Below are 57,671 nucleotides of genomic sequence, written 5' to 3'. Positions count from 1 at the left end.
GGAACGCAGCCGGGGCCGCCTACCTCGAAGTGCCCGCGAAGAATGTCAGGGTGCCCCTGCCGATGACCTTGATCGGTCTCGCGGAGATCTCCGTTCCCCTGGGTGAATTGGCGCCGGGCCCGCTACTGGTTCGCATCGTCTCGCCCAACACCACCGGCAGCGCGGGCACCGGCTGCGAGGAAATCGTTTCGGTCGCCTAGTACTGCGGCGCGCCCGGCCGTCTTCGTCGACGCCGGGCGCTTCCGGTAAACCGAACGGCTCTCAACTCCTTTGAGCGGCAGAGCTTCTCACCGCGGACGCGGCGGAAACTCTTGCCCACGAGCCGTATTCGTAGGTCAGGCCGCGCCGGTTGCCAGACCCAGCAGCGCTCCGGCTCCCACACCCGCCGCGGTGCCGACCGCACCCGCGAGCGCACCGCCCGCAGCCGCACCGGCGGTTCCGCCCGCAATGCCGCCCCCTATGCCGCCCACCGCCATGCCCGCCAGACCGGCGAGCGCGCCGCCGGTGGCGCCGCCGACCAGCGCACCCCCACCGGCTCCCAGCACGGTGCCGCCGATGACTCCGGCGGTGACGCCGACCGCCGCACCCACGGCCGCGCCGATCGCCGCGCCGATGGCACCACCGGTCACCGTGCCGACCGCACCGGTGACCGGCGTGATGATGATTCCGACGCCCGTCAGAGAGGGCAGCCCGACCATCGTCATGCCACCGATCGTGCCGCCGATCAGCCCACCCGCGATAGCTCCGATGGCCGTTCCGGCCGCGAGACCGAACGCACCCCCGCCGACCGCGCCCAGCCCCGAGCCGACCACCCCGCCACCGATCGCCCCGACGGTCGCCCCCGCGAGTCCCGCACCGGCACCGACCGCGAGCCCACCCGCGGTCGCCCCCGCGAGCCCGGCCAGCGCGGCCCCGGCGGTGCCGCCGAGCACGGCCGACGGCACGCCGACCGCGGCCGCACCGGTGGTCGCGCCGAGCAGCCCCCGGCCGGCGAGCTCATCGGAGCGATTCGGCGAAATGCCGATCGACCGAGCGAAAGTCGAGATATCGGCCTCGAGGTTCGCGGCCGTCGCGTTCACCCCGTCGGTGAGTCCCTTCGGCACCACGCTGCCCACGGGGGCGGTGAAGTCACCGATGCGAATCGTCTCCGGAGCCGGAACGATGGGCGCGACCCGAGGTGTCGGCTCGGGTGCGTGCAACTGGCCGAGATCCAGCGGTGCGGTGTACGCGGGCGCCGGAATCGGCCGCGACACACCGTAATCGGTATCCGGCGCGGCCTGATCGTGCGCGACCGCGAGCGAATCCGACGGCGCGATGGTCACGCCCGGTTGCCGAGCGCTCGGGGGAGTGGTGACCCCCGGCTGCGGAGTGATGAACTGCGGTGCGGCCTGTGCGGCCCCCGCGAACGTGATAACGGCGGCGATGGGCATCGCGGTGACCGATCCGAAAATTGCGGTGCGTGCCGCGGACTGCTTGCGGTGTCGAGCCATGTACCAAACCTCTTCTTACATTGGGTCTTTCGAGCTTTTCGACCGCAATGAAGCGTCGCGTCCCCCCGAAAGCGATTACCGTCCCAGACAACTGGCGGGCACGAGTACAGTCGGGCGGGTCGTTCGGTGTCAATCCAGCTCGCCCCGGATGTGACTCAGATCGCCGAACGTTTGCCCGGCTATGCATCCGCCCGGCGAAATCGCCGTGAGCAGTCGCACACCACCCCCGATTTGGTGGCTGAGCAGGGGTTGCCTACACTGAACCGGTTGCCTGGGCACATCTATGTCCGCACCTCGGTGTGCGGGCTTGCCTGCAAGGCGATAGCTAATCCGGTCGGGCATACCCGGCTGGACCGAACCGAATTGTCGTAGGCCCACGACCGCCCGTGTGACGGTGCTGAATGGGAACCGCGGCGAGAAAGGTAGCGGTCAACTCATGACCATGACCGACCCAATCGCAGACTTCTTGACCCGTCTGCGCAACGCCAACTCGGCGTACCACGATCAGGTGAAAGCGCCGCACTCGAAGATCAAGGTGAACATCGCCGAGATCCTCAAGCGCGAGGGCTACATCGCCGACTACCGCATCGAAGATGCCACCGTCGGCAAGAACCTGGTTGTCGACCTCAAGTACGGCCCGAGCCGTGAGCGCAGCCTGCAGGGCGTGCGTCGCGTTTCGAAGCCGGGCCTCCGGGTTTACGCGAAGTCCACCAACCTGCCCAAGGTGCTGGGTGGCCTCGGCGTGGCGATCATCTCCACGTCCGCCGGCCTGCTCACGGACCGTCAGGCCAAGCAGCAGAGTGTAGGCGGGGAAGTCCTCGCCTACGTCTGGTAAGGGAGGTAGGAACAATGTCGCGTATCGGTAAGAAGCCGATCCCGGTTCCCGCCGGTGTCGAGGTGACCATCGACGGTCAGAACATCGCGGTCAAGGGTCCCAAGGGCACCCTGTCGCATGTGATCGCCGAGCCGATCACCGTCACCAAGGCGGAGTCCGGTGAGCTCGAGGTCGTTCGTCCGAACGACGAGCGTCAGAACCGCTCGCTCCACGGCCTGACCCGCACCCTGATCAGCAACATGATCGAGGGCGTGACCAAGGGCTACGAGAAGAAGATGGAAATCTTCGGCGTCGGTTACCGCGTGCAGGCCAAGGGCTCGAACCTCGAGTTCGCCCTGGGCTACAGCCACGCTGTCCCGGTCGAGGCTCCTGAGGGCATCACCTTCGCGGTCGAGGCTCCCACCAAGTTCTCGGTGTCGGGTATCGACAAGCAGAAGGTCGGCCAGATCGCAGCGGTTATCCACGGCCTGCGCAAGCCCGACCCGTACAAGGGCAAGGGCATCCGCTACGCCGGCGAGGTCGTTCGCCGCAAGGTCGGAAAGACGGGTAAGTAAGCCATGGCACAAACTGAGAACCAGAAGCTGAAGCGGAAGCCGAAGGGCACCGACGCTTCGACTCGTCGTCGTTTGTCCAAGACGCGTCGCCACTTCCGTCTCCGCAAGAAGATCGAAGGCACCACCGCGCGTCCGCGCCTGGTGGTCAACCGTTCGGCTCGCCACATCCACGCTCAGCTGATCGACGACACGGTGGGTAAGACCATCGCGTTCGCGTCGACCATCGAAGCCGATGTGCGCGCGGTCGAGGGTGACAAGTCCGCCAAGGGCGCCAAGGTCGGCGAGCTCATCGCCGCCCGCGCCAAGGCTGCCGGCGTCGAGGCGGTCGTGTTCGACCGTGGTGGTCACGACTACCACGGCCGTATCGCGGCGCTCGCGGACGCCGCCCGTGAAGGTGGGCTGAAGTTCTGATGATCAACACTGCAAACGGAAGGAACGTCTGATGCCGGGACGTCAGCGGCGTGACGGCGGAAACAACGGTCCCGCCGGAAACAATGGCCCCAACGCGGGTGGCAACGATCGTGATGGCGGCCGCGGCCGCGGTCGTGGCGATCGTCGCGATCAGCAGCAGGCCGAGAAGAGCAACCAGCTCGAGCGCGTAGTCGCGATCAACCGCGTCTCCAAGGTCGTGAAGGGTGGTCGTCGCTTCAGCTTCACCGCCCTCGTGATCGTCGGTGACGGCAACGGTCTGGTCGGCGTCGGCTACGGCAAGGCCAAGGAAGTTCCCGCGGCCATCCAGAAGGGTGTCGAGGAGGCTCGCAAGAGCTTCTTCCGCGTTCCGATGATCGGCTCCACCATCACTCACCCCGTTCAGGGTGAGGCGGCGGCCGGTGTCGTCATGCTGCGTCCGGCTTCGCCGGGTACCGGTGTGATCGCCGGTGGCGCGGCTCGCGCCGTGCTGGAGTGCGCTGGCATCCACGACATTCTGGCGAAGTCGCTCGGTAGCGATAACGCCATCAACGTTGTGCACGCCACCGTTGCTGCTCTCAAGATGCTGCAGCGCCCCGAAGAGGTTGCCGCCCGTCGCGGTCTGCCGATCGAGGATGTGGCTCCTGCGGGCATGCTGCGTGCACGTGCGGGACAGGGAGTCTGACATGGCAGATCTCAAAGTGACCCAGACCAAGAGCTCCATTGGCGCCCTGCGTAACCAGCGCGAGTCGCTGCGGACCCTCGGCCTGCGTGGCATTCGCCAGACTGTCGTCCGCGAGGACAACGCGCAGAACCGCGGTCTGATCAACGTCGTGCGCCACCTCGTTCAGGTTGAGGAGGTTTAAGCATGACCATCAAGTTGCACCACCTGCGTCCTGCCCCCGGTTCCAAGACCGAGAAGACCCGTGTGGGTCGCGGTGAGGGTTCCAAGGGTAAGACCGCGGGCCGTGGTACCAAGGGTACGAAGGCTCGCAAGAACGTTCCGGTCCGCTTCGAGGGCGGGCAGATGCCGATCCACATGCGTCTGCCGAAGCTGAAGGGGTTCAAGAACCCGTTCCGCACCGAATACCAGGTCGTGAATGTCTCCGACATCGCGCGGGTGTTCCCCGAGGGTGGCACCATCGGCAAGTCCGAGCTCGTGGCTCGTGGTCTCGTTCGCAAGAACGAGCTCGTGAAGGTGCTCGGCGAGGGCGAAATCGGTGTGGCCGTTCAGGTCTCGGCCGATAAGTTCTCGGGTTCGGCCGTGGAGAAGATCTCCGCTGCTGGCGGCACCACCACCGTTCTGGCCTGACGGTAGCCTGAATACACAGAGACACCGGACGAGTCGCGAGCTCGTCCGGTGTCACTGTTAGAGTTCAAGTGTTGTCTGCCAACACCGTCATGGGGATTCGGCGTTTCCGTCGTTGTAGCCATGGCCTGACCTATGTCGTTCGCCAGGAGGATCTGTGCTTTCCGCCTTCGTGTCGGCTTTCCGGACCCCGGACTTACGGCGGAAGATTCTCTTCACGCTGGGACTGATCGCCCTCTACCGGCTGGGTGCGTCCCTGCCGTCGCCGGGCGTCAGTTACAAGAACGTCCAAGACTGTGTGGCGCTGGTCAACGGCGGGGATTCCGCCGGCATCTATCAGCTCATCAATCTCTTCTCCGGCGGCGCGCTACTTCAGCTCTCGGTGTTCGCGATCGGCATCATGCCGTACATCACCGCGAGCATCATTATCCAGCTGTTGACCGTTGTGATTCCTCGGTTCGAGGAACTACGCAAAGAAGGTCAATCGGGTCAGAACAAAATGACCCAGTACACCCGCTATCTGTCGGTCGCGCTGGCGATTCTGCAGTCGACCGGTCTGGTCGCGCTCGCTTCGCGTGGACAGCTGCTGCGCGGGTGCCCCAAAGACATTCTCGATGACACCTCCGTCTTCGGCATGATCATCATCGTGCTGGTCATGACGGCCGGTGCGGCCCTGGTGATGTGGTTCGGCGAGCAGATCACCGAGCGTGGTGTCGGTAACGGCATGTCGCTGTTGATCTTCGCGGGTATCGCGGCTCGTATCCCGTCCGAGGGCAAGACGATCTACGACGGTCGTGGCTGGGGCGTCACCGCGATGGTGGCCGCCGCCGCGCTGGTCGTGATCGTGGGCGTCATCTTCGTGGAGCAGGGCCAGCGCCGTATTCCGGTGCAGTACGCCAAGCGCGTGGTCGGCCGGAAGATGTACGGCGGTTCGTCGACCTATCTGCCGCTGAAGGTGAATCAGGCGGGCGTCATCCCCGTCATCTTCGCCTCCTCGCTGCTCTATCTGCCGAACCTGTTGGCGCAGTTGACCCAGAAGACCACGGGAGATCCGGCCAAGTGGCAGGAGCTCATCCAGAAGTATCTGGTCAATCCGAGTAACCCGGTGTACGTCGGGATCTACTTCGCGCTGATCGTGTTCTTCACCTACTTCTATGTCGCGATCACCTTCAATCCGGAGGAGCGCGCGGACGAGATGAAGAAGTTCGGCGGCTTCATTCCGGGCTATCGGCCCGGTAAGCCGACCGCGGACTATCTGAACTACGTCCTGAGCCGAATCACCCTGCCCGGTTCGATCTACCTCGGCGCCGTCGCCGTGCTTCCGAACCTGTTGCTGGGCCTCGGCACCAATAGCGGTGTGCAGAACCTGCCGTTCGGCGGTACCGCGGTGCTGATCATTGTGAGCGTCGGCCTCGATACGGTGAAACAGATCGAGAGCCAGTTGATGAATCGAAATTACGAAGGGTTCCTCAAGTGAGAGTTGTTCTGCTCGGGCCGCCCGGTGCCGGCAAAGGCACCCAGGCCGTGCTGCTTTCGGAAAAGCTGGGTGTACCGCATATCTCCACGGGGGATCTGTTCCGCGCGAACATCGGCCAGCAGACCGCGCTGGGCCTGGAAGCCAAGAAGTACATGGACGCGGGCGATCTGGTGCCCAGCACCGTGACCAACCGCATGGTCGAGGCGCGTATCGCGGAGCCGGACGCGACCAATGGCTTTGTGCTGGACGGTTACCCGCGCACCGTGGATCAGGCCGACGCACTGGAGAAGATGCTCAAGGAGTCGGGCCATGAGCTCGACGCCGTGCTCTGCTTCGTGGTCGCCGAGGATGTCGTGGTCGAGCGTATGCTCGCCCGCGGCCGCGGCGACGACACCGAGGAGACCATCCGTAACCGCATGCGTGTCTACCGCGAGGAGACCGAACCGTTGCTGGATCACTATGACGGCCTGGTCGTCACCGTCGAGGGTGTCGGCGAGATCGAAGACGTGAACGCACGCGCACTCGCGGCGCTGGGTCACTGAATGGTCTTCGGCCGCAAGAACAAGAAGGTGGTGCCGTTCCGCACCGCCGGTGAACTGGATGCCATGGCGGCGGCCGGCGCTATCGTCGGCCGCGCGTTGGTGGCGGTGCGCAATGCCGCCAAGCCCGGGGTCTCGACCCTGGAATTGGACGAGGTCGCTGAGCAGCTCATCCGCGAGAACGGTGCCATCCCTTCGTTCAAGGGCTATCACGGGTTCCCCGGGTCGATCTGCTCCTCGGTGAATGACCGTGTCGTGCACGGCATTCCGTCGAAGGACGATGTGCTGGCCGAGGGTGACCTGGTCTCCATCGACTGCGGCGCGATTCTCGAAGGCTGGCACGGTGATTCGGCCTGGACCTTCGGGGTCGGGAACATCATCGAGGCCGACCGCCTGTTGAGTGAGGCGACCCGGTTGTCGATGGAGGCCGGTATCGCCGCCATGATCGACGGCGCGCGGTTGACCGATATCTCGCACGCCATCGAACTCGGCACGCACGCGGCCGAGGCCGAGCACGGTCGCTCGTACGGCATCGTGGACGGTTACGGCGGTCACGCCATCGGGCGTGAGATGCATATGGATCCGTTCCTGCCCAATGAGGGCGCGCCCGGTAAGGGTCCGCGCCTGGTGGTGGGTTCGGTGCTGGCGATCGAGCCGATGCTGACGCTCGGGACCACCGAGACCAAGACGCTCGCCGATGACTGGACCGTGGTGACCACCGACGGCACGCGTGCCGCGCACTGGGAGCACACGGTTGCGGTTACCGAGGATGGTCCGCGCATCCTGACCTTGCGCCCGGAGTAGTCCGCCGCGGCAAGCCGCCACTGGCACAAAGTTTTTCGCACCCGTTCCGGTTCTACCGGTGCGGGTGCGTTTTTTTGTGGGTCCGATAGAACGAGTTCGCAACGTACCGGTTTGTTTTGCGGCGATCGCGCGCGGGGGATAGTTTGAGCCCGAAGTGATCGAGCTAGGAGGGGCATGGCCGGGGCGCAGGTGGGGAATCAGGATCCGGAGTTGATGCGGCGGATCGCGCAGGCGGCGGATGCGAATCGGCTGGGCGCGCATCGCAAGGGATATCTGGCGCTCAAGGGGGATGCCCGGCTCGATCTGTACGAGAACGGGTGCACGCTGCTGGCGGGCGGCGAGGTGCGGGTGGTGCTGTATTCCTCAACCAAGGTGTGGCAGAAGGTAACTCGGGTGCATCGCAATGGCGTGCACACCCATACCAACCACGAGTACCGGCTCGTCGATATCCGCGGTGCGGAACTCAAACTCACCGAGAGCCTGTCGAATCCGGACGAATGGGGTCCAGAATTGGTGGAGTCGGTCGCGGTGCGCCAGGCGCAGGGCGCGCTCGACGCGGTGCGGTCGGGGCAGCGGGTGGAGTTCGGTCCCTGGTCGCTATCGGCGGTCGAACTCGGTACCGGCAAGAAAGTCATTGCGCTGCAAGATCTTCGGGCGTTCCGCGTGCATCAGGGTCAGGTCGTGATCGAGGCGGGCGATGACATTCGCATCACCCAGGGCATCGACGCGATCCCGAATTTCCTGGTCTTCCGCTTCCTGTTCAAACAGTTGCTGCCCGAGCTGCCGGAGTCCGCCGGCAAGGTGTTCGGTCGCCGACTGCTGGTGCGCGGCCTGAACACCTTCTTCGCGATCGTCGCGGTGATCGCGTTCGGCATCGCCTGCCTGACCAGCTGGCCGGTGCAGAAAACCGAACTCTGCGGCAAACTCTCGACCTTGCAGGCGGCGAGATCGGAATTGACCGATCAACTGAAAGATCTGCGCAACGCATCGGAAAACTACCGCGGCGATAATCAGGATGGCGTCCGTGCCGACAGCAAGAAGCTGAGTAAATACACCGGCTCCGGGTATCACTGGCTGAAGGATTCGGATCTCGACGACGCGACGGTCTCCATTCGCGCTGTCTGCCAGGCAAGTCCGTTCTGAAGGGAAGCGCCATGAACCGCGATACGCAAAGCCTGCTGGTCAGCACCTTCACCCTGGTCCTGGGCGCGCTGGCAATGGTCTTGACCACCAGTTGGGTCTGGCCGAGTGTCATCCTCACCCTGGGCGGTATCGGCTTCATCCTGGCGCTGAGCACCCCGGCCCGCGAATCCCGTCCGTCCCCGCCCGCCGGACCTACCGGTGATGAGCGCATGTATTGGCAAGGCAACTGACCGGCGGGAACCGGAGTCTCGAATGCCACGGCCCCGGTTCGGCGTGGTGCCGGGCCGAGTCCGGGTGCGCGGAATCGCGGTCGCCTGACCCTCAATTCCTCAGGCGCGCACGGAGTTCGGCGGCGAGTTGCGCCGCGCTGTCCCGGAGTGCCTCGGCGAAGGGATGCGTATCGCCCGGCCCGCCGCGGCGATAGGCGAGCACGGTCGGCCGCACCGCCGCCGGATCGTCGATGAGAATGACGGAAACCGTTGCGGGAAGCGCCGGTACGGCCAATCCGGGGACCAGCGTGACGCCGAGTCCGGCCGCCACCAGTCCGAGTTTGGCGACCCAGTCGCGTGCGACGTAGGCGATGTGTGGCTGCCAACCGGCGTGTGCCCACCCGCCGAGCAGCGTGCTGCGCGGATCCTCGCTGCCCACGATCCACTTCTCGGTGCGCAGCGCGGTCGGCGCGAGCGTGGTGTGGGCGGCCAGCGGATGGGCCGCGTGCACCGCCAGGTGAAGTGAATCCAACAGTAGCGGTGCGACTTCCACGCCGGGAGGCGCGTCGACAGTTCCGGAGAGCACCGCCATGTCGATACGTCCGCGTGCGATCCCGGACAGCAGTCCCGGCGTCATTCCCTCGCGCAATCGCACCTTCAGGCTCGGGTTCTGCTGCGCGGCAATGGTTATGGCGCGTGGGATCAATGCGGCATTCGCGGTGGAGAACGCTCCGATCCGAATGCGGCTGGGCGGCTGCGGGTTACGCAGCTCCTCGCGCGCGGTATCGAGCGAGTCCAGCACGGTGTCGGCGTGCCGGAGCACGATTCGGCATGCCTCGGTGGGTCGTACCCCGCGCGCCTGTCGGTCGAAAAGTGGATGTCCCGCCGCCTGTTCCATCAGTGTGATCTGCCGCGATACCGCCGACTGGGTGTACCCCAGACGCTGCGCCGCTCGCGTGAACGATCCGGTGCGCGCGGCCTCGCGCACCACCCGCAACCCGGTCACCGTGAACTCACCCATGCGCAAACGTGATACCAGATATGCCAGACTCTCGCTGGTCGCATGGCTGTCGCGGACGTAATTTCGCTGCTGTGAACACTGTGGAGAACAAGAAATTCATTCGCGCCGTCTTCGATCAACTGGCGCAGGGCAATACCCGCGCCCTGGGCGAGGCCATGGCCGACGACTGCCGCTGGACCTTCCCCGGCAATTGGTCCTGGGCGGGCACCTGGGAGCCGAAAACCCAAGTCCTGCACGGCCTGCTGCGCCCGCTCATGACCCAGTTCGCGGACGGCTACCGCATGGAAGCCGATTTCGTGCTGGCGGACGAGGATCGCGTCGTGGTCCAGGCCCGCGGCTACGGCACCACCGTCCGGGGCGAGGCATACCCCCAGACTTACTGCCTGATCTTCCGCATGACGGACGACCGCATCACCGAAATCATCGAGCACTGCGACACAGCTCTGGTCGAGCGCGTACTGGATCCGATCACAACCTGATCCCGTCGCCCGTCGTGGTGACTGCCGCCTCGGTGCTCATCCCTCCAGCAGCAGCGTGACGGGTCCGTCGTTCACCAGTTCCACGTGCATATGCGCCCCGAATTGCCCGGTCGCCACCGTCGCACCCAGCTCCCGCAGTGTGGCCGCGAACAGGTCAACCAGCGGCTCCGCGACCGGTCCGGGTGCGGCGGCGTTCCAGGACGGCCGCCGCCCCTTCGCGGTGTCGGCGTAGAGGGTGAACTGGCTGATCACCAGAATGGGTGCGCCCAGATCCGCGGCCGAGCGTTCGCCGTCCAGGATGCGCAGCCGGAAAAGCTTGTCCGCCAGGGCTTTCGCGGTGGTCTCGGTATCGCCGTGGGTCACCCCGACCAACGCCACCAGCCCGTGCGCCGCACCGTGCGCGGCCGGATCGATGCGGCCGATCACGTCGCCGTCGACGCTCACCCGCGCTGAACTCACCCGCTGCACCAAGATTCGCACGGTGTCCGATCATCGCAGATGGCCGGGCAGAGCGGTTTCATCCGGGCCTCACTTCGTCCCGCTACCAGGGCGTAAAGGCTTGAATTCCATTGCGCGCCACTGTCAGTTAATGAAAGTAGGGTGTGCTGTGCAGAACATGTTGATCACGGGCGGAAGAGACTGAAGCACCGATGGCACCTGACAACACAACCGCGGCCTGGGGCACGGACCTGAACACGGCGGTCGCGGGGCGAACTCTGCAGTTCGACCCTTCCGCCGCGCAGCAGGGTATGGAGGCGGCCGGCAAGGTGATCCTGGCGATGCGCGGCTTCAAGAAAGCCGTCGATGACCTCGGCCTGAAGACGCTGCCGCAGATCGGTAACCAGAGGTCCGGGCGGTTGCTGGCCACGGCCTTGAGTACGCGCGGCACCGAACTTCAGACCGCCTTCGATCGGCATATCTCGATCCTCGAGGCGATGGTGGATACCTTCCGCGCGGCCGGTAAGGCGTACAAGGACACCGATGGGCTCTCGGCCGAGCAGTTGGACAAAGCCGGCCGAACCATCCCGGCGCTGGACAATTACACGCTCCCCAAGGACGACGCGTTCACTCCCGTCGGCATCGACACCAAGAACCGCGAAATCGGTCTCATGGAGTTCGGGAAGATCGATCACGACCTGTCCGGCGACGTGAAGACCTGGCGCGATCAGGCGCAGAAATCGAAAGATCCGAGCAGCGTGCTCGGCTCGATCTACATCGACTGGGAGAGCGGCAGCACCAGGGACTGGGACGAGCTGATCGGCATGCATAACACCATGCTCGACACCGCCGGTATCTACTACGCCGGACAGGACTGGAAGACGTTGGCGGACAAGGTGCACACCGCCGTCTCCGGCTTCGTGATGGATATCGAGGCGTTCAACAACTCCTGGCACGGTGTCGGGGCGGACGCGGCGCGCAAGGCGGTCGCCAAATACGCCACGGATACCGATCCGCTGGTCAACACGATGAAGATCATGAGCCAGGTGCTGGACTTCACCGCCCACTGGATGCTGTACGTGGCGGACCGGATGCCGTGGAAGAAGGACGACAACCCGAGTACCTGCGGTTTGGGCGGCACCAGCCTGGGGGACTACCAGGACCGCTTCGACAGCGACTATGTGAAGAACGGCGGTAAGGAGACGCAGGCGTCGCTGCCGATCATCGCCCCGCCCGCCCTGGATCAGCCGAAACCGGTGGATCCCAAGACAGATCCGAAGACGGATCCGAAAACCGATCCCAAGACGGATCCGAAGACCGATCCGAAAACGGATCCCAAGACCGATCCCAAGACCGATCCGAAAACCGGCGGTGGCGGTGGCGGCGGTGGCGGCAATTCCGATCAGGCCAAGAAGGACGCCGCGGATCAGAAGGCCGCGAAGGACGCGAAGGACGCCGCGGACGCCAAGGCCGCGCAGGATGCCAAGGACGCCGCGGACAAGAAGGCGGCCGCCGACGCCAAGACCGCCCAAGACGCGAAGGACGCAGCCGATCAGAAGGCTGCCGCGGACGCCAAGGCCGCCGCGGACAAGAAGGCCGCCGACGATGCCAAGAACGCGCTCAATCCGAATGGCAATGGCACCACCCCGGGTGCCTCGCTGCCGGGCGGCAGCACCCCCTCGACGGGTGCGACGACGAGCCCGGCGAACAACGCGTCCAGCGGCGGGCAGGGTCTATCGCAGCTGTCGAGTCTGTTGAGCGGTCTGATGAGCGCGGGAACGACTGCGGCGCAATCGCTGCCGTCCCTGCTCACCGCGCTCGACACGGCGTTGAAGTCCGGTGATACCGCCTCGCTGGCGCAGTTGCTGGGTGTGCCGGAGGACAAGGTCACCGCGGCCATGGCGCAGATCAAGGATCAGCCGGACAAGCTGGCCGAACTCTCGCAGCTGCTCGGGCTCACCTCGGGTCAGACCCCGGTGGTTCCGGCGGCCGGTCTGCCCGGCGATGTGACGCCTTCCGGTGCGGCCGTGGTGACTCCCGCGTCGGCCGCGGTCGCGACCACGCCTGCGGGCGGCTTGACCAATCTCTTCCCGCGCGCGGGCCTGGACACCAGCTTCACCCAGCCGGTATTCGGTGTGACAGCGGACCTTTCGGACAATCCAATGATGGCCGGTGTCAAGGCGGGCGCGGACCACGAACCGCCGCCGGTGGATTTCCTGTCCGCCCTCGCGCATATCGGTGAACCGCCGCCCGTGGCGCACGCGTACGCCGAGACTGATCCGGCGGTGGAGGCGTGACCTGGGAGTTCACCGACGACGAGTTCAAGGTGCTGTGCAACCGATTTCTCGATGGGCGGCTGCCCGCACCGCTTTCGTATTTCGGTCGTATCCCGTCGCAGGACGATTTCGAGCGTGAACTTTCCAGGCTGGAGGCCGGATTGCGCGAGCGCCTGGATTCCGGCCTGACCGCGGTTTTCGAAACGCTGCAGCATCCCGAGATCCAGATCATCATGACCGCGTGGCGCGATAGCGACTACGAGAATCCGGAACACCGCATCCTCGTACATGGCGCGCGGCGCGGCTGGAACGCGGTCATGGTCACCCAGAAGATGGGCGAAACCATCTATCACAGCGCCGGATTCACGCTGACCGAATGTGCGCCCGATCAGCTGCCCGCGCTGATGCTCGCGCAACTGCCGCAGACCGGGGCGGGCAGCGCGCCGCCGCTGCCCATGGTGTTCGAGCCCCCGGAACGAGATCCCTACGAGGCCAGGCAATCGCTGGCCTTCGACTCGTTCGACGATTCGGCCGAAATCCGGAGCCGGGCCTTCTGGGCGGAACCGGCCGAGCGCAGCGGGTGGATCCGGGTATTGCAGGGCCGGTCGATCTTCGGCCCGCGCGGGCTCATGACGCAGAGCGCGCTGTGGCGGGATCAACCCGATGACGGCCGCTATCTGTTCGAACTGGACCAGCCCGAGATCCGTGCGGTGGCTACGAGTCCGGAGCAATTGGTGCGGCGGGTCGGGCAGTACGTCGATGAGGTACTCCGGCATATGGAAGCCCGCGGCGAACAGCAGGTATGAGTCGAGCGGGGTGCGGCGGCCGCTCGCGCCCCGCTCGAATCGGCACTCGCCGTTAATATTCCGTCAACTGATCGGTCGCTCTGGCCTGTAAGGGTTGGAACCCCTGCGGTTCTCGCCCCTTGGACGGAGACGACTCGTGAACGACCGGTTGGAGTCCTACAAGGACCTGCTGCGCACCGCTTCGAACAAGACCGGCATCGTCCGCGATGGCATCGACCGGGTGGTGGACAAGCTGGTCGCCGATTCCACCGGGCGTGGTGAGCCGTGGGGTAACGACACCATGGGGGCCGGGTTCGTCAGCGGTGACAACGGCTATGGCAAGAGCAGCATCAACATCATTCAGGGTGCCCGCAATATGTCCGGCACGTTCGGCAACTTCTCCAAGGGTCAGCAGGACGCACTGGAGTTGTTGACCCGTATGGATGACGGCAACGGCGGACAGTTCAAGTGAGACTGAGCCGATGAGCAATGAACGCGCGCGCAACGATCTGACCGACATCCTGGAAGGCTTCGCCGACCAGATGCGCACCATCACCCAATTGCAGCGTGAGCGTGCTGCTTTGACCGCGACCGCCTCGGTGCGGCAGAAGCGGGTGACGGTGACGGTGAATGCCGAGGGCACGGTGATCGAGACCAAATTCTCTTCCAGCATCGAGGATTTGGACTATGTCGAGATCGCCAAGGCGGTGACCGAGGCCGCGCAGCAGGCCGCCGCCGAGGTCGCCAAGCGCGGTCGCGAGGTGCTCGCGCCGGTATCGCAGAATCGGGATCGGTTGCCGAAGCTGTCCGATTTGGTGCCGGGTTTGCCGGATCTGAGCCGGGAATTGCGCGTGCCGGAGGCTCCGGTGGTATCGACGGCTCCGCCGAAATCGCCGGAACGCACTGCGACTCAGGCGAATCCGGAATCAGATGGTTCCGCGGCCCCGCGCCGCGGCGCGGCCACCGACTCCGGCTGGTAGCGGGCGGGCTATCGGGGTGAACCTCCGCACATGATGGAACTGCCCGGATCGCTGGAATGGCTGGGCTGGCTCGTCGGCATGGAATGGCCGCACGGGGACGAAGACCAGATGCGAGCGCTCGCACAGGACTGGCACACCGGTGCCGGTGGCCTGCGCGATCTCATGTCGGCCATCGACGACGCGAAATACGCGACGCTGAACGCGTATCCGGATGGCAAGGGCGTCGAGGAGATGTCCCGAGCGTTCGATTCGCTGTCCGGTAAGGGCGGGGACAAAGAGAGCACCTCGCTGCCGGATCTGGCGAAGTACTTCGATCAGATCGGGGAATCGGCCGACGGGGTCGGCACCGAGATCGAATACACCAAGCTGATGTTCTACTCCTCCCTGGTGCTGCTGGCGGGGGAGATCGCGGCGGCGTGGATCTTCCCGCCGACCGCACCGGCCGTGGAGGCCGCGGCCGTGGCGATCACGCGTGTCGCGGTGCGAATCATCGGGCGGGAGGCGGTGGACGCCATCATCGCGCGGGTGGCGCGCATGGCCGGTGCGTCGTTCGTGAAGTTCTTCCTCAAGCACGCCGCCATCGACACCGCTCTGGGCACCCTGCAGGAGCTCGGTATTCAGGAATGGCAGGTGATCGAGGGGCACCGCAAGAACATCGACTGGACGCAGGCCGCGGTCACCATGGTCAGTTCGGCCGCCGGTGGTATGGCGGCCGGGCCGCTCGGCGAATGGGCGGGCAATAAGCTCAGTCATGCCGGGGTCAATCATCTGGTCGCCGCCCGCGTCACCGGTATGGGTGCCGGAATCGTCGGTGCCGGAGCAGGTTTCGTCGCCGCCACCGGCACCCAGTTCGTTGCGGACTGGATCAAGTACGACAGCTGGGACAAGGCCGTCGAGAACCTGTCCAATACCCAATTCGATCCCCGCATGCTCACCGCCGGTGTCTCCAACGGCGCGATCTCCGGCGATATGCACGCACGGGCGCATCATTACTGGGACTCCAAGCTGGGCGGCAGCGGCCGCAATGTGCCCGGTATCGGCTTCCGCCCGCCGGAGTTCGACTTCGGCGCGGGTCCCGGTGTCCACACCGGTGATGGACCGGGTCTGAGCGGTGTCAATGGCGACGGTGCGAACGGCAGCGGCGCGAATGGCAACGGCCACAACGGAGATGGCTCCGGCCCGAGCGCCACACACGGCGGTGACGGCAGCTCCCTGCATCCCGCCGGCAGCACCGACGCCGGTGATAACGGCACCCGCGGCACCCGCGGCAACGACGCCGCCCCCGGCGAAACCCGCCCCACCGTCGACCATCCGGGCGGAATCGGCACCCGCGCGCCGGGCGCGAACGACGCAGGCCCGACCGATCCGGGCGCGCACGACGGCGCGGGCACCCACCCCGGAACATCCCCGAACCCCACCCAGAACGGCCACGCCCCAACCGAATCACCCGGCAGCACACCATCATCCGCCGCCCCCGCCCCAACCGCAGGCATCCCACACCCCTCCGACACGGCACCATCCGCGGCCCCGGCCCCCGCCGCAACCGGCATCGCTCCAGCCGCCGCCCCCAGCAGTGCCGCCCCGGCAAGCTCCGCCCCAAGCAGTGCCGCTCCGGCAGGTTCCGCACCGAGCAGTGCGGCCCCGGCAAGTTCCGCTCCGAGTAGCGCGGGCCCGGCAAGTTCCGCACCGGGGAGTGCCGCTCCGGCAAGTTCCGTATCGAGCACTTCCGCCCCAGGTAGTTCCGCGCCGAGCAGCTCTTCGCCGGGCAGCGCCTCCCCGAGCAGTAGTGCTTCACCCGGCGGAGCTTCTTCGCCGAGCAGCACCGCACCCGGCAGCGGCTCCCCGAGCACCAGTCCCGCCAGCGCCGCAAGCCCCCAAACTGGCTCCGGCGGTACAGGTTCCACCACCCCCGGCGGCTCGGGCGAAGCCCCGAGGGCGGGCGCGGGCACGAACGCGGCCGCCGCCCCCAACACGGCATCCGCCGGAACCGCGGGCGCGGCCCCGAACCCGGCGGCCGGATCCGCCGCCAACCCGACCTCCGGCGTAAACGCGAGCTCGAACCCGAACGCACCCGCGAACTCCACCGCGCCCGCAGCCCACGACCGCAGCACCCCCGGCTCGGCCCCCCGCACTGACGCCGCCGCTCCTCGCGCCGACGCTTCCCCGCGCGCGGGCGATGGCACCGGCTCACGCGCGACCGACCCCTCCAGCCCCCGCGCCGAAACCCCACGCCCTCAACCCACCCCGGAGTCCCGCGCCGCCGACGCCCGCCCCACCACAGATCGCTCGGCAGCGCCCCCCACCCACGACTCCGCAGCCGCACCTCCGTCCGATGCCACTCACCCCGATGGCACCAAGGACGCCCCCGCACCGCACCAAGACTCCGAGGCCACTACGCGCCCGGACTCGGAGCTGGACTCCACCACGCACCCAGAGGCCGACACCACCTCCCTGGACCGCACCGAAACCCCTGACCACCACCAAGATTCCCCTCCCCACGCCGACGATTCGACTCCGCACCCCGACAACTCCGACCCCGCTACCCGCCCCGAGCGGGAAACCGGCGCGAGCGACCGATCGGACGCCCCCGAACAGCATCGGGACGACTCCCCGCCGAACCGCGACGACTCCACCTCACGCGACTCCGATCCCGCCATCCGCCCGGAAACGCAGGACGGCGCAAACGATCGTTCGCAACAGCATCGGGACGATTCGCCGGGCCGGGATGCGGACCCATCCACGCGCCCCGAGTCCGATGCCGCCACCCGCGATCGGTCCGACGATGTTCGGGACAACCAGGATTCCGCGCCGCATCGCGACGATTCCACGTCGCATGATTCGGATTCAGCGATCCGTCCGGACTCGGAAGACGGTGTGCGCGGGCGGTCGGACGACTCCCTTGATCACGCCGATTCGCCTGAACATCAGCGGGATTCGCCAAGTACGCGGGCGGATGACCCTGTCGTGCGGGCGGATGCGGATGACCCGGCGAAGACTCGGGCGGCGCGGGACGGTGAGGCCGATGGGCAACGGCCGGAGGGTGATTCGGCGGTTCGGAACGATGATGACGCGCATCGGGCGCATCGGGATGATCCCGATGCGCTGCTGGTCGCGCCGGTTCCGGTGGGGGATGGTCCGGTAACCCGCGATCACGACGGCTCGAGTCAGCGACACTCGGATACCGGGCGGAGACCGGAGACCGGCGCACCTGGCGACCGCACGCCGCCCGGTGCGCGAAAGCCGGAGGACGGCCCTGGTCGTCGCGCGGGCCTGCCGGAGGGCGATGACGGTTCGACCCCGCATCCAGGTCGACTGGACGACGGCCCACAACCAGGTGACGATGCGCAACCCGCTGTGCCGCAACCGGATTCCTCCGAGGGGGAGGATCGCCGTTCCACCCGTGGCCGGTGTGGTGAACTGTCGCTGCGCATGCTGGCCGATATCACCGGCAGCGACCGGATTCGAATCCCGGAGCGCACCATCGGCGCATCCGGCATGTCCCGCGACGAGTTGGTCTCGGCGGCCGGTGGGCAGTTGCGCGAGTATCCCGATCACGACGCGATCGCCGACCGCCTGCGCGACCTCGGTCCCGGTTCCGCCGCGCTGGTGGTGGACCACTACGCCGGCGACGCGGACGCCTACGGGGTGGGCGCGCACGCCTATCTGCTGGTAAACGAGGGCGGCGAGATCGTGGTCAAGGACCCGGCCGCCGAGCGCGAGCACGGTTTCCCGCCGGTGGTTCCGCGCGAAACCCAGGGCACCCACGCGATCGTCTTCAAACCCGATGGCGACCCGGTGCACAAGCTCGCGAGCAAGCAGCGGGCCATGCTCGATGAGCGTGTCCGTATCGGCCACAATCAGCCGGTCCGCTTCCTGCCCACGGCGGAGGAGTTGCCCTTCGACCTGGCGGGGGCCAATGCCTACGCCCGGGACGCGTGGGCCGACGCGCACACCCGTCTCACCGACGACCAACGTGCCGCCCTGACCGACTATCTGCGCGACCGCCGCGCGGCGACCGATGCGCCCGGACCCACGCGCGCCGATATCGCCGCCGTGCTGCGCGGCGACGCCGAGTCAACCCCCGAAATCGCCCGTGCCATAGCCCGAATCGACGGCGCCCTGAACCTGGGTCCACTCACCGAACCGGTCATGGCGACCCTCGCCCTCGGCTCGAACCCATTCGGCACCGACCCCGCCGACCTGGTCGGAACCACCCAGCACCTGCCGGACTACGCGCAGGCTGTCCTAGGTGCCATCCCCTCCCTCGAGGGCATCACCCACCAAATCGAATTGGTCCTGCCCGCAGGCACCCCCGCCCTCTCCCTCGGCGACCTGGCCCCCCACGGCGCGGACCTCCCCTCCCTCATGCTGGCCCACGGCCTGGACCTGCACATCGACGCCGTACAAGACCACGGCGAAGGCACCTACACCATCCGCGCCACCGCCCTCCCCCTGACCACTGACGCCACCCCAACCCCTCACCCCGATTCCGCAGTGACGCAACATGATTCGGTGCCGCCCCGGCGGGATTCGGAGTCGACTCGCGCCGAGGTCGACGCGCCGGAGCCGGAGCTTGCCGATGCGGCGGGTGGTGGCGGCGAACCGCCGCGGACGCCCGACGCTCCGCCCGCATCCGAGCCGGAGGGCAGCGATCCTGCCTCGGACCCGTCGGATTCGGCTCCCGCGCAGCAGGATTCGCCGCCGGAAGGTGCTTCGTCGGCCGAGCCGAGCCAGCCCCAGCCCGCGCGCACCGTGAGCGAGGCCGTGGATCGCGCCGGTGCCGTCATCCGGGAATCGGAGGCGCGGCTCGCGGAGTTGCAGCGCCGCATCGACGCCGGATTCGAAGCCATCGACCGCATGGTGGGCCGCGACCTGGACGCGATCGCCGAGGGCCGCGAGCCCGGCCTGTCCGAGGCGATCGCCCGCGCCTCCGATGTCCTGGACGAGTCCGCCGCTGAAATGAGCGAGCTCGCGCGCCGTATCGATGCCGGTCACGCAGAACTGGAGCGGATCATCGCGGGCCTGGACCGCCCACTGGAGCCGGATGCCCTGCACGCCGCCGAACCTTCTGCGGTGCAAGATGATTCGCCCGCCCCTGATCAGATCCGCCGCCCCGATGGCACCTGGCAGTCGGAAACCGCGCCGGAGCAACTGCGTAGGACCGACGGCACCTGGCAGTCGGAATCCCCGCCGGAGCAACTGCGTCAGACGGATGGCACCTGGCAGTCGGAGCCCCCGCCGGAGCAGTCGCGCCAGCACGACGGCAGTTGGCAGGCTGACGGCCCGCCGGAGCAGTCGCGGCAGCACGATGGGTCGTGGGAATCCGACCGGCAGGATTCCGTTCCGCCCGATGCGCCGCGTAATCCGGATGGCACCTGGAACGCGGATGATCCGAACGCGACCCGGGTCGATGGCACCCGCACCGACCTCCCGGCCGCCGAGCAGACCCGCGTCGACGGCACACGCACGGATCTGCGTGCGGATGACCATGTTTCGCCGGCCGCCACGCACCCGGATCTGCCCGCGGAACGCTCCGCCGCCGACACCACGCGCCCCGATGCCGAGCGCACGCGTACCGACGACACCCGCACCGATCTGCCCGCCCCGGTCGAGCCCGTGCGTTCGGACGCGCCCGCCCGGCCGGAGCGTCCCGCATCTCCGCTGCATCGGGCGGCCGAACGGTTGCGCGCGATCGGTGCCGAGATTCGCGGTCTGCTCCGGGACGGCCACGCACCGATCCTGAAGCACCCGTCCGGTTCGGGCCTGGACGGTCAGGGTCAGACCTTGGCGGCGCACACCGTCATCGAATTGGCCGGTGGCCATCCGGATCTCGCCGCACCGAACTCGGTTCGGGTATTGAAGGAACTCGTCGAACTGTTCCGCCAGCGCGGGCGCATCGTGGAGTTCATGCGCGGTGTCAATGCCGCGCGCCCTGACGATTTCGTGATCCCCCGTAACCCCGACGGTTCGGAGGACCGGTACTGGGAGAACGAGGCCGATCCGCGCCTGGCCGCCGACGTCGATGTCCCGGCGGCTATGCGTGAGCATTGGGCCGAACTCGATGCCGCACTGCCCCAACCCGATCCGGCCTCTCCGAACCCGAACGAGGACACCCGCGCGGATATCGCGCTGCCCGCGCGAGACGATGCCGAACGCCATGCCCTCGAGACGGAATTGTCCAGACTGGCAGCGCATTTCGATGTAGCACTGCCTGATTACAGCTCGCTCTCACTGCGCCTGGCGGAAGCTGAGATGCGTGAGCGGGCGCGCCTGAGCGATGAGGCGATCGACCATTTCGAAGACGTGGCCAGGCGCTACACCGAGGAGGACGCGAGGGTTCCGTTCAGCCGCGAACTGCCGCTGGACCTGAAGGGTCTGGTCAGCGACGACCCCGGCCTGCGTCTGCTCCGTGAACTTCTCGGTCCCGAAGCCGTTTCCATGCTGGACAACCAGGGTGTCAACAACGGCGCGGAACGTCCGTCACCCGAAACCGACGTCATCGACCGCTACCGCGCCGCCGCCGAGGCCCGGCGCGCCCTCGCCGAGGAGCGCACAACCCTGGCAGATGCCTTCGGTGTCGACCTCAACCGCGAGAACCTGGACCCTGCCCTCGCCCGCCTCCGCGCCGATGCCCTCCGCCAGCAACTCCTGGCCGAATATTTCAAGGAACTCGCCGCCCAACACCACCTCCTCCCCGAATCGCCCCCCACCCCCCTCGCGGCCGCCCCGACCGAAACTCCCCACCCGCACGAAACCCGCACGGACGGCACCCGCCCGGAGCCCCTCCCCGCCGACCTGACCCGCAGCGACGACACCCGTCCGGAGCCCCTCCCCGCGGATGGGACTCGTGTGGACGCGACCCGCCCGGAGCCGGAGCAGTCGCGCCGCGACGACGGCTCCTGGCGCACCGATGACGTTGGCCCGGAGGCGACTCGGGTCGATGAGGCCGAGGGGCCGGAGTTCTTCGACGACGGCGATTGGGGGACGACGGACCACACCGGGCCGATTGCGGAGCCCGATCAGACTGCGCCGGAACACCATTCGCTGGATGACTCGAACTCCGGCGATGGCGCTCCACCAATCGAGCCGAATTGGCCTCCGCAGCCCGAGGATTCGTGGTCACACCGCGACCGCGACGAGATCCAGCGGGTGCTGCGCGAGGACTTCGGACTGGAGGTCGACGGCTTCGACCATGCCGATGTGCATCCGGAAGTGTTGCGCGAGTTCGCCCGTGCCGTCGAGGACATGCTGGCCCGGCATCCCTACATCGATCTCCGGGGCGTATCGATAGGCCCGATCACCGACGCGAACGTTTTCGCGATCGCATCGGACGGTGCGGGTCCGGACGGCAGCAAGCACACCGAGCGACTCATTCTCAGCGAGCGCTACGCCACCGATCCGCAGGAGTTCCACCGTCGGGTCGCGGCGGATGAGGCGCGGGGTATCCGCGTCCCGGGAGCCGGTGAGCGCCCGGTGTATTCGTCCCTGGTGCACGAACTCGGCCACGGCGTCGATTTCGCGGGCAATGAGCAGGCGAACCAGCGCGCCTTCAATGACCTGGCCGACTACTACGAGGAGCATTACGGCCCCATCCGGGAAAACGCCGACGCCTTCGACACCTGGCTGAAAAAGCTCAGCGGGTACAGCTTCCGCGAGGACGGCATGTTCTTCGCACAGGAGGCCCTGCCCGAAGCCTTCGCCGATGCCGAACTCAACGGCGAAGCCGCGAGCGAACCCGCCAAGGTGCTGAACCGCACCCTGGTGAACGCCGCCCGCGAGCACTGGCGCGCCCTCGGCCACGAGATCGAGGATCTGGGCCCCGTTCAGCACACCGAACAGCCCCCCGCCCGGCTCGAATCCCCCGAAACCGCACCGTCCGATGTCGGCGTCCGCACCGACGAGCCGCCGGAAGATCCTGGTGCGCAACCCGTTCGACCGCAGACCCCGGATAATTCGGGCGACGGCGCGGGCAGCCTGCATCCCGAACCCGTTCCTGCGGAACCGATCCCAGCGACCGGGGATCCCGAATGGTCGGATCCACAGGATCGGGACTCGGGTTCGCGCCGATCGGACGATGGCGTCCCGCCCGAGCAGCGCGCCGTCCGCGACCTGGCCTACCCGGGCAATGCACCCGATACCTGGGCGGGCCGCCCCGCCCGTCCGGAGATCATCGCGATCTCGGAAGTGCTGGCGCGCACCGATATCGGCCGCGAGGCCCTGGCCGCGCTTCGCGATGCGGGCGTCACCCTGCGCCTCACCGACACCGAGGGCCTGGGTCACCCGGACTCCTTCGACGCGGGCACCCGCGAACTCGTCATAGATACCCACGGCCGCGATCAACTGGCGCAGGCGTCCGCCGTTGTCGCCGCCGTCGCACATCTCGACACCCTGACCACCCCCGCCGACCGCGCTCCTGATACCGCTAGGGCACAAGAGGATTCGCTCGGATTCAGCGACACCGATCCGCTGTCCGCGACCGATGCTCCGATCCGCGACACCCCGCCCACCCGTACGGAGGCCCTGCACTCGGCAGCCGAATCTTTCGGCAGGCAAGCCGAATTCGAGCGCGCCCTGCGCGATGCGGGCTACGACCCGAGCGGTGGTCCACTGCGAGATCGCGCGGAATCGGAATACCGCCGCGGCATCCAGGACGACTACCTGACCGCCGGTGAGGAGGCCGCCGCGGCCGCCCGCGCCCGCGCCCCGGAGATCTCCGAGACCGAACTGCGCCGAATCGCGCACGAAGCCGGAATCGAAGCCCTGCTGGCGGATTCACGCTTCACCGGCGGCACGGATGAGAACCTCCCACTCGGCCTCGCGGACGAGCACACCACCCCGCCCGTGCACGAGCAGCCGGGCACGGAACGCCTCCCCGGAGCCTGGGCGAGCCATCCGGAGCCGCTGGCCCTGGATGTCGCCCGCGACCAGATTCGCCTGACCGCGCTCGGCCACGAGAGCGGTACCGACATCAGCCGCTGGGCGGTGCGGACCCTGGACCGGCACGGTGTCGACATCCGCTTCAGCGGCGAGCCGGAGGCATCCACCGGCCTCGGACCGGACGGCCGCACGCGCCAGGGATCGCTGCTCGGCTACGACCCGGCGACGAATACCGTTGTGCTGCCGTACCCGGTGAGCTCGTTCAACCACACGGTCGGCGAGCTCGTGCACGCCGCGCTGGTGGCGGACGCGATCCATGCGGTCGACGGCCCGCTGGAACGCTTCGACCTGACCCGCGACGAATACGTGCAGTCCATGCTGGGCAGGCATGCCGAGGGTCTGGCGCTGTCCTTCGAGAATCAACGTGTCTGGTACGCGAATTCGGGCTTCGAACGCCCGCCGGTGCGCGATCCGCTGGAGCGTGCCTTCCTGGCGACCCGCGACCAGGCGCTCGAAACGGCGCAGCGCGCCTACAGGGGCAATGACAGCGCCACCCGGCGCATGCTGGAGGCCGCCGCCTATCGCGCCGCCGTGCGCGAGGTGACCGCGCGCATCACCACCGACGGACCGCTGGTGTCGCAGCGCGATCTGGGTGTCGTGCACGGCGCGGCATGGGATCACGCACACGGCATTCCGCCGAGCACCGAACCGACGCCCGCCCCCGGCGCGCACGGTCGGGATACCCCGCAGGCTCGTGATCGCCGCGCCGCCGACTACGCGATCGAGATCGAACATCTGCGCCTGCTGCGTGAATCCGGCACGCCGATCCTGGTCGGCCCCGCCGAGCGCGCCTACACCGCCGCCTATGACAGGGCGATGGATCGCCCCGCCCGCACCGGCACCCCCGAATCCCGCGCCTACGAGGCGGGCGTCGACGCCCTGCGCAAATACCTGAAGAAGACCGGCCTGGACGCCGCCGAGGTCGCCTTCGACGTGGTCCGCTCCTACGGAGAGGCAGACGACCCCCGCTGGGGCAGACCGGCTTTCACCGACACCCCGCACCTCGACACCCCCGCCGACACCACCAACCACCCGCACCCCTCCGACCTCCGGCCGAACCTCCCGCGCATCTCCGAACCCCGCTCCGACCTCCCCTGGTCGGACACCCCCGGCTCGGAACCACCCCGGCCGATCGATGCCCCGCAGGCAACCGACCCTCGCACGGAGGCACCCCGCACCGATCCCACCGCCGTCGATCACCTCCCCGCCGATGTCGGCGACGAGTCCATCGCGCATCCTCCGCGCCCGGATGCGATCGAATTGTCCAGGAACGCTTCGGAAGACGAGCTGCGGCGAACGTATCCGGCGGGGGAGCGGCTCTCCGATCAGGTGATTCGGACCCGCGATACCGTGGGCGTCCGGGACACGCTGGTGGTCTTCGCGCCCGAGGGCGGGCATATGCACGCGCTGCGCGAGCTGGCCGCCGCCGATCCGCGCTACGCGGACGCACTGTGGGACGGCACGCACCGCATCGAGTACCGCGAGGTCACCCAGCACGGTGACGGCGTCCGGATCCGGAATCTGTTCGCGAGCGAGGCCGAGGGCCCGATGCGCAGGCCCGATCACCGTGAAGCGGTGGCGGAGATGCTCGCGCACTACCTGCGCTACCGCGAAGAGGGTTCCACCACACTGGGTTTCGAGCAGTGGCTGGGCCAGCTCGGCCCGGATGCCTTCGATCACGTTGCGCGCCCGAAGTTCTCGCTGCGCCGCGACGGTATGCACGAGCAGGTCCCGACCCGGCTCTCCGACCGGTTCATGGAGGCCGGTCACCGGCAGGCCGAGGGCGATTCCGCGGTGACGTACCCGCATCCGGCCGCCGTCGCCCGCGATCTGCTGACCCGTCGTCTTGCCATGCCGGATCTCCCGGACGAGGCTCCCGATGAGCACCGCGTCCGAGATCGGGACCGCTACAGCCGATTCCCGCTGAAGATCGGCAAGATCGAACTCAACCTCTGGCTGGAGCGTGACGGTCACGGCGGCTGGCGGGTGCCGCCGCCCACCGGCGCGGGCACCGCTTCCGATCATCTGGCCGCGCGGTTCCAGCACATGTCCGATGCGGATCCGCAACACCTGGCGGACCGGATCGCCGCTCGCGTGCTCGACGGCGCCGCGCCGCTGACCGCCGAACCCGAACGCGCACGCGGACTGTGGGAGCGCCTCACCGACCGCTTCGGCGGCCGCGATAACGACGCCCCCGCGCCGCGCGCCCTGCCCGCCCACGACGACGCGCCCGGCCCGGTCCGGTCCGAGCGCGCGGATCGGCCCGGCGGCGAATCCCCGCGCCCGGCGGCGGATGGTGACGGTCCGCGCCCGGAAGACGGCCCGCGCCGCCGCATGGTCTTCCCGGACGACTCCGCGCACGAGGCGACTCCCGCGCATGACGGCTCGTGGCCGCGGAATTCACCTGCTCCGCATGAGGATTCGACGCCTCAGCACGACGACTCCGCGCATCAGCACGACGATTCGCCGTCGGATGGCAGTCACGACCCCGCACCGGATTGGTCGCCGCGCCCGGATGACGAATGGTCGCAACTGGATTCGCGGCAGATCGAGGATCTGCTCACCGATCGCTGGGGCCTGGAGATCACCGGATTCCAGGATCCCCGAATCGATGTCGAGGTGCTGCGGGAATTCGCGCGCGCGGTGGACGACATGCTTACCGAGCATCCCGGGACCATCCTGCGTGCCCTGGAGGTCGACGATTTCACGGTCGATCCCGACGATGTCGACGAGTCCACGGGTGAGACGGAGCCCAGCTCACTGAAGAACTCCGCCGCGTTCGTCGACGATGAGATCGCCGCCGACGGCAGGCCCGCGGCCGAATGCATCGTGCTGAATATGGACCTGGCCGAACACCCGGACACGTGGGCGGCGCAGGCCAGGGACGGCGACGCGGACGGCAGCTTCGCGCCGGGACACGGTGAGCGGCCGATCTATTCGACGATCGTCCACGAATTCGGCCATGTGCTGGAGTTGCACGGGGAAAGCAAGGCGCTGGATCTGGCACGCGCCGCGCTGATGGACCACTACCGCGATACGCGCGGCACCATGGTCGGCTACTCCACCTGGCTGGATCAGCTGAGCCGCTATTGCTTCGACGAGTCCGGGCTGCTCAACCCGGAAGAAGCCGTGGCCGAGGCCTTCTCCGACGTGACCCGCAACGGTGACGCCGCGAGCGAACCGGCACAGGTGCTGCACAAGCTGCTCCTGGACACCGCGGCCCTGCGCGGAACCGAACCGATCCGACCACCCGCCCCCGCGGCAGCCCCCGAGCCCGCCGCCGGTATCGCCCCGGCAGCAGACCACTACACCCCCTTCAACCCGGACGGCACCCTGAAGCCGCCCGAGGCCACCCAGCCCGCCGACGCCGATCCGAACCCCGACCGCCGCGAAGGACCGCAGCGCCGCCAGATGGCCTACGGCCCGAACGGGGAAGACCCCACGGTCCCACTCACCCCGGGTGATCCGCCCACGAACGATCCGTCCACCCCCCGCCATTCACCCGACGCCGAAACCCTGGAATTGCCCATCCCGCCGAATGAGGCTGGGACGCAACAACATTCGCCGGACGCGACCACCGTGGAACTCCCGGTTCCCGCTTCGGAGGCTCCGACGGTCGAATTGCCGCCTGCGGAAGCCCGGACGGTCGAGGTGCCCGCGTCGGAAGCCTCAACTGTCGAACTGCCCGCGCCGAGTCCGGACGTAGAGGGCGCGAATACCGTTGCACCCCCGGTAGATCCGGCTGTCGCCTCGCCCGCGCTGCGCGATATCGCGGATCATCTGCGTCAGATGCCGCCGCAGCAGGCGGCAATCCCGCGCGCTCCGGAGCAGCAGGCGCAGATTGCCCGGTTGGTCGACGCGCTCGGCCTGGGCGATGCGCTGAGCCGGCATCCCGATCCGCTGGCCGCGCTGCGGGAGATCGCCGAAACCGCCCATGCCCGCGACCTTTTCGGCGATCCAGACCAGAGCCGCCCGCCGACGCCCATGCGTCCAAAGGATCTGGTTCCGCTCACGACCGAAGAGGCCTACGCGGGTGAGGAGTATTGGCGTACCGAGGCCGATCCGTCCCAGGTGTCGGCCATGGAGGCCGAGCTGCACCGCCTCGGCCTCGATGAGCGTCTGGCCCGCGCGGGCGCGGAGGAGGACGCCGCACAGGCGGCTCGTGACCTCGCCGGTCGCAACCGTCCCGAGCTGACCTCGGGTACGGAACGTCCCGAGCTGACTTCCGGCGCGAACGACCCCGACCCGTCCCCAGGCGCGAACCACCCGGACCACGAATCCGGAACCCCACCAAAGGAACTCCCACTCAACCCGTGGGACGGCCCGGTCCGTGAGGGCATCCCGGACGAGCCGCGCGCCCTGTCCATGTCCGAACTGCGCGACGATATCGCCGCCCGCCTGCACCTGGACGAATCCGACCTGTCCCCGCACCGCCTGGCCGAAGTCGCCGGTGAGTTGCAATACCGAAATCTGTTGCGCGCCGGTGCCATCGAAGAACTCGCCCGGCTCGCCGAGCATCACGATGCCACCACCGATCCGGCGCACCGCGCGCAGATCGCCGCCCTGCGCGATGACTGGGCGCGCCTGCTCGGCCGCGACCCGCAGGACCTCGCACCGCAGCATCGCGACGCCACCCTCACCGAACTGCGCACTGAAACCCTGCGGCGCGCAGAGGATGTCGCGGATCTGGTGGCCGCGGCCAATCACACCGGCGACACCCCAACCAGTCGCCACCTGGTGCTGGAGGCCGACGGCGAGCGCGTACACGTGCGGGTCACCACCGACGCGGACGGTCACCAGCGCATCGAGGTCACCACCCGCCCCGGCCTGCCCGAACAGTCCGCCCCGCCCAAGACCACCCCCGAGCAGCCGCACCGCTCCCTCATGCGCAAGCTCTGGGACGCGTTCAAGGGCGGATACGGCGGTTACTCACCGAAATACGGCTCCGGCTCCAAACAGGACGGCAAGTACCAGGTCGAGATCGTCCACGATGTCGGCGCGCTGATCCACAGCCATGAACTGGAGACCCTGAAGGACGGCTTCAACCCAGTCCGCCTGGGCAAGGAGGGCGCGACCATCTGGAAGGCGCGCGAGCGCATGCCGCTGCTGCGCCTGCTGAGCCGCCGGGTCGCGACCATCGCGGGCGACGGTGTCCCCATGCACACCCGCAACGGCGAGTATCAGCCCTGGCTCACCGAGGGCGACCCGAAGGTGCGCGCGGCCATCGAGGAAAGCCTGCGCCGTTCGGGTCTGGAGGTACCGGGGCTCACGGCGGGGCCGACGCATACCGAACTCCCACCCGGACAGACACATCCGGAGCTTCCGCCGGGGGAGACGCACCAACAGGGCGAGTCACCCACCGAACCCACACCGGCACAGGGTGATCCGGCCGCAGCCCGGCACCCCGCCGATCTGCCGCAGCCGTTCGCCGACGCCCTCGACGCCCGCGCTGCCGCCCTGGCCGAATTGCACCGGCATGCCGACCGCGCCGGTATCGACCTCACCAGCGTGGACGCCGCCACGCTGCGCGATGCTCTCGACGAGTCCAACTACCTGGCGCTGCGCCAAGCCGGAGCCATCGAGGGCCTGCGCAGCGCGTCCGAGCGCTACAACACCGAGAATGCCAGCATCGCCTACAGCGATGAGGTCAGCATTTTCGACAATGACCCGCTCAGCGGATTCCTGCGCGAGTACGCCCGCTCCCGGGGCCTGAGCACCACCATGCTGCAGTGGGAGGGCGTCAACAACAGCGCCGAACCCGGCCGTGAATTCGACGACCTCGGCGATGACGCGAACACCAGCAAGGGCGGCCCGCTATTCGAACGTGCCCTGCTGCGCGACCAGATTCGCGATGAACGCTCGAATTGGGCGCAGCTGCTCGGCGTCGAACTGGATTCTCTCGCGCCGGAGGAGCGACTCAACCGCACCCTGGCCGAACTGCGCCTGGACTTGCGCGATCGGATCTACGCGGTATCCGACTTCTCCACTGCCGTGGACGATTTCCTGCACGCGGATGCGACGGCCCGCGAGCAGCGGCAGCTGGTCGTCGACGATATCGCGCACGGCTGGGTGGACGAGCACGGCGGCGTCACCCTCGATCCGAGCGTCGGCATCTACCCCGGTGACGCGCCGGGTGACCCGCACCGGCTGGTCGTCATGCGCGCCGAGGACGATCACGACACGCATCTCGCCGGTTTCCTCGCCGAACACCCGCATATCGGCGAACTGCTGAATTCCGGTGCGCTGCACCTCGATTACCGTCTGGCGTTGATCGATGACGCCGACCAGGTGCACATCATGGAGAGCGAGCGTCCCCCGGAGGCGCGCTTCCAGGACGTCGACGTGGACGGCCGACGCATGCCGGTCACCATGCTGCGCACCGATGACGGTCCCTGGCGGGTCGCCTCGCCGGGCTTGGATTCCCCGGCCCAGCACCAGGATCCGTCCTCGCAGCCGGAGACCCCGCACGATCCGGATGCGGTGCGTCTGGCTCGCAATGAGGTCGCCGCGCGCCTCACGCAGTACCTCATGGACCTCAACTCGGACCGGCTGGCCGATACCATCGCGGCGCTGCATCACGACAATGCTTTGCGCGCCGCACAGATCGAGGGCATGGCGGATTTCATCCGCACCAGCGATGCCATCGACAACTTCCACAAGCTGAACGAGGCGCGGGACAATCTCGCGAACCGCCTCGGCCTGGAGCCGGACCAGCTCACCCCGGAGCGGGTGGCGCAGCTGCTGGCCGATCCCAAGACCCCCGCCGTACTGCGCGCCCAGCAGGTCAAGGATCTGGCCAACTACGCCAAACTGCTGCGCGGCATGGACGAGTCCGCGGCGCTGGCGGCCCGCGATCGGCTGGCGGTGCGGCTCGGCATCGATCCGGCGGAGCTGTTCCCCAACAAGCACAGCAAGGATCTGCACACCTACGCGCCGGATCCCAAGGGTATTCACCCGCCCGCGCTACAGGAGGCCATCGCCAACCTGATGCATCGGCCCGGCGATCGGCCGAACCTGCTGGCCGCGCTCACCGAGTACGCGGGTGCGCTGGACCGTATCGACCCGTTCACCGACGGTTTGCGCCTGGATCCGAACCTGGACCCGCGCGTCGCCGAAGGCGAACTGCCCATTCATGATTCGAAGGCCGCCGCCCCGCTGCGCGAGCTGATGACCGACCGGGTCGGCGAGCCGCCATCCTCGGACGCGCCGTCCATGGCCACCGACGCGTGGTCGCGCCTGCTGGGTGTGGAGCTGGGCAGCGATCCCAAGCGCTGGGCCGAGGTGTACGAGGTCTACCGCGACGGCAAGATCGACCAGCACGAGCGGCTCACGCCCGAGCAGCTCGACGAGGTGCTGGCAACGCTGCGTGAGGAAGTCGCGACCCGTACCGCCGATATCAACGAGCTGGAGCGACTCGCCGCTGCGCACAACGCCCTCACCGAGCCGACGACCACGCCGCAGCTGGCCGATCCGAAACAGCTGGCCGCCGAATTGGGCAGGGCGCGAGCCGATCTCGACGGTGCGCGCACCACCAGGGATTACGACCTGGGCCGGATTCCGGTCGATCCGGTGCGGCCCATCGGCGACTCCGATCTGACGCGGGGGCGTCTGCACGGCACCCTCGACTATCTGGGCACCCGGGAACCCGTGGGGACATCGCAGGCCCAGCTCGATCAACGAGTGGCAGCGCTGCGCGCCTCCGCCGAGGAACACAACCGGCTCACCGACCGCGTCGCCGAACTGCAATCCGCTTTGGACACAGCGGTTTCGGAGTCCGTCGGCCCGGCGGAGACGCCGATCGAGGCGTGGCGGCGAGAACTCGACCGGGCACAGGCCGATCTCCGCGCGGTCATCGGCACTCTGCCCCTGGATCCGGCCGACCTCACCCCCGAGAACTACCTCGCGGCGATCGACGAGGTCGGCGGCAGGCGACTGCCGATCGAGGAGCATGCGGCCTGGCAGGACCGCATCCAGGACATCGTCGACGGTGCCCGCCGCGTGCACCTGGCCGAGAATGGTTTGGCCGCAGCACAATCCGACGCGGTCGAGGCCTTCCACACTGCCGAGACGCCGATCGACACCGCCCGCCGCGGGTTGCGGGACGCGGAATTCGACCTGCGCACCGCCGAAATCCTGCGCGATGTCAGCACTATCGGCCGCGACGGCCAAGACCCCACCCGTCCCAACCCCGCCGACCCGCAGGCTCGCGCCGAAATAGCCGCTGCCACAGACCGAGTCGACCGAGCCCGCGACACCGTCTCCCGCTGGCAAACCGAGCTGGCTCGACTCGAATCCGCCGCCTCCGCCGCCAGCGAACCCGTCACCGACGCCGCCAACCGCGCCCGAGACACCGCCCGCGCCGCCCTCCGCGACGCCATCACGACCCTCCGCGAGGTAACCGGCCTCAACACCTCCGAAGCCGACCTGACCCCCGCCCTCCTCGCCGACACCATGGCCGACCTGCAATCCCGCACGGTCCGCCTCGACCAGGGCGACCCCACCGCCGCCTTCACCCAACTCGAATCCGCCGCAACCGATTTCCACCGAGCCGACGCCTTCGCCAACTGGGTAACCGACAACCTCACCCCCCACCCCGACCCCACCCCACCGACAGACCCCCGCACGGAATGGGCCAACTACCCCCGCCCCGATGCGCCCACCCCGGTCGATCCCCGCGTGGAGTGGGCCGACTACCCCCGTCCGGATGCGCCCACCCCGGTCGATCCCCGCGTGGAGTGGGCCGATTACACCCGTCCCGATGCGGAAGGTCCCGCCGATCCTCGGGTGGAGTGGGCCAACTACCCGCCGTCGTCCGATGTCGAGGTGCCGCCGCAAGGTCCCGAAACGCCACCGGAGCCGGGTATGGCGGGAGGCGATGAACCACCCGGTGATCGGCCGCTCGCCGCAGCGCCTTTCGGGCCGGAGGATTCGCCGTGGCTGAAGCGTCAGCTGGCGGTGCAGGCGGATTGGCGTGCGCGGATGGATGCCGAGCACGCCGCGTGGTTGCGGGATATCGCCGATGCGAGCGAGCCCGGCAGTTCGACCGAGAGTTGGGCACGCTTCCAGGCCGATGCCGCCGATGATGTGGCGCGCATCGCCGCCGAACGCGCCGATTTCCTCTGGGAGCACGCGGGCGGCCGCCCCGATCCCGGCGACGACTCCGCGCCCCCGGTCGCCCCGCGACCCGACGGCCCCCCGGACTCCGGTTCCTCCGATACCGGCGCTGCCGCTCGCCCCGACACCGATTCGGAAACCTCGTCCACCGACCACACGCGGTCGGACGTATCCGAGCTGCCGGTAGATCCGCGTATCGAGTGGGCGGACTACCCGACTCAGCCGGATACCGAAGTGCCGCCGACGGATCCGCGTATCGAGTGGGCCGATTACCCCACTCGGCCGGATACCGAGGCGAAGCCGGTGGATCCGCGCGTGGAATGGGCTGATTACCCGCGTCCCGAGTCGGAAGCGCCGACCGTCGAGGTCGACACCTCGAAGTTCGCCGTCCCGCCGAGTGAGGCTCCGACGGTTGAGCTCGGCTTACCCGCCAGTGAGGCCCCGACGGTTGAACTCGGTACACCCGCCGGCGAGGCGGTGACGGTTCCGAATCATGGTGAGCCCACCCCGGTGCATCCGGCGACCGCCGAGGTCACCGTGCGGGATCCGGGCGCGGTCGCACCCGCGAATGAACCTGGGCCGGAGCCGCATTCGGCTCCTACCCGGGCAATGGAGGTGCCCGCGCCCGCGCATCCGCCGGTGGATCCGGCGGTGGCCTCGCCCGCGCTGCGCGCACTGGGCGATCATCTGCGGCAGGCTCCCGGTCCGATGGCGGGTCCGCGCGATCCCGCACGGGAAGCGTACGGGCGGCAGCTCGCGCGCGATCTGGGGCTGGGCGAGGCCATGCGGCGGCATGGCGATCCGCTGGGCTCGCTGCGGGAAATCGCCGAGATGGCGCGTGCCCGAGGTCATTTCGGTGACCCCGATCAGGGCCGCCCGCCGGTGTCGATGCGCGCGGACGATCTCGGCAAACTCGGTCCCGCCGAACGCGACGCGGGACGGTTCCCGCAGAACCGCCCGGAACCCGACGGTCAACCGCGCCGCGATCTTCCGCTCGAACCCTGGTCGAGCGTGCATCGCGATATGTCGCACGATGATCCGCACGTCCTGACCCTCGACGAACTCCGCACCGAGATCGCCGACCGCCTCGGCCTGACCGATCAGCAGCGCACCCCGGCCCACCTGCCCGATGTCGCCGGTGAACTCCAGTTCCGAAATGCCTTGCGCGCCGGTGCGATCGACGCCCTGGATCGCGCGATGCGCCATTACGACCAGGCCACCGATCCGGGCGAGCGCGCCCGTCTGGCCGCGGACCGCGACGACTGGGCCCGGCTGCTCGGCGTGACCGACCCGCAGGCTCTGGATCCGCGACATCGCGATGCCACCCTGGCCGCGCTGCACGATGAAACCCTGCGCCGCGCAGCCGATATCGCGGACCTGCTGGCCGCCACCTTCCACAACCCGTACGCCGAGGAGGGCACCCGCCTGGTCTTCGCCGCCGGTGACGATCGCGTGCACGTCCGCATCACCGAATCCCCGGACGGCACCCGGCATGTCGAAGCGGTCCAGCGGCCCGACCTGCCGAAACCGGTCAGCGCCGAGCCCGCGACGGTCACCAAGCGCCCCGGTCTGCTGCGCCGCATCTGGCAGCGCATGATGGGCGGCTACCACGCCGACACCCCGAAATACCCGTCCGGTTCCGGCTGGGACAAGAAGGGCCAGGTCAACCTCACGCACGGCCTGGGCGACCTCATCCACAACGATTTCCTCGCCCATATCGACGACGATTTCAACCCCGTCCGCGCGGCCAAGGAAATCGCCACCATCTACCAGGATCGCGAACGCATGCCGATCCTGTGGCGGTTCACCGGCCGCATCGCGGAGATCTCCGCCGACGTGGTTCCCATGCACATGCGTGACGGCCAGGAGTACCAGCCCTGGTACACCGAGGCCGATCCGGTGCTGCGCGCCGAGGTCGAGGAAAGCCTGCGCCTGGCGGGTCTCCCGACCGAGGAGGACTACGCCAGAATCGCCGCCGAGGAAGCGAATCCCGACGGCGCACAACCGAATCCGCATCGCGCCCTGCCGACCGGCGACCCCGAACATTCGAACCCGGATCGCGACTGGGGCCCGAACCTGCCCGAACCGCTGGTCGCCGCCCTCGAGGCCCGCGACGCCGCGCTCGCGGATCTGGTGCGTGCGGCCGCCCAGCACCGTATCGACCTGTCCGACGCCGATCCCGCCACCCTTCGCCGTGCCGTCGACGAGGCCACCTACCAGCTGATGCGCCGTGCGGGTGCGATCGAAGCGCTGCGGGACGCCGCCACCCGTTTCAATGTCGAAGACGAGCGCATCCCGTACAGCCCGGTCAGCATTTTCGACAAGGACCCGCTGGGCCGCTACGTCCGCGAAACCCGTCTCGCCGAATCGATTCGCGTCGAGGAGGAGCGGGCTCAGCGCCGCCGCGAGGAGGCCGGGGCCGACCCCGACGACGACTCACTGGAGTTCCGCCCGCGCGAACCCCGCGCTTCCCTGCTGGACGCGGCCGGGGTCAACAATGGCGGTGAATGGGCCCGGCACTTCGCCGATCCCGACGAAGAGCTCTCCTCGCGCCGCGAGGGCCAGCTGTTCGAGGACGCGCTCATGCGCGATCAGATCCGCGATGAGCGCTCCAATTGGGCGCAGCTGATCGGTGAATCACTGGAGGGCCTGAGCCCCGACCAGATCCGGCACACCCTCGGCGACCTGCGCATGGCATTGCGCGACAGCGTCGATCAGTTGAGCGGATTCATCGATGCCGTAGACCATTTCCAGCGGTTGGAGGGCGAGGCGCGTGCTCGCGCGACGGAGCTGGTGGACATCGCCGCGCATGTCTGGCTGGACGCGCAGGGCGGCGTCATGCTGGAGCCCGGCGTCGGGGTGTACCCGGGCGAGCATCCGGGCGCGCCCAACCGCCTGGTCGTCATCAGCGGCGATATCGACCACCACGTCCGGCTCGCCGACGCGCTTGCCGCCCGCCCCGACCTGGGCGCACTCCTCAACCGCGGCGATCTCCAACTCGACTACCGCGTGGTCGGTCTGAACGATGACGGCCAACTGCACATCATGGATCGCGAACCGCCGCAGGCCCTCTACCAGGAAGTGAACGCGGCGGGCGAACGCCTGCCCGCACTCATGCTGCGTGACGGCGACGGCCCGTGGCGGGTCGTGCAGGCGACCCCCGATCCGGTCGCGCCGCATGCCGCGCCGAGTACCGAGCCCGCCGTCCCGCGCGATCCGGATGTGGTGCGCGCCGAACGCAACGCGGTCGCGGCCCGGCTCTCGGTGTACCGCATGGATCTCGGCCCGGGCCGCATCCTGGACGACACCATCGCGGCGCTGCGCCATGACAACGCCCTGCGCGCCGCGCAGATCGAGGGCATGGCGGATTTCATTCGCAGCAGCGACGCCATCGACAATTTCCACGACCTGGATCGCACCCTCCAGAATCTGGCGCATCGACTCGGCCTGGACCCGGAGAACCTCTCGCCCAAGCGGCTGGCCGAGGCGATGGCCGACCCGAGCATGCGCCAGGTGCGCCGCCTGCAGGCCGTCGGCGATCTGCTCGACTACGCGAAGGTATTGCGGGACAACGTCGATTCCGGTGCGGTGCTGGCGGCACGCGATCGACTCGCGCACCGGCTCGGGGTGGAACCGGATGAGCTGTACTCGCGCAAGCATGTGGTGGACAAGAAGCTGGGCGAGGTCGTCGGTTACGCGCCCGATCCGAAGAGCACCAGCCCCAAGGAGCTGCTGAACGCGGTCAACGATCTGCTGCATCGCTCCGGCGACAACCCGGAACTGCTCGCGGCACTGGGCGAATACGTCAACGCGCTCAGCGAGCTCGATCCGTTCCGGCAGAATCTGCGCTTCGATCCGTTCACCGATCCGCGCGCCGCCGACGGTGAGGTGCCGATCCACGATCGCGACGCCCCGGCGCTGCTGCGCGCGCTGATGAGCGAATCCATCGGTGAGCCACCGGTTTCCGATAATCCCTCGCAGGCGGCGGGCGTGTGGTCGCGACTGCTCGGCGTGGATCTGGGCAATATTCCGCGCACCGTCGCGCTCTACGAGCAGCACGGCGGGGTAATGCACGATCGGCTCAGCCCGGGGCAGCTGGGCGAGGTGCTGCGCATTCTGGAAAGCGGTGATACGCAAGCCGCCTACGACGCCTACCGGCAGAGCACCCCCGACGAGAACAGGCGACTCACCCCGGACGAACTCTCCGATGTGGTGGATCAGGTTCGCAATGCCCGCTACGCCGAGGTGTACGAGTACTACCGCGACGGCAAGATCGACAAGCACGAGCGCCTCACCCCGGAGAAGCTGGCCGAGACGGTCGACACCATGCGCGCGGAGGTGGCCGCCCGCGAAGCCGATATCAAGGAGCTGGAGCGGCTCGCCGACGAGCACAACAGGCTTACCCGGCCGCCGGAACCCGCACCGCCGCAACGGAATCTGGATGAGCTGGCCACGGACCTGGCGGCCGCGCGGCACGAGTTCGACTTGGCGCGGGACGGCCGCGAGCACGCGGTCGGTCGCATGTACCTGGAGCACAACCGGCCGATCCTGGACAGCGACCTCACCCCGGAGCGCATCGCGGGCACCGCGGACTACCTCGGCACCCGCAATTCCGCCGAGGCCGGGACGCTGCCGGATCATGAGCGGCGCATCGCGGATCTCGTTGCGGCAGCGGGGGAGTACACCCGCGCCGAGGCCCGGGTGACCGAGTTGGAAGCGGCGCTGACGCACGCGGTGGACAATGCGCGGGCCACCGGTGAGACCCCGGTCGATGTCTGGCAGCGTCAATTGGATTCCGCCAGAACAGATTTGCAGGCGCTGATCGACGCCGACCCCAGCCTGGCGCGCGTCGGCTTCGACCGCGTAGTCGATCAGGTCGACCGCATGTCCCGCATGCCGCTGGACCGGGCCGACGTCTGGACCGACGATCTCGTCCCGCTGCGCGACGCCGTACATCGCTATCAGCACGCGCAGGAAAACCTGGACGCCGCGCACGCCGATGCCGTCCAGGCCGCCCACGCCGCCGACACCCCCGAACAGGCCGCCCGCCGCGAATTCGCCGAAGCGCAGCGAGAGCTGCTCGCCGCCAACGCCTTCCGCGACGCGGCCCTGATCGGTCTGCCCCTCACCACGGCCGACCTCACCCCGAACTGGGTGGACGCCACCCGTCGCGAATTCGCCGACGCCCACCGCCCCAACCTCCCCGCCGCCGACCGCGCCCGCCTGGACCTCGCCGACGCCGCCGACCGTCAGCATCGTGCCCAGGACCGCGTCTCCCGCTGGGAAGCCGAACAATCCCGCCAGCAGGCCGCCGCGGCAATTGCCGCCGATACCCCCGCGGCCGCAGCCCAGCGCGCCCACGACGCCGCCCACACCGCCCTGCGCGAAGCGATAACCAACCTCCGCGAAGCAACCGGCCTGAACGTCGACGAATCCCTCCTCACCCCGGCCCTGCTCGACCCCACCATGCGGGACCTCCAGGGCCGCACCATCATGCTCAACGCCACCGCCGACCCCGGCGCGGCCTTCGACCGATTGCGCTCCGCCGCCGAACGTTTCCACCGCGCCGAAGCCTTCTCCGACTGGGTAGCCACCCACACCCCACCCGTCGACCCCCGAATAGCCTTCGCCCACCACAACGAACGCCCCGTACTTCCCACCTCCGAGTCGGCCCGCACCACCCACGTGGAGTCCGAATCCGTCCCCGCCACCAGGCCGGTCGATCCCCGCATCGCGTTCGCGGATCGCGGCGACACCCCGCCCGTCCCAAAGCCCGAAGCCGGCGGTTCGGGCGATGGCACACCGCCGAACAAACCCCCGCGCACCCCCTCACCCTCCGATCCCGATGAGGGCCCGCACAATTCGTCCGATCCCACCGACCCGGACGACACCGGCCCCACCCCGCCCCCCGAGGACCCCACCCCGGGCGGCTCCCCGAGCTCCGGCCCGGCCCCCATCCGTCCGGCCGCTCCGGCGGCGACCGAAGCTGTTCCGGTTCATGAGGCGACTCATGAGGCGACGGTGGCGGCTACCGTGCGGGATCCGTTGGCGGCTCCCGCACCGGTGCCTGAGGTAGATCCGCATACGGCGGAGACCCAGACCATGGAGTTGCCCGCCCAGCCTGCCCAGCCCGCCGAGGGTGCGGTTGTGCATCCGGTGGATCCGGTGGCCGCTTCGGCGGCATTGCGCGCGGTGGCGGACTTCCTGCGGGAGTCGCCGGTCGGGCCGCAGTCGCCGGTGCGGTCGCCCGAGCGGGATGCGTATGTGCGCCGGCTCGCCGAGGATCTCGGATTGGGGCAGGCGCTCACCCGCCACGGTGATCCGCTCTCCACGCTCTGGGAGATCGCCGAAATGGCGCGGGCGCGTGAGCATTTCGGCGACCCGGCGGACAGTGCCGCGCCATCTGCCATGGGGCGGGACGATTTCCGCCCGCTCTCGCTGGAGGAGCTCTACGGTGGCGAGCGGTACTGGCGGACCGAGGTCGCGCCGGAGGAACTGCGCGCCATCGACAATGAGCGCCGCGCCCTCGGCCTGGACGACCGCCTGGCCGCCGCCGAGCTGGAATCCGCTACTCGGCCCGAACTCCCGAGCTCCGAGCCCTCGGCCGCAGAGCCCCGGCCCGGACCGGGGCACACACTCCGCGACCTTCCCCTCGCCCCGTGGGCCGAGGCGAATCGCCCAGCGCCGCAGGCGGAGCCGCGTGCGCTGTCGCTCGAGGAGTTGCGCACGGAGATCGCCGGGCGGCTCGGCCTGTCCGATGCCGAGCTGATTCCGCCGCGCCTGTCCGAGGTGGCCGGTGACCTCCAGTTCCGAAACCTGTTGCGCGCGGGCGGGATCGAAGCCCTGGAACAGGCCGGTCTACGCCATGAGGCCGAGACCGATCCCGAGGCCCGTGCGGCGCACGCCGCCGACCGCGATGATTGGGCGCGTCGCCTGGGCGTCGCCCCGGAGCGAGTCGCCACACCGCAGTCACTCGATACCGCCGTGCGCGAGCTGCGCGCCGAAACCCTGCGCCGCGCAGCCGATGTGGCGGATCTGGTCGCCGCCACGCTGTACAACCAGGCGGACGGTACGCGCGCGGTGCTGGAGGCCGACGGCAACCGGGTGCACGTGCGCATCACCGAGCGCCCGGACGGCACCCATCGCGCCGAGGTGGTCCCGCGTCCCGACCTGCCGTCGCACCCGGTGCCGAAGACCGACACGGCCGCGCCGCGACCGAACCTGCTCAAGCGCATGTGGCGTCGCCTGATGCACGGGTTCGAGGATCAGACCCCGAAGTACCCGTCCGGCTCCAGCCAGGACAAGAAGTTCTTCATCAGTGTGGGCAAGAGTTTCGGCACCGAGATCCACCATCACGAACTCGAACACCTCGACGCCGAGCACGACGACCTCAACCCGCCGCGCGTCTGGAAGGAGCTGGCCACTCTCGTCAAGCAGCGCGAGCATCTGCCACTGGTGGATTACTGGCCGTGGCTGGCGGAGAAGATCGGCCGGGTGCACGACATCTCGGCGGATGCGGTCCCCATGTATCTGCGCGATGGCGAGGAGTATCAGCCGTGGTACTCCGAAGCCGACCCGCAACTGCGGGCCGAGGTCGAGGAATCCCTCCGGATGGCCGAAATGCCCACCGAGGCAGACTATCTCGCGGAAGCCGCCGAGCAGCGGGCCGCGCTGCCGCCCGCCGAGCCCACGCTCCCGGAACCGAGGCGCGTGACGGACTGGGGCGCGTCGGTGCCCGAACCGCTCGCCGCCGCTTTCGATGCTCGCGATATCGCGCTGGCCGAACTGGTGCGGATCACCGGCGCGCAGCGCATCGAGTTGACCGGTCTCGATGGCGAGAGCCTGCGGAACCTGGTCGACGCCGAGACCGCTCAGCTCATCCGCCGTGCGGGCGCGATCGACGCCCTGCGCGATGCCGCCATCCGATTCGACGAGCAGCATCGGGCGGTCCCGTACAGCGAGGTCAACTTCTTCGACAAGGATCCGCTCGGCCGATACGTGCGCGAGTCCCATCGGGTGGACGCGCAGGCGATCGAGGACGAGAAGGCCGCGCGCCGAAGGGAACTCGCCGGAGTCGACCCCGACGACACCTCGCTCGAATGGCGTCCACGACAGCCACCGGTCACCGCGCTCGACTTCCTGGGCACGAACAACGGCGGCGAATGGGCCAGGCATTTCGACGATTTGGATCACGAGCGGCCCGACAGTCGTTCGGGCACGCTCTTCGAGACCGCGCTCAAGCGCGACCAGATTCGTGATGAGCGGTCCAACTGGGCGCAGCTGCTCGAGGTCCCGCTGACCAGCCTCGAGACGCCCGAGGGCATTGCGCACACCATCGCCGATCTGCGGATGCGCTTGCGCGACAGCTACGACCAACTCGGTGAATTGTCGACGGCTGTAGATGATTTCGTGCACTCCGATATCGAAGCCAGGGCGCGTGCGACCGACGTGTCCGAGGGCATCGCCCGGGCCTGGCTGGACGCGCACGGAGGTGTCGAGCTCGCGCCGGGCCTCGGCGTCGTCCCGGGTGCGCACGCGGGCGACCCGAACCGGCTGGTGGTCATTCGCGGCGACACCAACCATGATGTCGGCCTCGCCACCGCCCTGGCCGCGCATCCCGAGCTGGGCGCACAGCTGAATCGCGGTGAGCTGCAACTCTTCTACCGCTCCATCGGCCTGACCCCGGACGGCCCGTTCGTGCGCGCCGTCGCCGCGCCCGACGCGTTCTATCACGAGCTGAATGCGCACGGCGATCGCGTTCCCGCCGTACTGCTGCGGGGCGGCGACGGATCGTGGCGCGTCGTGCAGCCGGAACACGTTGCCCTCGAACCGCATTCCGCTCCCAGCAGTGAGGCGGCGGTGCCACGCGATCCGGATGTGGTGCGCGCGGAGCGCAATGCGGTGGCCAAGCGCCTGAGCGTCTACACCATGGATCTCGGCGAGAACCTCGCCCGCACGATCGCCGGACTGGAACAGGACAACGCGCTGCGCGCCGGGCAGATCGAGGGTATGGCGGATTTCATCCGCGCCAGCGATGCCATCGACAGCTTCCACGACCTCGATCGCACGCTGAAGAATCTCGCGCATCGCCTGAAGCTGGACCCGGACATGCTGACGCCCGAGACCGTGGCGCAGGCGCTGGCGGACCCCGGCATCCGGCACGCGCGGCGCTTGCAGGCCGTCGAGGATCTGCTCGCCTACGCGGAGGCGATCACCAAGTCCGGAGTCGAGGATTCGGTGCTACTCGCCGCGCGTGATCGGCTGGCGGAGCGGCTCGGGATACCGCCGGAACAGCTGTACGCACACAAGCATCAGATCGACAAGGCGACGAGACAGGTCATCGGCTACGGGCCGGACCTGGAATCCACCAGCCCGAAGGCGATGCTGGATGCGATCAACAACCTGCTGCATCGCACCGCGGAACGACCGCAATTGCTGGCCGGTCTCGCCGAATACGTGCGGACCATCGGCGATCTCGATCCGTTCCGGCAGAATATGCGCTTCGATCCGTTCCGCGATCCCCGCGTGGCCGATGGCGAGCTGCCGAACCACGACGGGAAATCGCCCGCGCTACTGCGCGCGCTGCCGGCCGAATCCATTGGCGAGCCGAAGATTTCCGATGCTCCGCCGGAGGGCGCGAGCGTGCGGTCGCGGCTGCTCGGCTTCGAGATCGACAATGTCGAGCGACAGGTCCGGCTCTACGCCAAACACGCCAAGGAGCTGCACGATTGGGTGACCCCGGCGCAGTTCGCCGAGGTGCTGAACACCCTCGAGCGCGGCACCGCGGAGCAGGCGTACGAGGGTTACCGCGCCGGTGTCGAGGATCCGCGGCGCGCGCTCACCGCCGATCAGCTGTCCGAGCTGGTGGAGAAGGTGCGCAACGCGCGCTACGCCGAGGTGTACGAGTACTACCGCGACGGCAAGATCGATAAGCACGAGCGGCTCGAACCCGCCGAATTCGATCGGGTCCTGGAGACCATGCGTGCCGAGGTCCAGGCGCGCGCGGCCGATATCCGGGAGCTGGCGCGCCTGGCCGCCGAGCATCACGACCTCACCACCCCGCCCGAACCCGAACCGCCGGTGGGCACGCCGCGTGAATTGGCGACCGAACTCGCCGAGGCACGCCAGCGCCTGGCGCTGGCGGGCGACGGTCGCGATTACGCCGTCGGGCGCGTGTACCTCGAGGACAATCGCCCCCTGCGCGCGAGTGACCTCACCCCGCAGCGCATGCCGGGCACCGCCGACTACCTGGGCACCCGTACCGCCGCGGAGGCGGGCACGCTGCCGGGCCACGAGCAGCGCATCTCCGATCTGGTCGACGCGGCGCGCGCGTACTCCGATGCCGAAACGCGGGTGACGGATCTGGAGTCGGCACTGCGGCGATCGGTCGAGGACGCCGCCGGTCCGGATGAGACGCCCGTGGATGTGTGGCAACGCCAAGTCGACTCGGCGCGAACCGAACTCGACGCGGTGATTGCCGCGGATCCGGGTCTGGCGCGGCTGGGTACCGACCGCGTGCTGGACCAGGTCGACCGCATGTCGCGGCTGGCGCACCAGCGCGCCGACGTCTGGACCGACGACCTCATCCCCGTGCGCGATGCCGCACAGCACTACCGGCTGGCGCAGGAATTCCTGACCGCCGCCCAGGACGACGCCGTCGCCGCCTACCGCGACGGCGCGACACCCGAACAGACCGCACAGCGCGAACTCTCCAACGCGCGAATCGAATTGGCGGGTGCGGCCGGGCTCCGCGACACCCTGCTCGCCTTCGACCGATCGCTGACCGCGGACGAGCTGACCCGCGACTGGATCCACGCCACCCGCGCCGAGATCGGCGACGCCCACCGCCCGAACCTGTCCGCCCCCGAGCGCGCCCGACTCGACCTGGCCGACGCCGCCGAACACCACATCCGTGCGCAGGACCGGGTTTCGCGCTGGGAGACCGAACAGCAGCGGCTGGACGCCGCCGCCCGCGCCGCCGCCGACACCCCGGAAGCGGCCGCCCACCGCGCCGTCGACACCGCCCGCGCCCAACTCCGCGAGGCCATCGCCACCCTCCGTGAAACCACCGGCCTCAACACCAGCGAACGCGACCTCACCCCCGGCCAACTCGACCGCGCCATGGCGGAGCTCGAGGGCAGCACCATCCGGCTCGGCACCGGCGACCCGGCCGAGGCATTCCGTCAATTGCGCTCCGCCGCAGAGCGACTGCACAGCGCCGAAGCCTTCGTCGACTGGGTCGCCCAGCACGCCCCGTCGCCCGCCACGCCCACCCCACCGCTGACGCACACGGAACCCGCTGCCCTGCAACCCGGTACCCACCGCACCGGTTCGGATGTAACCGAACCTCCGAATGCTCCCGCGCACAGCGGAACGCAACGCGATCCCGGTACGGTTGAGCCACAGCCCGATTCCGCGTCCGGCAAGCCCACAGCGCTGGAGCGATCGGATGATCCCCAACCGGGCAAGCCCCCCGGCGATCCCGATGTCGATCCGGGTGACTCGGATGGCGGCGCGACCCCGGCCAAACCGGATGGCCCCACTCACCCCGGTGCCGGTCCGGCCCACGTCGATCCACCCGCGGCGAACGGTCCGGAACAGCCGGGTGCGTGGGACGAGGCCGGTCCGGCGCGCGTACTCCAGCCGTCGGATCCCGAGGTGCTGCGGCAGATCACGCAGAGTCTGATCCGCAAGCACGGTGCGTTGGACGATGTGCGCCGAGCCATGGACTGGGCCGGCGTGATGGCGTCGGACCTCGGTGTCGACCCGACCGGGCGAGACATCCGCGACCTGGAATCAGCGGTGGTAGCCGCGCTCGCGGCCGAGGACGCGCACGTGCTGGGGATCATCAATCACTCACCCCCGGGCATGAATCCGTCCGAATATTTCGACAGGCGGGAGGTGGCGCAACGCCGCCAGCGCGAACTCACCGCCATCCGCTCCGACTTCAACAACACGATCAGACAGGCCATTCAGGGCCGGGTCACCGCGAACGACGCGCACCGCGCGGCTCTCGTGCAAGCCGTGCGCGCGGCGCTCACCGAGGCAGGGGCGGTTCCGCACACCCGAGTCGAAGGTATCGGCCTGTTCCCGCAGGAGCGCCGAGTCCTGGTCGTCTCCCTCGACCCGGACCCCCGTACCGTGCTGCCCACAGCCGACCACGAATCCCTCGTGGCCACCGGCAATTCCATCGACTACCAGCTCCTGCGCCTGTACGAAGTAGACGATCTCCTCCCCGATGGCACCCGTGCCGCCACCCCCACTCTGACGGTCACCGACCTGCTCCCACCCGGCACCCCGGGCACCCCCGCCGCCCCCAACCCCGAACCTCCGCACCAGCCCCCCGGCGGCACCACCGAACCGGCCCACCCCGCACCCCCGGTCACCGAAACAGCCGCCCACCACCAACTCCCCGCACCCGACCAGGGCCGCCCGCAGGAGTCCCCGGTACCTGACCAGAGTCGCCCGCAAGAGTCCCCGGCGCACGATCAGAATCGCCCGCAGCAGTCGTCTTTGTCGGAAGTGGCTGCGCCGCAGCCGCATCCCAGTGCGAATAAGGATTCTGCGCCCCGGCATCCGGCCGTCGAATCGGGCGCGGCTGTTCCTCCGGCGGGGGAGCGGGACGCAGGCGAGGTCGCGCCGGATGTGGCCGCCGATGCCGGGGCGGTGGCGGAACCACGCGTGGAAGAGGTTGCACCGCAGGGTGATCACGACGGCGTTGTGCTGTTCGAAGGCACGCTGCCCGAAGGTGGCGAACCGCTGTACCGGGGCGTCCCGCGCCTGCTGCCGGACGGTTCGGTGAACCCGTCGTACACCGCCGCACTATCGGGTGTGGTGTCCCCGCGCGGCGTCCTGGACCTGGACTACGAAGGCCACACCTCGCACCTCGGCGAACAGAGCGACGCCACCTCCTGGTCCCGAAATCGCACCACCGCGGGCGTTTTCGCGGGCCGCGACGGCCTCATCCTGGAATGGGCCACCGGCCTCCCGCCCGCCGACGCCGCCTGGCGCTTCAAGCCCATCTACATCGAAGACGATTTCGCCCAGGTCCTGATCCAAGGCACCCTCACCGGAGCCCGCGCCGTCCGCTACCTCCCCGACCTCCCCGCCCCGATCACCCCGGAACCCCATCCCGCTCCGGAAACCTCCGCGCACCCCGAATCGGGCCTCCCCGCAAAATCCGTTGCACCGCAGTCGGATACCACGATCGACACCCCGTCGAAACCGTCCAGCGAAGCACCGCCGACCGATCGTGACCTTGCCCTGGACGAAGGCACCGGCGACACCTCGATCCCCGACGAGAAGCGTGCGAGCCAGGCCGACGATGCGGGAGAGTCCGCCCCCACCAAGGGAATAGACGCTCCCGAAAGCACCGATCACGAGGCTGATCCGCAGACCGACGCCTCCGGTTCCGGCAATGACTCCGGCTCGGGAGCGGGCGGCGGCCGCCACCCCGGCGACACCGCCGGCGAGGACGACGGCAGCGGCAGCGACGGCACCGGCCCTGATCCGGACGGTTCTGACCCGGACGGTTCTGACCCGGATGGTTCTGACCTGGATAGTTCGGAACCCGATGGCGCGGAACCGGATCCGGATAGTGATGACTCAGATTCGGAGGGTGCGCGGCAGCGGTCCGAGTTGGATTGGGCGCATGTGCGGTCGCACCTGCCTCACGTTCCGCATCGGGAGCCCGAGTATGGGCTGCCGGATTACACACCTGAGCCTTCGCGGCAGCCGTATCCGTGGAGCCTGCCGCCTGCGGACGAGCAGTTGCAGCCGCAACCCCAGCCGCAACCCCAGCCGCAGCCCCAACCCCAGCCGCAGCCTCAACCCCAACCCGAGCCGCAGCCTCAACCCGAGCCGCAGCCTCAACCCGAGCCCCAGCCATACCCGCAGCCGGGCGGACCCGGGGGTCCGTCGATGCCGCATCTCCCGCAGCCGCAGTTGCCGGAGGTGCCGCAGCCTCAGCTACCGCAGTTGCCGGAAATTCCGGTGCCGCCGAATATTCCGACGCCTCCGGAGGGCTGGCCGCCGGGGATGCCCTGGCCTCCAACCGTTCCGTACCCGCCTGCCGGTTGGCCGCCGGAATGCCCCTGGCCGCCGACTGATTCGTGGCCGCCGGGCATACCGATGCCGGGTTCGTCGCATCCCCCGGCGGGCTGGCCTGGCGGGGTGCCTTGGCCGCCCACCGATGGCTGGCCGGGTGGTTCGCAGCCGGGTGGCTCGACGCCGTCCAATGGCTGGCCGGGCTCATCCCAGCCGTCGTACGAGTCGCCGGGCTCAACCTGGCCGCCGCAGTCGTCGCCGTCGAACGGGTCGCCGTCCACATCGCATCCGTCGAATGGGCTGCCGTCCACACAACACCCGTCGAATGGCGCACCGCCGCAATACGATCCGGCGGCAGCCGTGAACCGTCTGCTGGAATCCCTCGGTGGTGGCGCGCACCCGGGCAACCCCGGCGCACCGCCCCTGACGCCGCTGCACGGTGGCCCCGGCTCACCTCCGGGCTTCGACCCGACTGCCGGGGGACTTGGCACCGCGAATCCCGCAACCCAGGGTGACCCGTCCACGAATGGCAATGCGGCGCAAAATGGTTCGGGCGCACCGATGGGCGGATCCCCGGCCATGCCGCCGGGCACTCCGGCCGGTGCGGGCAATGGCGCGAGGGGCAATGGCGGCCGCGGTGACCGCCGCTTCCCACGCGCGGGCGGCGGTCCGGCGAAGAACGGGATGATCTATCTCCGTTCGCATTCCGGGTACGGCGAGTTCGCCACCTTCGACCCCGGCACCGGACTGTTGCAATCGGCTCCGGTGGCGGCGGGCGCACTCGCCGGCGTCTACGGCGACTGCGACGGCATCCAGGTGGTCTTCTATCGCGCCGCGCGCGGTCTGGTGCTGCGGGTGGGTGACCAGGAGATCGAGGTCGATCAGCTGGGCGCGGAGGCCATATGGGAGCGCACCTCCCAGGGCTTCACCCGTTTCATGGTCTCTGCGGGTGGTCACCCGCAGTGTGAACTGCGCTATCGCCCGGTGGGCGCGGACGCGGACCTGGGTCTGCTGATTCGCGATGTGCTCACCGATCCGGTGCGTCGCGGCGGGATTTTCGGGTGAGCGGCCCACCCGGTAGTTCGCCTGTTCGACCGATTCCGGCAACCGCCCGGTTGGCTCGAATATGCGATGCTGAGGGTTGGGTCCGACGAACGAGGAGGACGGACGTGCGCTACGGCGGCCATCCGAGCAAGGAGCAGTTGCAGCGCAATTTCGACAGCATGCTGCGGAGCGTGCTGTCCGGCAGCGGCCTGCGCACCGAGACCGGCCTCGATCAGCAGACCATGAAGGCGCTGCGCGAGCTCAGGTCCGCCTACCCGAATGCCCCGCAGGAGCTCGAAGCCGCGGCCCGCCGGGCCTTCGCCGGGCAATTGGACGGCAGCAATGCCGCCCAGCGCCGCGCGGAGCAGGACCGAATGATCGCCGAGCGCGAATAGTCGTGGGCGCCACCGTCTCGAATGTGACCGTCGAGGAGACGATTTACCCGTGACCAGGAATCACGAGTTCAGCGAAGCAGTCATCGGCGAATCGATCGACGAATCCGGCGGCACCGTCGAGATCGCCACGGCGCAGGACGAATTCGCCGAGGGCGCGGCGGAATCGGCCCCCGATGTCGGCTTCAACATCACCCCCGATCCGGCCGACACCCCCGGCGCGATGGATATCGCCGATCAGGCGCGGGGTGTGGCGCATCGGATCGCGCAGGAGCTGATGACCCTGGGCCCGGACGGCTGGGATCGCGTGCACGCGGCCTTCGCACTGACCGTGACCGGCCAACTGTCCCGTCTCACCTACTCCGATGGTGCGCAACGCCAGGTTCGGATCCTGCCGTCCCCGGAAGTGCTGAACCTGGTCGCCACCCATCGCGCGGTCTCGGCGGAGCTCGGTGACGGCCCCTGGTGGCGTTTCGAGATGACACTGACCGCGGCCGGTGAGTTAGAGGTCGATCACGACTACGGTGACGAACCCTTCCCGGACGACCAGCTTTTCGCGCCGCAGGACTACTCGGCCGACCTGGAGGCGTATCCGCGCGCGAGCCTGCCGACCTGGCTGGCCGCCTATGTGCACCATGACAATCGGCAGGGCCGCACACCACGACAGGCCGCCGCCGCGGCCCGCGCCGATCGTGAATCCGGTGTGCTGCCAACGGTTTCCGAACAGGATTTCCCAGACTTCGAGCTGCTATGGGCGCGCTGGTCCGCCCTCGCCGCCGCGTTCGTCGCCATCGGCTCGGACTGGGGGCCGCGCGTGCTGCCGTCCTTCGGCTGGTTCGAGGGTTCGCGTCGTTCCGGTTCATCGCTGTACGCGCTGCCGGGTGGTCGCGCGGTGCTCTCGGGCGGGGTCTGGAACGCCCCGGAACTCGATGCCGCCTACAACGGCAGAACCCCTCTGCCGCAGCTCTATTCGGCGGCTCCGGAGTGGGTCGCCAACTCGGTCCTGAACTCTCGCGCCAGCGGCGGCCTGCTCACCTTCTGCTACTGGTGGGAGCGCGGCCGCTGGTATCGCGCCGAATCCCCGCGCGCGACCGAGCTGGCCGCGGCCGTCCCCGGCATCTGGACCGCCGGCACCGTATCGGACGTGATCTGCGGCCTGCTGTCCGGCGACCCGTCCGAGGAGTCGCGCGGCGCGGTCACCGCATATGTCGCGGCGGCCGAGCGCGGCGATATCACCCGCGCCCAGCTGGTCGAAACCTTCGGTGACGCATCGGATCTCGATGGCGCGTACTACCAGCTCACGCTCGCCGGGGTGGCCCGCACCGGTCCGGAGCCGCTGCCGCGCGACGAGGCGATCACCGAGGTGCTGCGTCACCTCGACACGACCGACCTCGACTTGACCGGCTACCCCCTGGACAACCTTCGCGCGGAACGTCTTCCGATCGGATGGCTCGTTTACGCCCCCGCCGAACCGAATGAAATCTCGGTGCAGCGGGCATTGTTCTACATAGCGGATGACGGCGTCGTCGAGGCGGCGACCTCGGCGACCCCGCCGTCGGTCTACCTGTCCGGGTTCGAGCAGCGTTTCCGCGCCAGGCACGCATAAGGGAAGCGTTCGGATGACGGCTGAGTTGTATTGGCGCGCATTAGGGTTCGATGACCACCTGAGGGCAGGAGCGGGACGTGGGTGACGAAGACAATCCCTGGCGGGGGCTGGGCCAACAGGCGCGCGGGGGCACCCTGCACCTGAGCGAAGGGGCGGGAGCCGCGGCGGCGAAGATCGCCGCCGATGTGGCGAACACGCTGAATATCGCGCTGAACTATCAACCATTGCTCACCGAGCACAAGGGTTTCGGCGATCATTCGATCCTGCCGTCGGCGATGAACCTCGAGGACCGTTTCAATACGCAGGGCAAGAACCTCGGCGGCGTCCTGAAGCGATATATCGACCTGGTCGAGGCCATGGCCGACACCATGATCGTGGCGGACAACAACTACAAGGCGACCGAAGAAGATTCGAAGGCCATGTTCACCCGATTCAAGAACGAATCCACGGTGCACCCGGCCCCCGGCGCGCCGAAACTGGTCGGGAACACCAAAATCCCGGTGTGGAACGATGATTCGACCCCGCCGCTGGACGGTAAGCACGGCAACGCCGACCTGGTGAAGATCGCCAACGAGAAGGGGCACTACGACGCCCTCGACCCCGAGAATCCGAATGACAAGGAACGGGTGTGGCTCCATCAGGCGGGCTCGGGCATGAACCCGCAGTTGGTGTCCGATATCGGCGGCACCTGGCTGCTGGTGGCGGACAAGGTGGATACCAGCTTCGACCAGCTCACCAAGCGGCTGGACGAAATGAAGAGCGGCTGGGGCGGCCGCGGCGGTGATGCCGCGCGTCGGGTCGCCGGGGAATTCAAGACCGAGGCCGACGGCCTGACCGCGGATATTCGCGCGATGGCGGCCAACCTGACCTATGTCGCGGGCTGGCTCGACAACACGAAGATTCGCATGCCCAGCGCGCCAACCGATTTCGACTACGACCACCCTCAGCGCGAGGACCGGATCGTCAAAGCCGCTCGATTGGCCTTTCAGAATTTCTATGTCACCGGCATGATCGCGGCCAGTCCGGCCATTCCGCATCTGATCGACCCGTTGGCGCAGCTGCCCGGGCTGGCGACGAAGACCACGACCGATGATGGCGGCGGTGGGGGAGGCGGCGGTGGCGGCGGGGGTGGCGGCACCCCGAAGAGCAAGCTCGGACTGTCCGCGGCGACCCTGCCCGCCAACGCCTTACAGCCGAACAAGACCGACCCGAACGCGAAACAGCCGCAGGGCACCGATCCGAACAAGACCGATCCGAACAAGACGGACCCGAACGGCAAGACGGATCCGAGCAAGACCGATCCGAGCAAGACCGGTCCCGACTCGACGAATCCGGGCCGGAACACCGGTGACGGTACGTCGCAACAGAGTTCGAACGGCTCCTCGGACGCCTCACAGCTGAGCAGTGCCCTGCAACAGGGCCTCCAGGGCCTCACGTCGACCGCGAATCAGGCCAAGACGAACGATCCCAGCTCCACGCTGGCCGGTATCCCCAATATGCTCAGCAATCTGACCAAGGATCTGGCCAAGGGCGGCGGCAGCCCGGGCGGCGGTGGTCCGGGTGTCAGCCCCGCGTCCGCACCGAAGGAACTCACCTCGAAGCTGTTCCCCCGTGCCGCGCTCGCGGCCGAGGTCGAGGGCGCCATCGCCACGACCGGTCGGGCCGGAATCGCCACCGCCGGTGCGGCTCCCATGGGCGGTATGGGCGGAGCGCCGATGGGCGGCGGTCATGGCGCGGGCGGACAGGGGCAGGGCAAGGAGCACAAGCGACCGGAGTTCCTGGACTCCACCGAATATCTGGAAGAGGCCATGGGCGCCGCCCCGATCGTGGCGAAACCCGTGGTGGAGGGCTGAATTCCGTGCTTCGAACCTGGTCGTTCACGGATCTGGAATTCATGGCGCTCTGGGCGGAACGCGGTGCGGAGTTCCTGCCCGAGCCGCTGCTGTTCTCCAGTCGCGCCCCGCGGTGGAGCGAGCACGTGGCGCAGCTGGCGCGCGCCCGGGACGGGCTGCGTGAGCGTGACCCCGAATGGCAGGACATCTTCGACACCCTGTCGCTCCCGGATGTCCGGGTGGAGGTGTGCGGTCGTGACGGGCGTGATGCCTCCGATCCCAAGGGCAGCGTTCGCCTGCTCGGTGCGCGCCGCGGCGATATCGGCTACGTGGTTGTCCAGCAACCCGGTGAAACAGTCAGTCACAGTTCGGGTTTCGATGTGATCGCCTGCGACGCGGCGCAACTGGCGGCCGAGTTGATGGCGCATCTGCCGGATTCCGAACCGGGACACGGCCCCGAGCTGGTGCTGGCGGAACCCGCCGATATCGAGGACAACGACTACGGTTTCGGTCTGTCTCCGGCGCACGAGACCATGGACGGCTCGGTCATCGACCGCGCGGCCGACTTCCTGGCCGCCCCGGCGGTCAGTCGGGGCGTGATCGAAGTGGTACAGGGCCATTCCCGGTTCGGCCCGCGCGGTATCACCCGGCATCGAATGGACTGGCGCGATCTCGTCGATGACGGCCGCTACGTGGTCACCGGCGACCATCCGCGGGTGGCGGCTCCCGCCGATCCGCGCCGCATGATCGCGACCGTGCAGACGCGTATCACCGAGGTGCTCATGGCGATCGAGGACGAATGACGAGCGAAAGGGAAGGTGTACCAGTGCAAGTGGATGAGCAGTTTCCGACCGAGTTCACCATTGCCTCGCGGACCGGAGCCGTGGTCGTCTGCACCACCGAACAGGGTCTTCCGCTCGCGGTGAGTGTGGAACGCGATCAGCTGCGCGGTGATCCGGCGGCGCTGGCCGCGGAGGTGCTGCGGCTGTGCAAGCAGTCCGCCGCCCGTGCGGGTGCGCAGCGTCGCGAGCAATTGCGCGCGGCCGGATTGGCGCCCGAGATGCTGGCTTTGACCGGATTGCCTACGCTGTCGGAGGTGACTCGGCGGGAAATCATCGAGGAGCAGGACTTCGATACCGAACCGGACAGCTGGCTGCGGCCGATCTGACCGAACCGGACGAAAGCCCCAGTGCGGCAACCCCATCCGAGCTGCGAAGGTTACCCGCCGCTCACCCGGTGTTAACGCTTTGCGTTTGGAATTCGCTCAGATTTTGATAAGCCCGTCGAATCTTCGCTCTGTATAGTTCATTTCGAGTTGATCTTCCTGATGGGGGTCTCATGAGCAATCTCGCAGCCAACTCGGACGCGATCCGTCACTACGGTGACGTCTCCGCCGCAATGGCATCCACGATCGCAGGCGTCGCCGCCGCCGATCAGGCCGCCACCGTGGCGGCCGTCGTCCCGGTCTTCGGTTTGATCGGTCAGGAATTCCTGCTGAGTTTCGCGGGCGCGCAAGGTAATCACTTCGCCGCCACCGCCGATCTCGCCGCCGTGCACGCCGGTACCGCGGTCACCGCGCACGAGGCCGCCGCTGCCTACGACTCGGTCGAGGAGCGGTCCAGCGTCGACTTCCTGTCGCTGTCGCTGGAGTCATGAGCACGCCACAGCCGGATCCCACCGTGGCGGATATCCTGCGCGGCACCGATATCGGTGCGCTGCTGGACCGCCCGGTCAATGACATCCTGCGTGATCTGGGCCTGTCGGGGCTGCCGCAATTGACCGCCATGCCGCCGCTACCCGGTATGCCGGTGCTGCCGGTGCTCGATCTGACGGCCCTCGCGCGTCCGCTCACCGATCTGGCGCAGTCGTTCGGTACCGGCAAGCTCGGCGGTGCCAGCGTGGATCCCACCCAGGTGCTGTCGAGTGTCTCCAGTGCCCTGCAACAGATCATGACCATGGCGTCCTCGCTCATGTCGATGGCCTCCTCTGGCGATTGGCAGGGCGCCGGGGCGACCAGCGCGCTCGCGAAAGGCACTGCGGCACAGGCGGACGCGGTGCAGCTGGAGACGCAGAACGGGCAGCAGAAAATGGTGCTCGGCGGTGCGGCGGGCACCGTGGCGACCGGTGCGGCATCGATGTCCGCGATCATCGCCAAATTCCTTGCCGCGGTTGTGGCTTCGGCTCCGTTTCTGGTGACACCGCCCGGACAGGCGTTCCTGCTGTCGATGGCGGGCGAAACCGCCGCCGAAGCCACCGCCGTGGTCGCCAAGACCAAGGGCGAACTGGCCGTGCACAGTGCGAATATTACCGCCGCCGGGCAGAAGGTGCAGGTCACCAATGCCCCCGGCGGTGTCGATTCGCTCTCCCAGGTGACTCAGCTGCTCGGGCTGCTCTCGCCGCTGGCTAGTGCGGCCAATACCGGTGTGCAGCAGGTGCAGTCGATCGCGCAGTCGCTGACCGCTACGGAGACGGCCGAACAGATCGTGCCGGTGGCGGACGGGATCGACCCGGCCAAGGGCGGCGGTTTCGCTCCCGGCGGCATTCCGCTCGGCGGTCTGGGTCTGAGCGCCCCGACGCGGCTGAGCGAGTACACCGGCACCCGTTCGGCTGCCGCTCCAGCTGGAAATGCCCCTGCCGCAACGCAACCCGCGCCGAACGCGCGCGCGGCCGCGACTCCCGGACCGGGCATGATGCCGCCCATGGCGGGCGCGGGCCTGGCTCCGCGTGCGGAGGACGGCGACGGTGACGCGGAGATTCGTTCGCAGTTGGTCACCGGTGAACACGGTGACGATGTGGTCGGCGACCTCGGCAATACCGGGGTGCCGGTGGTGGGTGCGGTCGGGGCGGCCAGTCCCCGGGTGCCTACGACGAATCTGAACGTCGGTTCGGAATGATCCTGCCGTCGTAGATGTACTGCCAGCGCCGGTCGCTCTCGATATCTAGGTATGGGCAGTCGGCGGCCCCGTGGCGCAGGGTGGCGGTGTGGTCGCCCGGCGCGATCCACAGCAGTTTGCCCGAGTCCAGCCAGGGCCGCAGCTCGAAGTCCTCATCGCTGGGCGGCATCTTTTCGGCGTATTCGCGGTCCAGGCTGGTGGGATCGAAGATCGGGTTGCGGCACTGGCCCCAGATATCCTCGAGTGAGATGTCTTTCGGCCGCTTCGGCGCGAAATAGTTTATCGCCCAACCGGTATGGGGTCCGATCGGAATCTCCGCGATGACGGCATGAGCCTCGACCGGCTCCAGCAGATGGGGCAGCACGAAGGGTGCGCTCGGGCCCGGTCGGCAGTCGAACGGTGCGGCGGCGATCGGTTCGGTCAGTCGCACAGCGCCTTTGAGCGCGAGCCAGGTAGCGGGCAGGCCTGCCGGTCGTCGTTGCGTCGGATTCAACCACTCCCAGTACCAGCCATCCAGACCGGCGGTGTCTATCGGCCATCGCAGCATGCGATCGGTCAGCGGGCACCGCGCGATAACGGTTTCCGGCAGCAGTTTCCGATATTCGTCGCGCAGATCGCAGAGCCGGTCGAAGGCGGGGAATTTCTCTACCGAAGACTGGCCGCCATAGTAGAACCGCATCAGCGGGAAGCCCTCGTCGAGTAGCTCCTGCCGCCGCACAAGATCGAATCCAGGCATGCCGCAACCTCTTTCGGCTCAGCCGGTAATGAGCCGGACGGCGGCGTCCTTGGCCGCCTCGTCCACCTCGGCCACGCGGCAATCGCGCGCCAGAATGTGGGTCACCAAATCCATCTCCGGCGGCAGCCCGTGCTTGCGCAGATAATGCGGCACCGAACCCGACCACACCCACACCCCGTCGGTCCGGAAATTCAGCGGCACATCGCGCTGTCCGGGCGCGAATTCGTCCACATCGAAACTGCGTGCCGCGAGCACCACCGGTGCGGATTCGAGGTATCCGAGCACCCGCTCGGTGAACCACGGAATCACCGGGGCACGGTCGGCGACCGGCCGACCATCGGCGTCCCGGCCGTCGTAGACCCGGGCCATGCGCAAGGTGTGCTCGAACATGAATCGCAGCCTATTCCAGTCGCGTGCCCGACCGCTGCGTTGTTTCTCGGTCTGGCTCCCGATATCCATCATGGCGAGTCCCGGCCCGGACCTCGGCTGGTGATAGTGTCCGCCCCGAGAGGAGTCCGCATGGGCGAAGTACCAGGTGCACGGGCCGAACTGGACCGACTCGGCCACGCCCTGCGCACCCAACTCCTCGACCTCATCACCCTGCTGACCCCCGGCGCCGACCTGACCCTGCTCTTCCTCGACGAACCCACCCCCGTCGACGAAGACCACCCGTCCGCCCACCACTACGCGACAACCTTCCGCGGCAAACGCCCCGACTCCGTCACCGCCGCCGACACCGTCCGCCACGCCGCCGCCCTACTCGCGAACTCCGGCTGGGAAGTCTCCGAATCCCGCGAGGTAAACCGCACCCTGGTAGCCGCCTACCGCAACCGCTGCACCCTCGAACTCCGCATCCCCGACCACACCCCCACCATCCTCTACAGCGCGAACACCCCCGCCTTCCCCCTCCCGGAGTAATTCCCCACCCGGCAGCCCTTCGAAATCGCTGTCTAAGATCAACCACAGCAACTCGCAGGGGGAGAAAACAATGTCGAAAACCGTGCTCGAACAAGCATATTCACGCAAGCTGACCGGCCTATTGGCCGCGCTGTCCGCCGCCGTCCTACTGGCAGCCTGCGATTCCACCCCACCCGCCGTCACCTACGGCGCATCCGCCCCGACCGGCGCGAAGCTCAATCTCCCCGTCCCCAACCCGGGCGTGCTGGATACGGCCAAGTGGCCCAACTCCTGCGACCTGCTCACCGACGCCGAAGTGGGCGCCATCCTCCCGCAGGCCTCCAACATCACACACAAGCCGGCCAAGGTGAGTTTCTACACCGCCCCCGGTGTCTCGCCCAACGGCAAACTTACCTACACCGCCCCACCCGCCGACGTCCCCGCCGGCGAATGCAACCTCTGGTTCCACCTCCCCGAAAAATGGGACGGCCAGAACTCCAACATCGACATAGTCATGCGAGCCATAGCCGACCCCGCCTCGATCACGGCCTTCTACCAAAAAGAACGCACCGCCGACCGCACAGCCACCGACCTGGGCCCGGTCGGCGGCGCCACCACCTGCTACCTGACCACCCTCAACGCCATGCACTGCGCCTACGGCCACTACTACTTCGAACTCTCCGGCCGCTCCACCCCCGTAGACGGCTCCACCACCGGCAACCCCATCTGGCGCGAAAAGGTCCTCTCCCAGGTAATCCACACCCTCACCTACAAAATGTCCTGACCAACCCCTGGGAAGTCCGAAAGAAAATGCAAGTACGTGAAATCGAGCAGTTGGTCGAGCAGCTGCGGAGCCTCAGTTCTCGTTATCCACAGTTGGTGCAGCTGTTTCCGGGATTCAGCGGTGACGAGCTGGAGGCCTTCCCGGTGTCGGTACCTGAACCGGAGCGATCAGTCCTGCGACAGGTCGGCGGGTTTTTGGTGAGCAATGGCCTGCGTCAGCGTAGTTTCGGGCCGGGGGTCCGGGACAAGCTGGGAGATCCGCTGTCCTGGGTGGCGGAGATCGGCGGACACCTCGATGGTCCCGTTGGTTCCGCGATCCGACTGAACGACGAGTCGACAGGCGACTACTACATCGTAGACGTGCACCCCGAAACAGGCTCGTGGGGACGAGTTTTCGCCCTGTCCACCGATTTCGCGGACATGGGTCCCTGCTATATGGCCGAGTCGATGATTGCCTGGTGGTGTGCGCTGGCGCGCGATATCGAGAAGGTGATCACCACCGCCGAGGCCGACGGCCTCGAATTAGGTGAGCACTTCCCGGTTTTCGATGAAGAAGATGAGTTCAGCACGTCCTGGTGCTCATGGTCCGATGACATCCCCAGAGCATTCGCCCACGAGTTGGGTCACCTGGCAAACATCCTCG

The 57,671-nt window shown here is 68.3% G+C and carries 33 protein-coding genes (2 of these 33 only partly in view); 28 read left to right on the top strand and 5 right to left on the bottom strand.

What is annotated here, in order from left to right; translation table 11 throughout:
• Window positions 1-200: the final stretch of a hypothetical protein gene (locus ACFVUS_RS16995; RefSeq protein WP_387766605.1), read on the top strand. The gene continues 241 nt to the left of window position 1, outside the view; 200 of the gene's 441 nt are visible here — the last part of the coding sequence; the start codon falls outside the window, past its left edge; it ends in the stop codon at window positions 198-200.
• Window positions 201-335: 135 nt separating this feature from the next.
• Here the strand turns inward: ACFVUS_RS16995 and ACFVUS_RS16990 are convergent, their stop codons facing one another.
• Complete coding sequence (locus ACFVUS_RS16990) at window positions 336-1,490, bottom strand: hypothetical protein (RefSeq protein WP_387766602.1); 1,155 nt, start codon at window positions 1,488-1,490, stop codon at window positions 336-338.
• A gap of 436 nt (window positions 1,491-1,926) precedes the next feature.
• Here ACFVUS_RS16990 and rpsH point away from each other — a divergent pair, with 436 nt between their 5' ends.
• The 11 genes from rpsH (at window position 1,927) to ACFVUS_RS16935 (ending at window position 8,789) form a co-directional block, all read left to right on the top strand.
• On the top strand, window positions 1,927-2,325 hold the full coding sequence (gene rpsH, locus ACFVUS_RS16985) for a 30S ribosomal protein S8 (protein WP_364641006.1): 399 nt from the start codon (window positions 1,927-1,929) through the stop codon (window positions 2,323-2,325).
• Between the two features lie 14 nt (window positions 2,326-2,339).
• On the top strand, window positions 2,340-2,879 hold the full coding sequence (gene rplF, locus ACFVUS_RS16980) for a 50S ribosomal protein L6 (RefSeq protein WP_387766599.1): 540 nt from the start codon (window positions 2,340-2,342) through the stop codon (window positions 2,877-2,879).
• A gap of 3 nt (window positions 2,880-2,882) precedes the next feature.
• Window positions 2,883-3,290, top strand: a complete 408-nt coding sequence (gene rplR / locus ACFVUS_RS16975; protein ID WP_387766596.1) for a 50S ribosomal protein L18 — start codon at window positions 2,883-2,885, stop codon at window positions 3,288-3,290.
• 31 nt (window positions 3,291-3,321) lie between these two features.
• On the top strand, window positions 3,322-3,972 hold the full coding sequence (rpsE, locus tag ACFVUS_RS16970; protein WP_330183416.1) for a 30S ribosomal protein S5: 651 nt from the start codon (window positions 3,322-3,324) through the stop codon (window positions 3,970-3,972).
• A gap of 1 nt (window position 3,973) precedes the next feature.
• Window positions 3,974-4,153 (top strand): 50S ribosomal protein L30, encoded by a 180-nt coding sequence (rpmD, locus tag ACFVUS_RS16965; RefSeq protein ID WP_153809684.1) that lies wholly within the window; start codon window positions 3,974-3,976, stop codon window positions 4,151-4,153.
• Window positions 4,154-4,155: 2 nt separating this feature from the next.
• Entirely contained in the window at window positions 4,156-4,599 is a 444-nt protein-coding gene (rplO, locus tag ACFVUS_RS16960; protein WP_364640995.1) for a 50S ribosomal protein L15, read from the top strand.
• Between the two features lie 154 nt (window positions 4,600-4,753).
• Window positions 4,754-6,073, top strand: coding sequence for a preprotein translocase subunit SecY (gene secY / locus ACFVUS_RS16955; protein ID WP_364640992.1), 1,320 nt, complete (start codon window positions 4,754-4,756; stop codon window positions 6,071-6,073).
• The gene (locus ACFVUS_RS16950) at window positions 6,070-6,615 is read left to right on the top strand and encodes an adenylate kinase (protein ID WP_364640989.1); all 546 of its coding nucleotides are present in this window, start codon (window positions 6,070-6,072) and stop codon (window positions 6,613-6,615) included. Before secY ends, ACFVUS_RS16950 begins: the two co-directional genes overlap by 4 nt.
• Window positions 6,616-7,416: a type I methionyl aminopeptidase gene (gene map / locus ACFVUS_RS16945; RefSeq protein ID WP_387766588.1), complete on the top strand. Its 801-nt coding sequence runs from the start codon at window positions 6,616-6,618 to the stop codon at window positions 7,414-7,416. It begins immediately after the preceding gene.
• 174 nt (window positions 7,417-7,590) lie between these two features.
• Window positions 7,591-8,559 carry a DUF6585 family protein gene (locus tag ACFVUS_RS16940; protein WP_387766585.1) on the top strand — a complete coding sequence of 323 codons (969 nt, stop codon included), beginning with the start codon at window positions 7,591-7,593 and terminating at the stop codon, window positions 8,557-8,559.
• Between the two features lie 11 nt (window positions 8,560-8,570).
• Window positions 8,571-8,789, top strand: coding sequence for a hypothetical protein (locus ACFVUS_RS16935; RefSeq protein WP_387766582.1), 219 nt, complete (start codon window positions 8,571-8,573; stop codon window positions 8,787-8,789).
• A gap of 91 nt (window positions 8,790-8,880) precedes the next feature.
• Here the strand turns inward: ACFVUS_RS16935 and ACFVUS_RS16930 are convergent, their stop codons facing one another.
• Complete coding sequence (locus tag ACFVUS_RS16930; protein ID WP_387766579.1) at window positions 8,881-9,789, bottom strand: LysR family transcriptional regulator; 909 nt, start codon at window positions 9,787-9,789, stop codon at window positions 8,881-8,883.
• 71 nt (window positions 9,790-9,860) lie between these two features.
• On the opposite strand from ACFVUS_RS16930, the gene ACFVUS_RS16925 reads away from it, so the two are divergent.
• Window positions 9,861-10,268 (top strand): nuclear transport factor 2 family protein, encoded by a 408-nt coding sequence (locus ACFVUS_RS16925; RefSeq protein ID WP_387766576.1) that lies wholly within the window; start codon window positions 9,861-9,863, stop codon window positions 10,266-10,268.
• 36 nt (window positions 10,269-10,304) lie between these two features.
• Here ACFVUS_RS16925 and dtd read toward each other — a convergent pair whose 3' ends face one another.
• A complete protein-coding gene (dtd, locus tag ACFVUS_RS16920) occupies window positions 10,305-10,748 on the bottom strand; it encodes a D-aminoacyl-tRNA deacylase (RefSeq protein WP_387766573.1) in 444 nt (147 codons plus the stop codon).
• Window positions 10,749-10,918: 170 nt separating this feature from the next.
• Here dtd and ACFVUS_RS16915 point away from each other — a divergent pair, with 170 nt between their 5' ends.
• The 12 genes from ACFVUS_RS16915 (at window position 10,919) to ACFVUS_RS16860 (ending at window position 54,612) form a co-directional block, all read left to right on the top strand.
• Window positions 10,919-13,003, top strand: coding sequence for a hypothetical protein (locus ACFVUS_RS16915; protein ID WP_387766570.1), 2,085 nt, complete (start codon window positions 10,919-10,921; stop codon window positions 13,001-13,003).
• A complete protein-coding gene (locus tag ACFVUS_RS16910; RefSeq protein ID WP_387766567.1) occupies window positions 13,000-13,788 on the top strand; it encodes an ESX secretion-associated protein EspG in 789 nt (262 codons plus the stop codon). Before ACFVUS_RS16915 ends, ACFVUS_RS16910 begins: the two co-directional genes overlap by 4 nt.
• 136 nt (window positions 13,789-13,924) lie before the next feature.
• Entirely contained in the window at window positions 13,925-14,239 is a 315-nt protein-coding gene (locus ACFVUS_RS16905) for a hypothetical protein (RefSeq protein WP_387766564.1), read from the top strand.
• Window positions 14,240-14,249: 10 nt separating this feature from the next.
• On the top strand, window positions 14,250-14,747 hold the full coding sequence (locus tag ACFVUS_RS16900; RefSeq protein WP_387766561.1) for a YbaB/EbfC family nucleoid-associated protein: 498 nt from the start codon (window positions 14,250-14,252) through the stop codon (window positions 14,745-14,747).
• A 30-nt stretch (window positions 14,748-14,777) separates the two neighbouring features.
• A complete protein-coding gene (locus ACFVUS_RS16895) occupies window positions 14,778-47,909 on the top strand; it encodes a hypothetical protein (protein WP_387766558.1) in 33,132 nt (11,043 codons plus the stop codon).
• Between the two features lie 104 nt (window positions 47,910-48,013).
• Window positions 48,014-48,283, top strand: a complete 270-nt coding sequence (locus ACFVUS_RS16890) for a hypothetical protein (protein ID WP_387766555.1) — start codon at window positions 48,014-48,016, stop codon at window positions 48,281-48,283.
• Window positions 48,284-48,332: 49 nt separating this feature from the next.
• Window positions 48,333-49,886 carry a hypothetical protein gene (locus ACFVUS_RS16885; RefSeq protein ID WP_387766552.1) on the top strand — a complete coding sequence of 518 codons (1,554 nt, stop codon included), beginning with the start codon at window positions 48,333-48,335 and terminating at the stop codon, window positions 49,884-49,886.
• A 77-nt stretch (window positions 49,887-49,963) separates the two neighbouring features.
• On the top strand, window positions 49,964-51,739 hold the full coding sequence (locus ACFVUS_RS16880) for a WXG100 family type VII secretion target (protein ID WP_387766549.1): 1,776 nt from the start codon (window positions 49,964-49,966) through the stop codon (window positions 51,737-51,739).
• A gap of 5 nt (window positions 51,740-51,744) precedes the next feature.
• Window positions 51,745-52,521: an ESX secretion-associated protein EspG gene (locus ACFVUS_RS16875; RefSeq protein ID WP_387766546.1), complete on the top strand. Its 777-nt coding sequence runs from the start codon at window positions 51,745-51,747 to the stop codon at window positions 52,519-52,521.
• A gap of 29 nt (window positions 52,522-52,550) precedes the next feature.
• Window positions 52,551-52,886 carry a hypothetical protein gene (locus ACFVUS_RS16870; RefSeq protein WP_387766543.1) on the top strand — a complete coding sequence of 112 codons (336 nt, stop codon included), beginning with the start codon at window positions 52,551-52,553 and terminating at the stop codon, window positions 52,884-52,886.
• Window positions 52,887-53,056: 170 nt separating this feature from the next.
• A complete protein-coding gene (locus tag ACFVUS_RS16865) occupies window positions 53,057-53,374 on the top strand; it encodes a type VII secretion target (protein WP_387766540.1) in 318 nt (105 codons plus the stop codon).
• Window positions 53,371-54,612 carry a hypothetical protein gene (locus tag ACFVUS_RS16860; RefSeq protein WP_387766537.1) on the top strand — a complete coding sequence of 414 codons (1,242 nt, stop codon included), beginning with the start codon at window positions 53,371-53,373 and terminating at the stop codon, window positions 54,610-54,612. The genes ACFVUS_RS16865 and ACFVUS_RS16860 overlap by 4 nt, the downstream gene beginning before the upstream one ends.
• On the opposite strand, the gene ACFVUS_RS16855 is transcribed toward ACFVUS_RS16860, so the two are convergent.
• Window positions 54,581-55,348 (bottom strand): hypothetical protein, encoded by a 768-nt coding sequence (locus ACFVUS_RS16855; protein WP_387766534.1) that lies wholly within the window; start codon window positions 55,346-55,348, stop codon window positions 54,581-54,583. The genes ACFVUS_RS16860 and ACFVUS_RS16855 overlap by 32 nt on opposite strands.
• An 18-nt stretch (window positions 55,349-55,366) precedes the next feature.
• Window positions 55,367-55,738, bottom strand: a complete 372-nt coding sequence (locus ACFVUS_RS16850) for a hypothetical protein (protein WP_387766531.1) — start codon at window positions 55,736-55,738, stop codon at window positions 55,367-55,369.
• A gap of 129 nt (window positions 55,739-55,867) precedes the next feature.
• On the opposite strand from ACFVUS_RS16850, the gene ACFVUS_RS16845 reads away from it, so the two are divergent.
• The 3 genes from ACFVUS_RS16845 to ACFVUS_RS16835 all read left to right on the top strand — a co-directional run.
• Window positions 55,868-56,266 (top strand): hypothetical protein, encoded by a 399-nt coding sequence (locus ACFVUS_RS16845; RefSeq protein ID WP_387766528.1) that lies wholly within the window; start codon window positions 55,868-55,870, stop codon window positions 56,264-56,266.
• 70 nt (window positions 56,267-56,336) lie between these two features.
• Complete coding sequence (locus ACFVUS_RS16840) at window positions 56,337-57,029, top strand: hypothetical protein (protein ID WP_387766525.1); 693 nt, start codon at window positions 56,337-56,339, stop codon at window positions 57,027-57,029.
• 269 nt (window positions 57,030-57,298) lie between these two features.
• Window positions 57,299-57,671, top strand: partial view of a hypothetical protein gene (locus ACFVUS_RS16835; protein ID WP_387766522.1) — the 5' portion only. It continues 158 nt past the right edge of the window; the window shows 373 of its 531 coding nt (coding positions 1-373); its start codon is at window positions 57,299-57,301; the stop codon falls past the right edge of the window.

This window comes from Nocardia sp. NPDC058058, from assembly GCF_042885355.1.
Taxonomy (GTDB): Bacteria; Actinomycetota; Actinomycetes; order Mycobacteriales; family Mycobacteriaceae; genus Nocardia.
This window is presented reverse-complemented; position numbering and strand designations above follow the sequence as displayed.

Excerpts from the sequence above, each read along its gene's own strand:
- ACFVUS_RS16990 (WP_387766602.1), bottom strand. The coding sequence starts at position 1,490 with ATGGCTCGACACCGCAAGCAGTCCGCGGCACGCACCGCAATTTTCGGA.
- rpsH (WP_364641006.1), top strand. The coding sequence starts at position 1,927 with ATGACCATGACCGACCCAATCGCAGACTTCTTGACCCGTCTGCGCAAC.
- rplF (WP_387766599.1), top strand. The coding sequence starts at position 2,340 with ATGTCGCGTATCGGTAAGAAGCCGATCCCGGTTCCCGCCGGTGTCGAG.
- rplR (WP_387766596.1), top strand. The coding sequence starts at position 2,883 with ATGGCACAAACTGAGAACCAGAAGCTGAAGCGGAAGCCGAAGGGCACC.
- rpsE (WP_330183416.1), top strand. The coding sequence starts at position 3,322 with ATGCCGGGACGTCAGCGGCGTGACGGCGGAAACAACGGTCCCGCCGGA.
- rpmD (WP_153809684.1), top strand. The coding sequence starts at position 3,974 with ATGGCAGATCTCAAAGTGACCCAGACCAAGAGCTCCATTGGCGCCCTG.
- rplO (WP_364640995.1), top strand. The coding sequence starts at position 4,156 with ATGACCATCAAGTTGCACCACCTGCGTCCTGCCCCCGGTTCCAAGACC.
- map (WP_387766588.1), top strand. The coding sequence starts at position 6,616 with ATGGTCTTCGGCCGCAAGAACAAGAAGGTGGTGCCGTTCCGCACCGCC.
- ACFVUS_RS16940 (WP_387766585.1), top strand. The coding sequence starts at position 7,591 with ATGGCCGGGGCGCAGGTGGGGAATCAGGATCCGGAGTTGATGCGGCGG.
- ACFVUS_RS16935 (WP_387766582.1), top strand. The coding sequence starts at position 8,571 with ATGAACCGCGATACGCAAAGCCTGCTGGTCAGCACCTTCACCCTGGTC.
- ACFVUS_RS16930 (WP_387766579.1), bottom strand. The coding sequence starts at position 9,789 with ATGGGTGAGTTCACGGTGACCGGGTTGCGGGTGGTGCGCGAGGCCGCG.
- ACFVUS_RS16915 (WP_387766570.1), top strand. The coding sequence starts at position 10,919 with ATGGCACCTGACAACACAACCGCGGCCTGGGGCACGGACCTGAACACG.
- ACFVUS_RS16900 (WP_387766561.1), top strand. The coding sequence starts at position 14,250 with ATGAGCAATGAACGCGCGCGCAACGATCTGACCGACATCCTGGAAGGC.
- ACFVUS_RS16895 (WP_387766558.1), top strand. The coding sequence starts at position 14,778 with ATGATGGAACTGCCCGGATCGCTGGAATGGCTGGGCTGGCTCGTCGGC.
- ACFVUS_RS16865 (WP_387766540.1), top strand. The coding sequence starts at position 53,057 with ATGAGCAATCTCGCAGCCAACTCGGACGCGATCCGTCACTACGGTGAC.
- ACFVUS_RS16860 (WP_387766537.1), top strand. The coding sequence starts at position 53,371 with ATGAGCACGCCACAGCCGGATCCCACCGTGGCGGATATCCTGCGCGGC.
- ACFVUS_RS16855 (WP_387766534.1), bottom strand. The coding sequence starts at position 55,348 with ATGCCTGGATTCGATCTTGTGCGGCGGCAGGAGCTACTCGACGAGGGC.
- ACFVUS_RS16850 (WP_387766531.1), bottom strand. The coding sequence starts at position 55,738 with ATGTTCGAGCACACCTTGCGCATGGCCCGGGTCTACGACGGCCGGGAC.
- ACFVUS_RS16845 (WP_387766528.1), top strand. The coding sequence starts at position 55,868 with ATGGGCGAAGTACCAGGTGCACGGGCCGAACTGGACCGACTCGGCCAC.
- ACFVUS_RS16840 (WP_387766525.1), top strand. The coding sequence starts at position 56,337 with ATGTCGAAAACCGTGCTCGAACAAGCATATTCACGCAAGCTGACCGGC.